This is a genomic window from Pseudomonas sp. 58 R 12 (assembly GCF_900005865.1).
Classification (GTDB): Bacteria; Pseudomonadota; Gammaproteobacteria; order Pseudomonadales; family Pseudomonadaceae; genus Aquipseudomonas; species Aquipseudomonas tritici.
In genome coordinates this window covers 56,417-113,659 of sequence record NZ_CVTP01000003.1, presented here as the reverse complement: position 1 = coordinate 113,659, position 57,243 = coordinate 56,417, and the positions used below count along the sequence as shown (strand labels likewise).

Sequence of the window (57,243 nt, the reverse complement as noted above, 5' to 3'; positions counted from 1 at the left end):
CTCAGTGCAGCGCCACCAGCCGCTGTCTGCCCAGCAACGCATTGTGATGTACCGCTTTATCGAGTTCATTGGCCGTTGGTCCATGCTGGATATCTTCGTGATAGCCATTCTGGTGGCGGTCGTAAACTTTGGGCGACTTGCCAGTGTCGAGGCCAATCTCGGCGCTGCGGCGTTCGCCAGTGTGGTGATCTTGACGATGTTCGCCGCAGTAACCTTTGATCCCCGACTGATTTGGGATAACACGGAGTCGGACGACGACAATGAGTGATTTGCCTAAAGCTAAAACCCGCCCGGCCTCCAATTGGTCGGCTATCTGGGTGTTGCCTCTGATTGCCCTGATCATCGGCGGATGGTTGGGATGGCGTGCCTATTCCCAGCAAGGTCTCGAAATTCAGGTGCGCTTTGAAAGCGGGGAAGGGATCCAGGCCAATAAGACAGAAGTGGTCTACAAAGGCATGCCCGTGGGCAAGGTCAAAACCCTGGCCCTTGACGACGAAGGCAACAATCGCGGGGTGATTGCCACCATCGAGATGAACAAGGACGTCGAGCAATACCTCAGGACCAACACCCGTTTCTGGCTGGTGAAGCCAAGCGTTACTTTGGCGGGTATCACTGGCCTCGAAACCCTGGTCTCGGGTAACTACATTGCTGCCAGCCCTGGCGACGGTGAGCCCACACGAAAATTCAAGGCACTCTCCGAAGAGCCTCCCTTGTCTGACGCCAAGCCCGGCCTGCATCTGACCATCAAAGCCGATCGCCTCGGTTCACTGGACCGTGGCAGCCCCGTCTTCTACAAGCAGATCCAGGTCGGCCAGGTTAAAAGCTACCTGCTCTCCGAGGACCAGAGCACCGTCGAGATCAAGGTCTACATCGAGCCGACCTACGCCAACCTGGTGCGCAAACACACGCGTTTCTGGAACGCCAGCGGCATCAGCATTGACGCCAATCTCTCCGGCGTGAAGGTGCGCAGCGAATCCCTCTCGAGCATTGTCGCTGGCGGTATCGCCTTCGCCACGCCAGAGAACCGCAAGGACAGTCCGCCCACCGACCCGAGCCTGCCGTTCCGCTTGTATGAAGATTTCGACGCCGCCGCAGCCGGTATCAAGGTCAAGGTCAAGCTCTCTGACTTTGAAGGCCTGCAGGCCGGCCGCACGCCTGTGATGTACAAAGGCATCCAGGTTGGCAGTCTGAAGACCTTGAAGATCAACCCTGATCTGTCCAGCGCCAATGCTGAGCTCACACTCGACCCCCTGGCGGAAGACTACCTGGTCCAGGACACCCAGTTCTGGGTGGTCAAACCTTCCATTTCCCTCGCCGGTATCACCGGGCTTGAGGCGTTGGTCAAAGGTAACTACATCGCCATCCGGCCCGGTGACAAAGGCACCCCGCCGCAGCGTGAATATGAGGCCCGTGCCAAGGCACCGCCGCTGGACCTGCGTTCCCCCGGCCTGCACATGGTGCTGCTCACCGATAACCTGGGCTCGCTGGATGTCGGCAGTCCGATCCTTTACAAACAGGTCAAGGTCGGCTCGGTTCAGAGCTATCAATTTTCGCGCAAGAAAAAACAACTCGTGATCGGCGTTCATATCGAGAAGGAATACGAAAGCCTGGTTAACGGTTCGACGCGCTTCTGGAATGCCAGCGGTGTGACCCTCACAGGCGGCCTTACAGGTGGCATCCAGGTAAAAAGTGAATCCTTGGCCAGCTTGATGGCCGGCGGTATCGCTTTCGAAACGCCGGAGCCGAACGTGCCGTTGAAAAAGCGCATCCCGCGTTTCCGCTTGTTCGCCGACCGCGAGGCCGCCAACCAGCACGGCACATTGGTGACCATCAAAGTTGACCGCGCCGACGGCATGCGGCCTGGCACACCGGTGCGTTTCAAGGGCCTGGATGTGGGCAAGATTGAAAGCGTCGACCTCAGCGCCGACATGCAGTCGGTGTTGCTCAGCGCGCGTATCACTCAGGTAGCGGACCGCATCGCACGGGTTGGCAGTCAGTTCTGGGTGGTCAAGCCCGAGTTGGGCCTGATGAAAACCTCTAACCTGGAAACTCTGGTCACCGGCCAATACATCGAAGTGCAACCGGCAGCCAGAAATGGCGGGCCACAAAAAAACTTCGTCGCCCTGGAACAGCCGCCTGAGGCTGCTCATAAGGAAGAGGGCCTGAGCCTGACACTCAGCGCCGCCCGCCGTGGTTCGCTGAAGGAAGGCGTTCCGGTCACCTATCGCGAAGTCACCGTGGGCAAAGTCACCGGCTATGAGCTGGGCCAGACCGCTGACCGTGTCCTCATCCATATCCTGATTGAGCCCAAGTACGCCGCCCTCGTGCGCAGCGGCAGTCGTTTCTGGAACACCAGCGGCTTCGGCTTCGACTTCGGGCTGTTCAAAGGTGCCTCCGTACGTACTGAATCCCTGGAGACCTTGGTCGCTGGCGGTATCGCCTTTGCCACGCCAGACGGCGAACGCATGGGCAACGCGGCGCGGCCACAGCAAACCTTCCCGCTGTTCGACAAGTTTGAGGATGAGTGGCTGACCTGGGCGCCTAAGATTCAACTCGGCAAGTAAACCGAGGTGCGTCCATCGCGGGCAAGCCCGGCTCCCACAGGGGATATGCATCGTCAGTAAGAATGCATACCAAATGTGGGAGCCGGGCTTGTCCGCGATGAGGCCCTTCCATTCGACACAAAAAAACCAGCCATAAAAAAGGCCGCGATCCATAAGATCGCGGCCTTGTGCGTTTCAGCTATTCAAGTCAGACCTCATCCAACTCCGGCTCATCCGCCTGCACGTTCACCGTCGCCTTCACTACATCGTGACGACGGATGTACTTCCAATCCGCCTCATCGATATAGATCCCGTTCGGCCCGCTACCGCCTTCCAGGTCAATCGCCACCTGGGCGGATACCTGCGGCTTCACACTGGCCAAAATAGGCACGAAGCCCAGCTGCAAGCTCGTCTCCAGCAAGGCGGCCTGGTTCTTCTCATCGATGTCCGCTGCCTCGTCGAGGTAGTACGGCAAACGCACACGCCCGGCCTGGTCGCGATCCATCAAGTGCAGCAACAAGTACATGTTGGTCAGCGCCTTGATGGTCATGGTGGTGCCGTTGGACGCCGCACCATCGATATCGGTATGAATCACCGGCTGACCGTTTACCTTGGTGATCTCGAACGCCAGTTCGAACAAATCCTTTAGGCCCAACTGGTTATGGTTGGCAGCTACCAGGCGCGCCAGGTACTCCTTGGCTTCTTCGTTCTTGTTGTCCTGCTCGGCGCTATGGCTTAGGTCGAACACCGACAGCGTCTCGCCTTCTTCATACTGACCGGCACTGTGGATGATCTGGTCGATATGCTTGAGCGCTTCCTTGTTCGGCGCCAGCACGATACGGAAGCTTTGCAGGTTGGACACCTGGCGCTTGTTGATCTCGCGGTTGAACAACGCCAACTGGTGCTCAAGGCTGTCGTAGTCGCTACGGATATTGCGCAGGGTCCGGGCGATATCGGTGACGGCTGCACGGCGCGCCTTGCCCAGGGTCAGGGCTTCATCGGTACGGTGTGCATAAGCGTTGATCAGCAGTTGCAGGCGACGCTCAACGTCGTCCTCGCTGTCGAACTTGGCCACGCCCTTGAGGCGCACCTGCGCATACAGCGCTTCGATCTGGCCATCGGCGCGCAACAAACCTTGCCAGCTGTCCTGATAGTCATTGAGCAGCGGCAGCAGGTTGTCCATGGAATCGTCGACCGGGTCCATGAACGGCGTGCCGAACGGCAAGTCCGCCGGCAGCAACTGACGACGGCGCAAGGCGTCATCCAGCGTGCGCTGCTTGGCTTCCATGTCGCCGATCTGACGGCCGACCAATTGCAGCTTGGCCGACAACTGCTGGACGCGCTCGGTAAACGCATCACTGGAACGCTTCAACTCATCTTGCGCCGCTTCCATCTGCGCCAGGTTTTCCAGTTTCTCGCCTTCTTCTGCGCTCAGGGTCTGCGCGCGACGGAAGTCTTCCAGCGCTTTCTGCGCATCAAGTACCTGCTGGTACAGCGCTTCAGTCTGGGTTTTGCTCGCCGCGCGGTCAGACGCCACAGCCTGCTGGGTTTTCAGCTGCTTGAGTTCTTTTTCCAGACGCTCTTTCTGGTCGCGCAACGCCGCGCGATCCGCCAAGGCCTGCAACGCCGGTGGCTCGATGTGCGAGATATCGATGGCCAGCCCCGGTACTTCAAAACGCTCGCCCTTGAAGCCATCGAGGATCTGCTCCAGGGATTTCACCCACAGGCCTTCCTCGTCCAGCGTGATGCCATGCTCGCCCAGCGGCAGGCTGAACAGCGAACTGTTGAACAGGCGCATCAGTCGCTCGACATCCTGCTGCGAGAATTCTTCCCGTAGCTTGGCGTAGCTGTTGTTGTCCGCGTGATCCAGCTGCTGCTTGACCGACTTCAAGCGTTTTTCCAGGTCGCGCAGACGCTCGTCCAGGTCCTCGGCACTGAACTGTCGGGATTGCGCCAAGGCACCCGCCAACTCATCGTGAGCATCCTTGGCCGCCAGCAGTTGCTGCTCCAGCACCTTGACGTCATCGACCAGCGCAAAGCGATGCTTGAGCACCGACAGCTCGCCCAGCCAACGCTGAATACCGCTGATCTCACGCTCCAGTCGCATCAATTCCTGGGTGCCGCCACGCTGGTCGTTCTGCAGGGCATCCTGCTCGTTGCGGTAATGCTCGGCCTGGATCGTCAGCTCTTCCTTGCGTGCACTGGCGTAGTCGGACCAAGTGCCCAGCAACGAATCCAGCAACGGCGACAGGCGATGCAACTTGCCGCGCAATACGTCACGCAACCGTACGCCATTGGCCAGTGCTTCAACCAATGGCCCGGCAGCAACCAACGCGTTGTAGTCCTGCTCCATGCGTCGTACGTCGCGGAAGGCTTCTTCGCACGCCGCGATGTAATCAACACTGCCGGAACGCAGGCTGTGTTCGAAGGCATCCAGGAACAATTGCTTGAGCTTGGCCGCGGTGATTTCGCGCATGTGCAGCAGGTTGATAAACAGCGCGCGGAACGTCTTGAGGCTCTGTTCGCTGGTAGAGCGCAGCGGAATCAACGTCAGGTCCAGCGGGATCGATGTATGGCCACCCACCAGCAAACGGCGCAGCTCATCCGGCTTCAGCTCGTAGGCTTTGAGGCCCTCGCGCTCAAGGTTGGTGAACAGCTCTTTCTGACGCAGGCAGGTGTCATTCTTCTGATAGTGGGCCAGGTCCAGCTTGCCGGCATAGGCAAAGAACTGGTGCCCGAAACCACCGCCCGGGCCGCGCCCAACCACGCCGATTACATGCGGGCCGTGGGGCAGGGAGACTTCCACGAGGATGTAGCTGGTGTCGGTCGCAAAGTAGAAGCGTCGCGATTGTTCCAGGGTGTACTTGCCGAAACTCATGTCCGACATGCGCGCCAGGATCGGGAACTGCAAGGCGTTGATCGACGCGGATTTACCCAGGTTGTTTGCGCCGTAAACCGACAGCGGTTCTTCCAGCGGGAACAAACCCAGGCTGTAACCGGCGGTGTTCAATAGGGCGAAGCGGCGGATGCCGTAGCGTTCCTTGCTCATGCGTCGGTCTCCTGTTCTTCGGCAATGGCGCGGGCCATGGCGTCTTCTTCGCTTTCTTCCGCAAAGTCGCTGAGGTCGAGCGGGTCATCGGTCTTCAGCAGTTTTTCATCGCTGTCTTCGTCGATGATCACCGGCGCCGGCAATGGCAACACGCTGTGCACGCTGGCTGCGAGGTCGCGGTCCTGCTGCACCGACAGGCACACATCGAGGAAACGGTGCATCGGCGGCAGGAAGCGGTAAATGCCGTTGTCCTCGCTGGCAAAACCCAGCTGGGTCATGCGGCGCATGATTTTTTCTTCGAGCTCTTCCTGGGTCTGCACTTCGGCCTGGATAAACAGGTCGCGGTACTTCTCCAGCAACGACGGCAGTTCATCGCGGCCCAGGCTGCCGCCATCCAGCACTGCAATCGGGTCACGACCCTGGTCGGCCAAGTGCTCGACGATGATGAACGTGAACAACGCCAGGCGCTGCGCGGTCTTGTTTACCTGCGCGGCAGCCACGGCGGTGTCCGGCACGAAGTAGTAGAAGCCCCGCGTATCGCACACCAGCTCAAAGCCCAGGGCCTTGAACAGCGTGCGGTACTGGTCCTGGAAGTTCGACAGTTGCGCGTACAGCTCCGGATCGCGGCGGCTGACGTGGTAACCCTTGAACAGCTCGCGAAAGATCGGCGCCAGTTGGGACAGTTCGGATAGATCAAGATGCATAAGGTGTGCTCGCGGAATTCTCGGCCGCGTCAGGCGTGGCCGGGAGCAGGGCGAATGAGCGCAGGCTGACCTGGTGCTCGTGTGTGTGGTAATCGCGGCGTTCCAGGCGCTCGCGCTTGAAGCGTTTTTCACGCGAGAGGCGCGAGAACCAGTACAGCAACTCGTCGGTCGCGCCGTCCGGTTCCTGCTCCAGCAGCCAAGTCATCAAGTCCGGCATCGGCAGCGCGTCTTCGCAGCGCTCGAGCATTTCTTTGACCGTCCGCGGTGCGCGCTGGGCTTCGCCCTTGTGGGATTTGTGCGCCTTGGGGAACCGCGCCGGTTTCGGCTCGAAATTCGCCAGGGCATACACATAAGCTTCCACCTGGCTGGCACTGCCGAGGAAGGTGCTTTGCGGCCGGGTAAACATCGGCATCGCTGCTTGCGGTACCGCGTCCAGGCCTTTGCGGCGGATCGCCGACAGCGCCAGCGCCGCGCCACGGGTCACGGCGTTGTGCCGGCGCGCTTCTTCGCGCAGCGGCAGCAGCAGCTCGCGGGCATGACGCAGGGTCAGCTGGGCGCTGGTCTGCATTTCGAGGATGCGCGCGTGGGTGCGCAGCAGCATGTCGTCGTCCACCAGGTGGCCGAGGCGCTGTTGCTCAGTGAGCATGCGCAGCAGCACATTCTCCACCTTGCGCACGCCTTGCTCGAAGGCGCCGTCGGCGTTCACCAGTTGGATCATCGGTTCGACGTATTCGTCCCAGGTCGCCAGGACTTCGGCGTAGCGCTGGCGCAACGGGATCTGGCGGTCGCTGGTCTTGGCGCGGTCGGCCACGGCGGCTAGGGCCTGTTCGTCGTTGGCGAGTTTTTTCAACACGTCGCGCACGCGCATGTCGAGCAGGCGCAGCTGGCGGGCCAGGTCGTGGCCATCACGAATGTCGAAGGCGTCCTGGATATACCCGGCCAGGCGTTCGAGGTGGCGCAGGTAGGCTTCGATTTCCAGGCACAGGCCAAGCCGGTGCTCCTTACGAAGATAAGCCAGGAAGTCGTGGATCTGCGCGTTGAGCTCGAAACGGTTCGGGCTCTTGGCGACAGGCACCAGGATATCCAGGCGAATCCACACGTCCAGCAGGCTGGTGATGTCCTGGGGCGTGCTGTCCAGTTGTTGGGCGGCCAGTTGCGCACGCAGTTCGCTAAGGCTCAGGGTGCCTTGGTCGAAGTGTTCGCACAGTGGCTCAAGTAAGGCCCAGTGTTCGGCGAGGGCGCGCAGGACGCGCTTGGGTTCGATCATGGGAATGGCCGGCTGGTTGGCGATTAAAAGTCGCGATTGTACTGCATCGGACGCGGGATTTATCCACAGCCGGTCAGTGTGCAGTGGGCGATTGTTACCGAACAGCGGTAGAATCGCCGCTCTTTAGTTATCCACAAGTGGCCGAGCTGTGCTTATCGAGTCCCGACGTCGCGCTTACTTGACCGCCATGCAGGTGGTCAACTGGCTGCCCCGCACCGAACTGCCGTTTGCCGCACCGTCGCGGCCTGAGCTGTTGCAGGCGCTTGAGCCCTATGAGGCGTTCGAGTCTTCGGGCGAGGAGGCGGCCGCGCCGGTTGCGGTGGTCAAGCCTGTGCCCGAGGCGCGCCCCGTGGTCGAGCGGGCGAAGATCGAAGTGCCGCGCCCATCGCCGGTCGTCAAAGCCGTGGTCGTCGAAGAGGCCGCGCCGGTGGCCAAGGCTCCGGTGGTGCCGCCACCGCGCTTCGCCCTGCAATTGCTGCGGGCCGGGCGTTGCCTGCTGCTGGTCGAGTTACCGACCGGCGAGCGTTTCCAGACCCGCGACCCGGCCTACATGCTGCTCAAGGACATGCTGCGCGCCGCCGGCCTGCCCGATAGCCCACAGATTGTCGGCGACCCGGTGCGCTGGCCGTTGCTGGTGCGCGGCACCATGGACCAGGGCCCGGAAGCGGCGCGGGATTTTGTGCAAGGCTTTGTGTCGGCGCGCCTGGAAGACGAACCCTGTGTATGCCTGTGGCTGATCGGCCTGCCCGCCGTGCGGTTTGCCGGCGAAGCCAACGCCGAGGCCTGGTACCGCGAACTGCAAGTCGAAGGCTTGGGTTCGGTGTGGGCCCTGCCGGGCCTGGAATTATTAATGGAAGAGCCACAGCGTAAGGCTGATGTCTGGCAAGCCATGCGCCGGCTGATGGCGCGCTGGAAAACAACCGATGAGTGAGGCTTTATCCTTCCGCCCGATGACCGAGGCCGACCTCGACGCCGTGCTGAAAATTGAATACGCGGCTTTCAGCCACCCCTGGACCCGCGGAATTTTTCTCGACGGGCTGGGCAAGTATCAGATCTGGTTGATGTTTGAAGGTGAGCAGCAGGTGGGGCACGGTGTGGTGCAGATCATCCTTGATGAAGCGCATTTGCTGAATATCACCGTCAAGCCGGAGAACCAGGGCCGTGGCCTGGGTTTGGCGCTGTTGGAGCACTTGATGTCCCGTGCCTATGCCGCCAATGCGCGTGAGTGCTTCCTGGAAGTGCGGGATAGCAATACCGGCGCATTTCGCTTGTATGAGCGCTACGGCTTCAACGAGATCGGACGGCGTCGGGATTACTACCCTGCTGTGGGGGGGCGCGAGGATGCGGTCGTCATGGCCTGCACCCTGATCGACTGAACACAAAACTCAGTGTCCACACAGGCTCCTGTGGGAGCCGGGCTTGCCCGCGATGCAGGCGCCGCGGTGCGTCATCCACACCGCGGCGTTGCAATCGCAGGCAAGCCAGCTCCCACACAAGCCAGCTCCCACAGGGCCAGTTTTTACAGTGAGCTCCGTGGCGTTTCAGCGATTGCCGTCAACGGGATCAAGGTCGGCCAGTTCGGCCTCATCCAACCCATTCCCGCCGCCAATCTCATCCTCGTCCACGATGCTCAAGTCGAAATCCGCCGGATTATCGTCACCTTCCTCTCGAGCATCCCGCGCACCATCCTCGCGGATCAATGTTTCCGGGCTCATGTCGTCATCCGTTGACTCATGATCGTCGGTGGACGCTCCGGTCATCCCTGCTTCACGTACCCGTTCGTCAGGTATCAGGTGCTCGCGCTCGCGAGGCGGGATTTCATCGCCAATCTCAGCCGTTTGATCGGGCTCGTCAAAATCCAGCTCGCGCATAGAACCCATGCGATCTTCGTTATCATCAATCGGTTCGGGCTGTGTAGCGCCGTAGGGACGTCGTGATTCAGTCATGGCCAATCCTCATACTGTGGGGCTTATAGTGTGTGGACAGGCCGTGCGCCCCAAAGATTCAAGCTAATTTGCGCTAGGCGTGACCCGCAAGCGAGGTTGTCAGTCACAAAACTGCGCAACATTCCTGAGGCTTTCCCTGATGAACGAACTACAAGACCTGCTTGATAACAATGAACGCTGGGCGGACGCGATCAAACAGGAAGATCCCGAATTCTTCGCCAAGCTCGCCCGTCAGCAAACCCCGGAATACCTGTGGATCGGCTGCTCCGATGCACGCGTACCGGCCAACGAGATCGTCGGCATGCTGCCCGGTGATCTGTTTGTGCACCGCAACGTGGCCAATGTGGTGCTGCACACCGACCTCAATTGCCTGTCGGTGATCCAGTACGCCGTGGACGTGCTCAAGGTCAAACACATCCTCGTCACCGGCCACTATGGCTGCGGCGGCGTGCGCGCTTCGATGCAGGACCGGCAGTTCGGCCTGATCGACGGCTGGCTGCGCACCATTCGCGACCTCTACTACGAAAACCGTGAGGTGTTGGCCGAGTTGCCGACCGAAGAAGAACGTGTGGACCGTATGTGCGAGCTGAATGTGATCCAGCAAGTGGCCAACGTTGGTCACACCAGCATTGTGCAAAACGCTTGGCACCGTGGGCAGAGTCTGTCGATCCATGGTTGCATCTACGGCATCAAGGATGGTCGCTGGAAGAGTTTGAACACGACCATCAGTGGCTTTGAGCAACTGCCGCCGCAATATCGTCTGCGTCCGTTGGGTGAAGTCTAGTCTCGGCATGATCGATGGTCAGCAGCTCACCGGCACGGATTTCACGCAAGGACCAGACCTCAAGGTAGTGCTTGTCGACACATACGTTCGGATCGCTGGAGGGTGAAAACAGCCCGCTGAACCAGCAGTCGTACAGGTGGACGCGCGGCGACAATTGCACGGTACAGGGGCGTTGCTCGCCCACCGCGTAGCCGGAGATCTTGGCGATGCACACGCGGCTATTGAAGTCGACAAGCGCCTTGATCCCTGCGCTCAGGCCATTAGCCACCTGCACCACCTCGAACTGCGCGGTAGAAGGGTAGCCCTTCTCAAGGTGTGACTTGAAGGGGTAAAGGCATTCGCTCTCGACGGTTTTAGCCTTATCCATGGTCAGAGTTTTCATCACTCTCCTCGGGTAGGCTGCATCGACCTGCAGGTGGTGTCTGACTACCAGTCTTGCAGCGGATGGACGCGGTTCAAGACTCGCTGAACAGGGCGCCGATTTCTACTGTCATTGTTGACAGTAGAAATCGGTTGGTTTTTGTGCAGCTTATAGCGCCGGGGTTGCAATAGCGGGGGATGGGGCGGCGTTCTTCAGCTGCTTCAACTGTGCCTTGATGGCGGGCGTGGCGCATTTTGCGTTTGCCTGCTCCGAGGGCAGGTTGCGCACCGAGCTGTAGAACAACTCACACGTCTGCTCCTTGCGCGTGACCTGCCAGGTGTTCATGCACGCTTTAAGCATCACATTCGGGTCACTCGCCGGTTTCTGCCCCATTCCGGCCTGCCAGCAGGCGGCGCTCAAGTCCTGGCCCATCACCTTCAAGCCGGCCTCGTCGGCTTTCTGTTCGTTGCCCTCGTAGGTGTCCGGGCTTGCGGCATACCAGATGTAACTCGGATGGTTGGCGCCCAGCACCGGCACGGTCTGGCCGGCCCCCGGGCTGATCTGCGCCAGGCCCAATACACCCACGGTCTGCCCGTATTGCTGCTTGATCCAGCTGCGCACGGGCGCGCCAAACGCCACCATCGGCAATGCCCCTTTGGCGGGCAGGCTCAGTTCCTGGACCATGCGCATCTGGTAATCAGTGAAGTAGCTGTAGACGGCTTCCAGGTCCTTGCCGGCGTTGGAAGGCGCGGCGATGGGCGCGATGTCGATGATGGTCTGGTAAGCCGGTGTTTCAGTGGCCGGGATGCCATTGTCGACGAGCAGGGCTGCCCAACGGTCAGTGGTGGCCGATTCCAGGTAATCCTGGGCCTGAGTCAGCGAGTAATCCGGCGGGAAGTGCAGCAGCTCGATGCTTTTGCGATTTTCCAGGGCCATGCCCAGCGGCAGGAACAGGTACCAGTTGTAGGCCCACTTGCCGTCACTGTTGAGTTTGCTGGCGCCTTGATAGGCCAGGTCGGCGGTATTGAGCAGGGTGGTCAGGGGTTGGCCATAACTGTCAGGGACGCCACTGAACGTCGCTGCTACCTGCCCGTCATGGGTCTTGACGCTGACTTTAGCGCGGCTGTACCCATCCCGTTGCAGGCTCTGGCTCAGATAATGCTCGGCGGTCTGCTCCAGCGTCCATGGCCGAAAACAGATCACATTGCAGTTATTGGGGTAGGCGAACAGTTGGGTCACACGCTGCGTGCTCCCCAGCGGTACCTCGATGTCGGCCTGTACGACCGCACTCGCCATCAGTGCGGCCAGGGTGAAGGACAGCCTGGTCGGTTTAAACATGGTTGTTTCCTTGTCAGCGAAAGCCCGTCTGCGCGGGATGAAAGCCCACCTCCACACAGTAGCGTCTGACCAGGAAAACCGCGTGCTAAATCACCCGATGTGTCGTTATTGGATACGAAAACCTACAGGCTGAATTGCAAAGCGTTACTCAAGTCGCCCATCGGCTTTTGGCCGCGGGCGATCATCGCGTCATCACGTTGCTTCAGGCCGTCCAAGGTCTCCAGCTGGAACACTCGGGTGATCAACCGCAGGATCGATGCCGTGTCGTACACCGTATGGTCCACCGTGCCTTTGCGCGCGAACGGTGACACCACGAGCGCCGGCACCCGCGTGCCAGGGCCCCAGCGGTCGCCCTTGGGCGGAGCCACGTGGTCCCACCAGCCGCCGTTTTCGTCGACGGTCACCACCACCACCATATTTTTCCACTGCGGGCTGTCTTGCAGGACTTTCAAGGCGCGGACGATGTGGCGGTCGCCCGAGGCCACGTCGGCATAACCCGCATGCATGTTCAGGTTGCCCTGAGGCTTGTAGAAGGTCACGGCGGGCAGCTTGCCGGCTTGGGCGTCGGCGAAGAACCTGTTGGTGCTCGACTCATCACCCAAACCACCGTCGCGCAGGCGTTTGTCACGTTCGGCGCGGTTCTCGGGGCCTTGTTTTTTGAAGTAGTTGAACGGCTGGTGGTGATACTGGAAGTTCGGAATCTTCGGAATCCCGCCCGAATCCTTGAACTGGTCCAACGTCGCTTGCCACGCGCCGGCGTACCACGCCCAGTCGACGTTCTTTTTCGACAGCTTGTCGCCGATGTGTTCGTGGGTTTGCGGCACCAGCACGTTGGGCAGGTCGGGCTTGGCGTAATCCGGATTTTCCGGGTCCCGAATCCAGGTCGGCCAGTAGGGCGGGGCCAGGGTGTTCACGCCGTAGCCATCCGGGGTGAGGGCGCTGGGACCGAACTGCGGGGGGCCAGTCATGGCGCTGGCCGGGGACTTGTCCAGCGGCTTGAGGCGCGGGTCGGTGGGATCTTCACTTTGCAGCGTGGCGATCTGCGCCTTGGCTACCGATTGAGCCGCATTCGGGTAAAACGGCGCGGTGGCGCTGACCAGATACTGGTGGTTGAGGAACGAGCCACCGAAAGCCCCCTGGAAAAAGTTATCGCAGAGCACAAACGCCTTGGCCACGTCCCACAGGCGTAGCGAATAACGGGTCTGGGCGTAGTGGCCCATCACCAAGCCGCCGGAGTCCGCCCAGGCGACGAAGTTATCGTTCTTGCCGCCGTTGATCTGCATCTGGTTTTGATAAAACACATGCCACAAGTCGCGGGTCACCAGGCTCAAGGGCAAGTCTTCAGCGTTGGGGCCCTTAAGAGCAAATGGCGCGTTAGGCAGGTTTTCCTGGAATTGCACGTCGCTGGGGTAGGTCACCCCATCTACAGTCTGCGGGCCCACTTGCAATACGCCACCCCAAACCGGGGGCAGCGTGCTCAGTACGCTGCCGTCGCGGTCGCGTTGCTGGGTGTCGGCGGCAGAAAGTGCCGACAGCGGTTTCTCCACCCCGGGGAAATCGGCAAACAAATTGTTGAAGCTGCGATTCTCTGCGTAGATGACCACCACGGTTTTCACCTGATCACGCAGCGCTTTGTCGAGCTCCTGCGGCGTGAGCGGCCGCGTCACAGGTTTGCCTGGCGCTTCGCTGGTGTTGCCGCAGGCACTCAAGGTGGCGCCAACCCCCAACACCGCCGCACCCCCCAGGAAGCGCCGGCGGCTGGTGTCTACCGGCGGCTGGGCTACGGAATCGGCGGAAGGGTGGTCTTCGTGATCGTCACTCATAGCGGGGAATCCCTGGCGAGTTGTTGCAAGATATTTCGCCAGGACGGTAGCAATGCAATATGACGGAACGAAGACAATTATGGAGTCAGAGGCTCACAACAGGCGCAATGCCAACTGGCTGCCGGCTCGCAAGTACTCTACCTGCGCCGTCAGCGCATCCTTGACGATGGCCTCGCCCGTGTCAGTCAGCTTGGCTTTTTTCGAATCGATAACAGTGGTCTGCAACAGCTGCATCGCCACGTCGATCGATTTCTGGAAGGCTGTGACGTTGTTATGCAGGCCAAACTCCTTGATAACGGTCGCCATACGACGGTCGGCATCGTCACGCAAAGCGCGGTACTCCGTGACCGAAACGTTGTCATCCTTATAAATATCAGTGATCAACTCTTCCAGCGATTTGGATAGGGGCGTCATCGGATTTTCCTTGGTGTTTTGTGAGTGGGAATCCGAGTCAGGTTAATCAAAGAGGTTGGCGGGAGGAGTCAGGTATTGCCATCGCGTGGGGTGGGACAACCCCACGCGATTCATCAGAAACAGGCCTCAATCGACAAGCTGACCGCTGTCGTTAAGGCATCACCGGCGGCAAATACTTCAACGTCTTCCCCAACGCCCACAACAGGAACAACACCAGCGGCGTGTGCACCAGCAACTGCACGAACGAAAAGCCGATCAAATCCCGCGCCTTCAACCCCAATACCCCCAGCAGCGGCAGCATGTAGAACGGGTTGATCAGGTTCGGCAACGCTTCAGCGGCGTTATAAATCTGCACCGCCCAGCCCAAGTGGTACTGCAGGTCATTGGCCACTTGCATCACATAGGGCGCTTCGATGATCCACTTGCCACCGCCTGACGGGATAAAGAAGCCCAGCACCGCCGAGTACACGCCCATCAGCAGCGCGTAGGTGTCATGGGAGGCGATGGAGGTGAAGAAGGTCGAGATATGGTGTGCCAGCGTCTGGCCGTCGCCGCCTTTGACCACGGTCATCAGTGCCGCGATCGAGCCGTACAGCGGGAACTGGATCAGTACACCGGTGGTGGTCGGCACCGCACGGGCCACTGCATCGAGGAAGCTGCGCGGGCGCCAGTGCAGCAGGGCGCCAACCATGATGAACAGGAAGTTATAGGTGTTCAGCCCCGAGATGGCGCTGATCGCCGGCTTGGTCGAGAACTCATGGAACAGCCAGCCGGCAGCCAGCAACGCCAACAGGATAGTCAGCAACGGGCTGTGTTCCAGCCATTCGCCCGGTCGGGTCGGTGCTTGTAGCTTCGGCAGATTGAACGCCGGGTCGACGCCGCAGGCCTTGGCATCGCGCGCGCTGTTCGGACCGGGCGCAGTGGCGTAGGCGATGATCAGCGACACCACGATCAGCGCCAGCAACAGCACGCCGGATTGCCACAGGAAGATGGTGTCCGTAAACGGAATCACCCCGGTAATCGACAGAATCGACGGCGGCAGGCTCGCCGGGTTGGCCTGCAACTGCGCGGCCGACGACGACAGCCCCAACGCCCACACGGCACCGAGCCCCAAGTAAGCCGCAGCACCGGCCGCGCGATAATCCATGCGCAAATCGGTACGACGCGCCAACGCCCGCACCAGCAACCCACCAAACACCAGGGACAAGCCCCAGTTCAACAATGAGGCGACCATCGAGATCAACGCCACCCAGGCCACGGCCGAGCGACCGTTCTTGGGGATACGCGCCAGGCGGTCGATCAGTTTTACCGCAGGCGGCGAGCTGGCCACCACATAACCACCGATCACTACAAAGGCCATCTGCATCGTAAAGGGGATCAGGCTCCAGAACCCATCACCAAAGGCTTTGGCAGCATCGGTCGGCGCGGCGCCCATGCCCAGGGCCGCCACGGCGACAATGATCACGGCGAGGGCGGCAAACACCCAGGAGTCTGGAAACCAGCGTTCGGCGAAGTTGGAACAGCGCAGGGCAAATCGGGCATAGCGGCTTTCTTCGATAGCATCGGCCACGGGGCATTCCTCTTGTATTTATTAGGGGGGGCGGCAGTTTTCCGGCATGTTCCGCTACGGTCATTGATATGGGAATGCAGTTATCTTCATCGATCCATGAGGAAAACAAATATATCTGTCGCGATTGCCATCATTGGACTCAGCTCATAACCTGCACGCCATTTTGTTTGTCTGCCGAGCCTTCACATGACTGCCACCTTTTCCTCACAGGCGCAGCGTTTTTCCCGCTCCGACTACAAAACCCTGGGCCTGGCCGCCCTGGGCGGTGCCCTGGAAATCTACGATTTCATCATCTTCGTTTTTTTTGCGCTGACCTTGAGCCAGCTGTTCTTCCCCCCGGAAATGCCCGAGTGGCTGCGCCTGCTGCAAAGCTTCGGCATCTTCGTCACGGGTTACCTTGCGCGCCCGTTGGGCGGCATCCTGATGGCCCATTTCGCCGATCACCTGGGACGCAAGCGCGTGTTCAGCCTGAGCATCCTGATGATGGCCTTGCCCTGCCTGCTGATCGGGATCATGCCGACCTACGCGCAAATCGGCTATTTCGCACCCTTGATCCTGCTGGCGCTGCGCGTGCTGCAAGGCGCAGCGGTGGGCGGTGAAGTCCCTAGCGCCTGGACCTTCGTTGCCGAACACGCGCCGCCCCATCATCGTGGCTACGCCCTGGGTTTCCTGCAAGCCGGCCTGACCTTCGGCTACCTGCTTGGCGCACTCACTGCCACATTGCTGGCACAAGTCTTCACCCCGGCTGAAATCCTCGATTACGCCTGGCGCTTCCCGTTCCTGCTCGGCGGCGTATTCGGTGTGATCGGCGTATGGCTGCGTCGCTGGCTCAGCGAAACCCCAGTGTTCCTCGAAATGCAGGCTCGCCGCCTAGCCGCCGCCGAGATGCCGCTGCGCACTGTATTGCGCGACCACCGCGCCGTGTTGCTGCCGGCGATGATCCTCACCTGCGTCCTGACGTCAGCCGTGGTCGTCCTCGTGGTCATCACCCCAACCATGATGCAAAAAACCTTCGGCATGAGCCCCAGCCACACCTTCGCCTTGAGTGCCTTGGGCATCGTCTTCCTCAACATTGGCTGCGTATTGGCGGGCTTGCTCGTAGACCGCATCGGCGCCTGGCGTGCCGTGCTGGTCTACAGCCTGTTGCTGCCAGCGGGGATTGCGGTTCTGTACGCGAGCCTGATCAACGGCGGCATCTGGTTAGGTGCGGCCTATGCCGTGGCGGGCTTGAGTTGCGGAGTGGTGGGCGCGGTGCCATCGGTGATGGTCGGGTTGTTCCCGGCGCCGGTGCGGGTGTCGGGGATTTCCTTTACCTACAACATTGCGTATGCGCTGTGGGCGAGTACCACGCCGTTATTGCTGATTGCATTGATGCCGGCCAGCCCGTGGATTTGCGTGGGGTATTGCGTGGTGATGGGCGCGGTGGGGGTGTTGAGTGTGGCGCTGTTTGGCAGGCGCCACACCTTGGCCGCCTAGTTATCAGGTCAGGAAGTGCCAGAACAGCAACGTACCCACCAGGCCGACGACGGACACAATCGTCTGCAACACCGACCACACCCAAATCGTCTGCTTCAACTGCAAGCCAAAATACTCACGCACCATCCAGAACCCTGCGTCGTTGACGTGGCAGAAGAACACCGAGCCCGCACCAATCGCCAGCGCCACCAACGAGCTTTGCGTCGCTGCCAACCCCGCCATCATCGGCGCGAGAATGCCCGCAGTCGTGGTGGTGGCGACAGTCGCCGAGCCAGTGGCTTGGCGCAACGCCACGGCGATCAACCAAGCCAGCAACAGGTACGGCATGTGCGCACCTTCGGCGACCTTGCTGATGGTCTGGCTTACGCCAGCGTCCAGCAGGGTTTGCTTGAGGCCACCGCCGGCGCCGATGGTCAGCAGCAACACGGCGATGGGCGCGAGGGCTTTGCGCAGGGTATTGCCGACTTCCGCACGCGGCATGCCGGCGGCCCAGCCCAGGCAGATCACGGCGGCGATCACGGCCAGGCCGAGGGCGATCAGCGGTTCACCGAGGAACTTCAAGGTCAGGCCGACGGTGCTTTCGGCCGGCAGGGCGACCTTGGCCAAGGTGCTGCCCAGCATCAGGATCACCGGCAACAGAATGATCAGCAACGACACACCAAAGCTCGGCTGCCGCGGCGCCTTGGGCGGTGCGCTGAACAGTGCCCCGATGTCGGCCGGCTCATCCACGTGCAGGCGCTTGGACAGCCAGTTGCCATAGATCGGGCCAGCAAGAATCACTGCCGGCACCGCCAGGCAGAAGCCCAGCAACATGGTCAGGCCCAGGTCGGCGTGCAGCGCGCCCACCGCAATCAGTGGTCCCGGATGCGGTGGCATCAGGGCGTGCAGGGTGGTCATGCCGGCCAAGGCGGGAATGGCGATTTTCAGCAGGGGCTGGTTCGAACGCTTAGCCATCACAAAGATGATCGGCACCATCATCACCAGGCCCACTTCGAAGAACAGTGGCAGGCCGATCACCATGGCCACCAGCGCCATCACCCAAGGCAATGACTTGCCCTTGCCCAGCCCGAGCAGGGTAGTGGCGATGCGGTCGGCCGCACCGGATTCCGCCATCAATGCGCCAAGCATCGAGCCCAGGGCAATGATGATCCCGGCTTCACCCAGGATCGCCCCAGCGCCTTTGCTGAATGCCTTGGCCACTTCTTCCGGCGGCAGGCCAGCGCCGACGCCGGCGATAAAGGTGCCGATCAGGATCGACAGAAATGGCGGCAGTTTGGTCGCGCTGATCAGCACGATGATGCTGGCGATGGCCAGCAGTACGCAGAGCATAAGACGGGTGTCGTGAACCATCCACGCGGCGGTCGATAACTCCAAAACGGGACTCCTTATCGAGCAGACTGGCTAAATTGTTTCTTTTTGTTTCTGCTTGAAAAGCATACCTGATAGAACTGCCGCGTAGCATTCATGAGCCGCTTTGGTGCGTTGAATTTAACGGGAAGCTGATGCGCGCCTTGCGTCAGAACCAGGACAAGGCTCGCGATGCGGTCACCCTGATGACCGGTGGCCGCCTGCAAGTCGAGCACGGCCTGGCCCTGGCGGCCGAGGCAGGCACGGTGATCGTGGAAACGCCAGGACGGCGCGCAGGAAGTGGTCAGCGCAGTGGAGCCGTTCGCCAACCCACTGTCGAGTTGAGCGTAGGGCTTCAGGTATCGTAGGTGCTTTCTTGCATGAAGAGTCGACCTTCCATGAGCCCTACCCACTGTCGCCCCGTTCCGCTGTCCAAGGCCTACCGTTTGCTCAACCACGGCCCGACCGTGTTGGTGAGCGCCGCACACAACGGCCAGCGCAATATCATGGCCGCCGCTTGGGCGATGCCGCTGGATTTTGAGCCGCCGAAAGTCGCCGTGGTGTTGGACAAGGCAACATGGACCCGCCAACTGCTGGAAGGCGCCGGCACCTTTGTGCTTCAGGTGCCTTGCGCGGCGCAGGCGGATCTCGTGCAGACGGTCGGCAACACCACCGGCTCCGAGACTGACAAGTTTGCTGCTTACGGTGTGCAAGCGTTCAAGGGTGAACACACCGAAGCGCCGCTGCTGGAAGGCTGCGTGGCGTGGCTGGAATGCCGCCTGCTGCCCGAGCCTCACAATCAGCAGACTTACGATCTTTTCCTGGGTGAAGTCGTCGCGGCCTATGCCGACGACCGCGTGTTCAGCGACGGCCGGTGGCACTTCGAAGGGCATGATGAACTGCGCACGTTGCACCATGTGGCGGGCGGGCATTTCCTCACCATCGGCCAGCCGATTGATGGGCGCCAGCTCTAAGCCTTACCAGCGTGCGTTTGCCAGCGCTTCGGCAAACGCCATCAGCTTCGGTGAATATTGCCGCGACGGCGGATAGACCAGCGAGATCGCCCGACTGCGTCCGGCAACGTCTTCCAAGATACGCACCAGGCGCCCGGCTGCGAGGTCGTCGCGCACGGCAAAATCCATCACCTGGGCGATGCCGAAACCGCCCACGGCACCGTCGACCAAGGCATCGCCGATATCAAAGATCAGCCGTCCTTCGACGCTCACGTCCCGCACCTTGCCCTCGATCATGAATTGCCAATCCACCATGCGCCCGCTGCGCAAATTGCGCACGGTGAGGCAGTGGTGGTCCTTGAGATCATCAACGCTTTGCGGAGTGCCAAAGCGCGCTAGGTAGGCGGGGGCGGCGACCGTGACCCAGCGTAATGGCGGCAGGGCGCGGGCGATCAGGCGTTGGTCCTGGATCTCGCCGGTACGCAGCAACGCATCGAAGCCTTCGTCGATGATGTCCACCAGACGGTCAGTCATCACCGCTTCGATACGCAACTCGGGGTAACGCAAGGTCAATTCGCCGATGACCGGCATCACCACTTTGCGCCCGAACAACGACGGCGTACTGATCTTTAACAGGCCCGAAGGGCTGCTGCGCCGGTCGAGCATCAGCTTCTCGGCTTCAGCCAATTCCGCCAGTAACGGCGCGCTGCGCTCGTACAACATCTGCCCGTCGGGGGTGAGGCTGACGCTGCGCGTGTTGCGTTGCAGCAGGCGCACGCCCAGTTCGTTTTCCAGGCGCGAAATGGCGCGGGACAAGCCGGATTGAGTTAGACCCAGGTCGCTGGCCGCGCGCGTGAAACTGCGGGTTTCGGCCACGCGGACCAGCAAGCGAACGGCGTTCAGATCCATGATTAAAGTCATTACTGAAAGAGTGATAGCGCTATTTATCATCTATCCGGCATGAAAGACACTGACGACCTCTCATTCCGGACAGGACGCTGTGATGCCTTCCTCTCGACCCTCAGGCTGGATGCTGACGTTGCTGGCCACGGCGCAACTGATCATCGCGCTGGATGCCACCATTGTGTTTGTCGCGTTGCCGCAGATCGGCACGCACCTGGATTTCTCCGCCCAGCAATTGCAATGGGTGGTGAGCGCCTACAGCGTGGCGTTTGGCGGTTTCCTGCTGCTGGGCGGCAGGGCCACGGACTTGCTCGGCAAGCGCCGCTTGTACCGGGTGGGGCAGTCACTCTACGCATTGGCTTCCCTGGCGGCCGTGCTCGGCGGCAGCGCGGTATTGCTGGTGCTGGCGCGAGCGGTGCAGGGCGTGGGTGGCGCGATGTTGTTCCCGGCCACCTTGGCGCTGATCAATACCCACTACGCCGAAGGGCCAGCACGCAACCGTGCGTTCGCCGTGTGGAGTGCGGCGTCGGCGGCGGGCCTGGCGCTGGGCGCGTTGCTCGGTGGTGTACTGACCCAGGTGTGGGGCTGGGAAGCAGTGTTCTTGGTGAATGTGCCTTTGGCCGGTGGCTGCGCCTGGGCGGCGCGTTACTGGATACCCGCCGATGGTGAGCGTGCGCGGGGGCGCAACTTTGATATCAGCGGCGCGTTGACCGTGACCGTCGGCGGTACTTTGCTGGTGTTCTCGTTGGTACAAGGTCCGGAGTGGGGTTGGGCAGCAACGTCCACCCTCGGTTGCCTGGCGTTGGCGGTGGCCCTGCTCGGGCTGTTCACCTGGATCGAACATCGCGGCCGCGACCCGCTGATGCCGCTGCGTTTGTTGGCCTACCGTGAGCTGCGCATGGCGATGGCGCTGACGGCGGTGTTCATGAGCAGTTTTGGTGTGCAGTACTACTTTCTGGCGTTGTATTACCAGCAAGTCTACGGCTACAGCGTGTTGCAGGCGGGGTTGGCATTTTTGCCGGCGACGTTGGTGTGCACGTTCGGCATCTGGCTGGCGGAGCGCTCGTTGGCCAGGATTGGGTTGCGTAATACGTTGGTCATTGGGCAGCTGGCCGGCGCGGTCGGAATCGCGCTGGTGTGCTGGGCGTTGCCGACCGGTGTGGGGTTCTGGTCGCTGCTGCCAGGGATTTTCATCTTGAGCATCGGCCAGGGCATGACTTGGACCGCGATGTGGGTAGCGGCGGGTCTGGGTATCCGGCCGGGTGAGCAGGGCGTGGCAGCGGGGATGGCGTCCACCAGCCAGCAGATCGGCGGGGCGCTGGGGTTGGCGGTATTGGTGTCGGTGGCGAGTGCGGGAGGGATTGAGCTGGCGTTGTGGTGGAGTGCGGCGATTGCGCTGGCGGGGGCGGTGTTGGCGCTGCGCTTGAGAGAAAGCAGCCCTGGGGCGACCACGTTTTTGGACGCAACATAAATCAAAATGTGGGAGCGGGTTGCATTTCAAATCGGGGTTTCAGCGCCCGAGCATCTTCACCCAACGCGACGGTGGCATGCCGTAGGTGCTGCGAAATTGCCGGGTCATGTGGCTCTGGTCGGTGAACCCCGCGGTCAACGCCGCGTCTACCAGCGACTGGCCCTGGGTCAACAGGCTGCGCACCAGGTCCAGCCGACGCATGGTCAGGTAGCGGTAGGGGCTGGTGCCGAACAACAGGCGAAAATCCCGCGATAGCGCCCAGCGGTCCCGGCCGGCGTGTTCGGCCATTTCATCCAGGGTGATGCTGCGGCCCAAGGCGCTGTGGATAAACTCCCGGGCGCGCTCGGCGGCGAGGTAATCGAAGGTCTTGCGGCTGACGATAACGCCCGAGAGGTTGTTCAGCGCATGGGCCAAATCGAACAGGGCGTCCTGCTCCTGCAACGGGTCGATGGGGTTATCCAGGTTTTGCAGCAGCACTTCGCTGGCGCGGAACAGCCTTGGGTCTGTGGATAAACCACTGGGGATAAAGGGCAACGGCTTGCCACCGAGAATCTGCTGGATCAGCGATGGCTCGATGTAAATCATCCGGTATTTGAAACCTTCGTCACTGCCGGCGTGACCGTCATGGGTCTCATCGGGGTGAAGCACCATGGTCGTGCCAGGCAGGCTGTGGATCATGGCGCCGCGATAGTGAAAGCTTTGCACGCCAGTCAACGTACGCCCGATGGCGTAGGTGTCGTGGCGATGCGGGTCAAAGGCAAAGCCGGCGAAGTACGCCTCGATACGGTCCAGGCCACTGGCGTGCGGGGCGCGGTGTAGCCAATCGAGGGTGACGGAGGGTTTGCCCATGGTGAGTGGTCACAAAAAAGAGGTGGAAACACGTTAACCCAGTCTGCGGCGGCTTGTCTGTCGGGTCTTGAACGATTGTGCAAGCTGGATGCCATCTGCGCCTATCTGGATTGCCAGCCCGGTGATTTGCTTGTACATATGGCAGAGCCGGCTGCCGACCCGTAGGGGCTTGTCCACACCGCGAAGAAGGATCATTCGATGCTGCTCACCCACCTGCCGTACGCTGCTCCGTTGTTGTCGCTGGCGCTGCTCTGGACTGTCGCGGTGGTGACGCCGGGGCCTAACTTCTTCAACACCGCGCAATTGGCCGCCAGTTGTTCGCGCCGCCATGGTGTGGTGGCGTCCGCCGGTGTGGCGACGGGCACCATCATGTGGGGGTTGGCGGGAGGCCTGGGCATCAAGTCGCTGTTTACCGCCGCGCCGATGCTGTACATGGCGTTCAAGATCATCGGCGGCTGCTATCTGATTTACCTTGGCTTGAAACTCTTCAAGCGCTCGGCACCGAGCATGAGCCAGAACGTGCTGCCGGCTGAGGCGCGTCGTTCGCTGTTCTCTGCATGGCGCCTGGGGTTGCTGGGTAATCTGTCCAACCCGAAGGCCGCACTGTTTGTGGCCACCATCTTCGCCTCGACCATGCCGCCTTCGCCATCGCCGATGCTGTTGACGCTGGCGGTGATCACCATGGCGACCTTGTCGTTCAGTTGGTATTCCTGCGTGGCCTTGGTGTTTTCCAGCGAGCGTATGGCTAACGTGTACAGCCGCTCGCGTAAGTGGCTCGACCGCTTTGCCGGCGGCTGCTACCTGTTGTTTGGCGCGCATCTGGTGGCGAATCGCTGACCGCACGTGGTAAGAAGCCTTACTTTCAACAGTGAGGCAGGGTCATGAGCAAGGTGCGGGTAGGTATTATTTTTGGTGGCCGTTCGGCCGAGCACGAAGTCTCATTGCAATCGGCGCGCAATATCGTCGATGCGCTGGATCGCTCACGTTTCGAGCCGGTGCTGATCGGCATCGACAAGGCCGGCCACTGGCACCTCAACGATACGTCGAACTTCTTGCTCAACCAGGAAAACCCGGCCCTGATTGCCCTGAACCAGTCCAACCGCGAACTGGCTGTAGTGCCCGGCAAGGCCAGCCAGCAACTGGTGGAGACCTCTGGCACCGGCCTGCTGGAACATGTCGATGTGATCTTCCCTATTGTCCACGGCACCCTCGGCGAAGACGGTTGCCTGCAAGGCCTGTTGCGCATGGCTGACCTGCCTTTCGTCGGCTCGGATGTACTCGCTTCGGCGGTGTGCATGGACAAGGACATCAGCAAGCGCCTGCTGCGCGATGCCGGGATTGCCGTTACGCCGTTCATCACCCTGACACGGAGCAATGCGTCGCGTACGTCCTTTGAGACGGCGGTGAGCAAGCTCGGCTTGCCGATGTTCGTCAAGCCCGCCAATCAAGGCTCCTCGGTGGGTGTGAGCAAGGTCGGCGACGAGGCCGAATACCAGGCTGGCGTCGAATTGGCCCTGGGCTTTGATGAAAAAGTGCTGGTTGAATCCGCCGTCCAAGGCCGTGAAATCGAATGCGCCGTGCTGGGCAACGAACATCCTATTGCCAGTGGTTGTGGCGAAATCGTGGTGAGCAACGGTTTCTATTCCTATGACAGCAAATACATCGACGACCAGGCTGCCAAAGTGGTGGTACCGGCCGATATCAGCCACGAAGCCAGCGAGCGCATTCGCGGGCTGGCCATTGAGGCGTTTGAGGTGCTGGGCTGTTCCGGCCTGGCGCGGGTCGACGTGTTCCTCACCGATGCCGGCGAAGTGTTGATCAACGAAATCAACTCACTGCCCGGCTTCACCCGCATCAGCATGTACCCCAAGTTGTGGCAGGCGGCGGGGATGAGTTACAGCGAGCTGGTGAGCCGGTTGATTGAGCTGGCGTTGGAGCGGCATGCGGGGCGTAAGGGGCTGAAGATCAGTCGGTGAGGCCAGCGGTTTGCGGCGAGGGAGCAATCCACGAATAGATCAACGTCTTCGCCTCCTCCGGGTGATGTGTCCTGCGGCGATAGCTCGCAAACGTGGGTGAGGTGCAGTAAGTACATACCTCACTCACCTCGATCTGCTCTGGTCGAACGCCTGCCGCTTGCAGCAACATTCCTCCATACCCACTCAAATCAAACCACGCGCTTCCCGCTTGCCTGGCTTGCGGCGGCGCGATCTGTGGTGGCAACAGCGGTGCAGGCTGCACGGTGCTCCAAGGCGCCTGAGCGCTGTGCCACAAGTGCCCCTGGTCAGCCTGAAGTTGGGCGACAAACGCCTCGCTCACCTCATAACAGCAAGGTTTGATCGCCGGTCCGATCGCGACTCGCAATTGGTCGACGTTAATCCCTTCATCGGCAAAACGTTTCACGGCATTGGCGATAATTCCGCCTTGCAGCCCCTTCCAGCCACCATGCACGGCCGCCACCTTCTCGCCATTTTCCGAGGCAATCAGAAGGGGCAAGCAATCGGCAGTGATCACGGCGATTGGCTGATGCTCACCCGTGTACACGCCATCCGCCTCCACGGTGTTGGTCACCTGCTCGGCTTGCCATTCAATCACCGACGCACTGTGCACCTGCTTGCAGATGAACACCTCTGCCGGGCGCAGCGGATCATTGATCGAACAAAAACCGTGGGCTACACCCGGGATGGTGTCGAGATTATCTGCCTGCTGCACAGGCGCTTTCTCCGTTGATTGAAATGTTCAGTCGCCGACCGCCTGGCCTTCGCGCCGTGGGTCGGCGCCGCCGTTCAGTGACACCTTGCCCTGGGCATCCCGCGTGCGAACGATGGCCTGGATGCCGCTGGTCATATCGATCTCGCTCACTGCATGGCCCTTCTCCTTGAGCGCCTGTTTCAATGCGGGGCTGAACATACCGGCTTCCAGCTCGGTCGCACCGTTGCGGCTGCCAAAGTTGGGCAGGCTGATGGCGGTTTGCGGGTCGAGCTTCCAGTCAAGCATCGCGACCAGGGACTTGCTCACGTATTCGATGATCTGCGATCCGCCGGGCGAGCCGACCGTGGCCAGTAACTCGCCGCTTTTGCGGTCGAACACCAGCGTCGGCGCCATGGCCGAACGCGGGCGTTTGCCGGGCTCGACACGGTTCGCAACAGGCTGGCCATTTTCTTCGGGAATAAACGAAAAGTCGGTCATCTGGTTGTTAAGCAAGAAGCCCTGGACCATGACATGCGAGCCAAACGCCGCTTCCACCGTGGTGGTCATCGACACGGCGCCGCCCTGGTCATCCACTGCCACCACTTGCGAGGTAGAGATGCGCAGCGGCGAGCGATCGGGTGCGTAAGCCACCTGAATGCCCGCAGGCAAGCCTGGCTTGGCGATGCCCATGCTGCGCTCGCCGATCAAGGTGGCGCGCCTGGCCAGGTAGTCCGGTGCGACAAGGCCTGCCACCGGCACCGGGACAAAGTCGGCGTCGGCAACGTATAACGCGCGATCAGCAAAGGCCAGGCGACCGGCTTCAGCCAGCAGGTGCACGGCTTCGGGTGTCGGCTCAAGGCCGTCGTGCGATGGGCTTTTCACCGGTTGCATCGCTGCGATGGCCAGCCCTGGGTCGTGGGCTTCCAGCGCCTGCAAGGTGCCGAGGATTTGCGCGATGGCGATCCCACCCGATGACGGCGGCGGCATCCCACACACCTTCCATTGTTTGTAGTCAGTGCACAGTGGCGTGCGTTCCTTGGCGGTGTAGCCCTTCAGGTCTGCCAGGGACAGGCTGCCCGCATTACGATTGCCCTGCACTGTGCGGGCGATCTCATCGGCAATCGGCCCGTGGTACAGCGCATCCGGCCCTTCCTTGGCGATGCGCTTGAACACGTCTGCCAGTGCCGGGTTTTTCAACACGGTGCCGATGGCTTTCGGCGTGCCATCGGCGTTCAGGAAGTACGCCGCCATGTCTGGCGATTGCGCGATGTAGCGATCGGCCGCGATCAAACTGTGCAGGCGCGGAGAAATCGCGAAGCCCTGTTCCGACAGCCTGATCGCCGGTTCGAACAGCTTGGCCCACGGCAGGTGGCCGGTCTTTTTGTGTGCCATTTCGAGTGCACGCAAGACGCCAGGCGTACCGACCGAGCGCCCACCGATCTGCGCCTCGGGAAAGGTCATCGGCTTGCCGTCTGCCTTCAGGAACAACCGCTCGGTTGCCCCGGCCGGTGCGGTTTCACGGCCGTCATACGCCTGCACGTTTTTGCCGTCCCACAGCATGATAAATGCACCCCCGCCGATGCCCGATGATTGCGGCTCCACCAGGGTCAACACCGCTTGCATCGCAATCGCTGCATCAATCGCCGAACCGCCCAGGCGCAACATGTCGCGTCCGGCCTCGGCCGCCAGGGGGTTGGCGGCAGCGGCCATATGACGCTCGGCGTGTTGGGTCGTGAGGCCGGTGCGATAGCCCGAACCCAGCTCCGGTGCCGGCGGCTGTTCGGTGACAGGCGTGTGGCAGGCTGCCAGGGCGAGGGCTGCGGCAACCACTGACAATTGACGGCGGGAAATCGAAAACACGCGCTGAACTCCGTTCATTTTGAGAATGATCTGTTGTCCTTGGGGTACTGCTTTTTTACAGGTAAATCGTGCCTTGCAGGTAGAGCACCGCATGACCGGAAATGATCACGCGGTCACCCTTGAGTTCGCAGCGCAATTGGCCACGGCGCTTGCCGCCTTGTTCTGCGGTGAGTTGCGCCGTGCCCAAGCGTTCGGCCCAGAACGGCGCCAATGACGTGTGGGCCGATCCGGTAACCGGGTCTTCATTCACGCCCACATTCGGGCCGAACCAACGGGAGATAAAATCAAACTGCGTGCTTTTGGCCGTTACCGCAATCCCGCGCTTGGGCAGGCCCTTGAGGCCTGCGAAATCTGGCGTCAATGCGGCAACTTGGGCTTCGTCTTCGAGCAGCACGATGTAGTCATCGGTGCTGAACACTTCGGCCTGTTCAATGCCCAGCGCGCTCAACATGCCCGCGGGCGGTTCGCAGCCTTGAGGTTGCTTGGCGGGGAAGTCCATCGCCAGTTCATCGCCCTGACGCGTTACCCGTAGCTCGCCGCTACGGGTAGCAAAGCGCAACACGTCTGGCGCATCCGCCATCTGATGGATCAGCACCCACGCCGCCGCGAGCGTGGCATGGCCACACAGGTCCACTTCGACTTGCGGGGTAAACCAGCGCAACTCATAGAACCCCTCACGAGGGACGAAGTAGGCGGTTTCGGAGAGATTGTTTTCCGCTGCAATGTTCTGCAGTTGCTCATCGCTCAGCCACTCGGTCAGCGGGCAGACCGCCGCCGGGTTGCCGCCGAAGACGGTTTGGCTGAAAGCGTCGACTTGATAGATATCCAGTTTCATCGAGCGCACTCCGTTGAGGGGGGAGCCGGACACTAACAGTGGGTCAGGCGAGCGTCAAAATACAGATGGAAGGTTTTTTCGGGCGCATGAAGTCGCCGTTGTGATTAGGCATAAGTGGAACCAAAAACAGCGAGTGCCCACTAGACAGCTGTGATTCATTATGTTTAGGAGCATTACCATGCACACAGGATTAGATCCGCTTCTCAAATTACAGCGTGCCCTTGCCAATTGCGTGACGCAATGGCACGAGGAAACCCCTCCGCGTAAAAGCCCGCCGTTGTTACCGCCAGTGTCGTTGCTCCACTATCAAACACTTCAACCGACCTCAATGCAGTTCGATGCCCGACTTATCAACGGGAAGGTGCAGGCTGATACGACGCTTGCGGGGCGTGAAATCGCCCAACACCTCAACCAGCCGAATAAACACTATGTGGCCGATGGTCCTTCTGCAGCGGGTACCCATACGTTGCGGATGAAGGATGAACGTCGGTACCTGTTTCATATTCAGTCCACACCCGCTGTCGCAGCGGTGTTCAAAAGCAGCTTTCCCGATGCTGCCGACGGCGCAGGTGACGGCCCGGGGCGCGCGCATTTGGGTAGCGTCAGCGCCATTCAAACCACTGCAGAGGGCCAGCAGTTTCGCCTGGATGGCGCACGACTGTTTCGGTTCGAGCCCCTCACGCTTTCCTGGAAGCCAGACGCGGATGCTCGCGCATTCAGCCGCATTGGCCTGAGCAAAGAAGGTGAGTTGCTGAAGACGCCCGAAGCGTTTGCAGACAGCAGCGCCCAAGGGCGCACTACGGTGCTGCTAAGTCAGGACCGGGATATTTCTGTTGTGCATCTCCAAGGGGTTGGCGCACAGACTGTGCGCCCGGTCGATGAGTCAGGTTTGCCGGTGCAACTCATGCGTATCGGGGTGTCGGGAAACGCCTTGTTTGGTGCGACCACCGACGGTGAGTTAGTCCGTGCCGACCTGCGCATGGCACGAGATGACAAGCTGCCCATGGTCAGGCAAACGGTCGACGCGCTGGAGCGGGCGCTGAAGGGCGCCGTCAATGTGGAAGGCTTCTTTCATGATGACGCCGGGCAACTCAATGCCCAGGTGCGCGACGCACGCCTTCAATTGCACAGCGTGCCCTTGAGTGACGGACATGCACTAAGCCCGCAATGGAACCTCAGCGATGTGCTGGTCAAACACATCGAGAAAGGGCTGCCCCTGCCCAGCCTGCAGGCGCTGGCGTCGGCGGTGGATCTCGGACAACGGGGCAAGATTGCACTCGATGCAGGCAACCTGTTGACCTGGGATGCGACGGCACAACGTTGGGAAAACGCTGGGCAGCCTGGTATCGAACATCTGGCGTGTGGGCTGGATGGTCGCGCCTATGTGCTGCAAGAGGGGCAATTGAAGGCGGTAGCCATCAGTCAAGTGCGCGACCCGTTGATTGAGGGCGCCAGTCACGATCTGGTCGCACTTCCCGCGCCGCGCCCGCACGTGTCCCTTGGCGAGGTGCTCGCCGGGGATAGTCAAAAGCCCGTGACCGGATTCGCTGTAGCGGACGGCCGAAATTTTGTGACCGTCAATCAGGATAACCAGCTGCAGGTCCATCAGGACGGCGTCGCCAGGGCGTTGGAACTGAGCCCCACGATTGACATAAAGACACTCGCCCTGGATCACGTGGGAAATCTGTATGCACATACCCAGGAAGGCGATTTGTTCAGGTTGGATCGCCAGGCCTGGCAGGGCAAAACCGAGCAGGCGCAAAGCTGGAGCAAGGTTGAACTACCGGATCGCCAGCCCTTGGAATCCCTGCGGATGGGCGCCGATAAGCACCTGGTTGGCGGGTGGGACAAGCAGTTCCATCGGCTGGAGAATGCCACCGCCAGTACGATGAAGTGGGGCCCGGTGCAATCGACGAGTCAGGCACCGTCACTGGCTGATACGTTGGTGGATACTTCGATGCGTGCACAGTTCAATGGGGGCGCGCTGACCGTCAGCAGCAATGTGATGGGGCAAACCCGTGAGGGGGTGCCGCTCAAGCGCAATTTTATCAAAGGGATCAAGGCGCACTTCCACCCGCTGGAAGGCCTTAGCCAGATGGGTAAGGATATTCAGCACCATTTCAAAGGCCGCAAGGGGCTGGAAGGGATCTATGCTGACGATAAACGCCTGCATGAACAGCTCAAGCCTCTGGCGCAGAGTCGGCCGGTTCCTGCTGACCTGGGCGTGCGGCTCGCCGCCCTGAGCAAGCCGGGGCCGCGTCAGGCGTTGGCCGAGCAGATCCGCCAAGCGCTGACCGACGTCGAACACAGTAGCCAGTCAAGCGCGCGCCGCCTGGCAGACGTGCATGGCATGGCATTTGACGCTCGGCCCACGTTGAGCAGGGCGGCGATCGACCCCGGTTCGACGCTGCATCAACTGTATGACGTGTTTAAAAGAGTCTCCCCCTCGGCGCAAAAATCGACCGCTGCGCTATTGGCCAACCTTGAAGGCCAAGGCTTGGCGCTTCCTGCTTGGACGCCCGAGCGCCAGCGCAACCGTGACCACCCCTCGGCACTCATTGAGGGCGACCTGATTCATCATGCAAGCACGCTCAAGCAACTGGCGGATCTGGCACGTGCGCTCGACGATACGTCAGGCGTTAGCCCAAGCGGCCTGGAGCGCATAGGAACCGCTCTGCGCGAGACGATGCAGGCGTATAAAACCAGCCCTGTCCACACATTGGCCAGCCAAGGTATTGCCAGCTATGAGCAGGCGGAGTCGTTGTATGGCAACTTCAAACTGTTGGCCAAGGACCTTGGAACACCTGGTTCTGCGCTGCACTGGCATCTTTCGAGCCTGCTGGGATTGCCCACCGGTGCTTCCATCAAGGAGGCAATGACGCAGCAGGTACAGCAACTGGGCAGTGGCCAGACCCTCGCGCCGAGCCGGACCCAAGGTAAAAGCGTGGGGTTGATGGTGACGGAGGTAAAACCCATAGCCCCCCTGGAGTTCTTCTTGGGCGCCTCCAAGTCGCATACCCACGGTGTGAGTATCAGCCGCACCGACAAAGGCGCGCGGGTTGAGATCAGTACGGACGATATGCGGCGGCTGGCCGGTTCGGTGGCCTCTGGCTTGACGCTGGGGCGAGGACCGGAGGCGGTGGGGCCGGCCTTGAGGGTCGCTGCGGAACTGACAGCAGCGGTGGCGAAAAACACAGGGTCGAGCATCGGCTTTGACGTGAAAGAAGCAGACTTTGGCAAGATGATGTCGATCCTTACCGGCGAGAACGGTACCGTCTATGACTTGCTGGCGTTGGGTGAGGAGCGCGCGACAGCCAAGAGCTCCAAGATCAGTGGTGACGTCAATCTGGACGTACTCACCCAATTGCGCTTGATGTACAGCCCGCGGGAAAACATCGCCGAGTTGGACTCAGTGATACGCGCTGGCGTCGGTGTGGTGGGCAACCTCAATCTCGCGCATGCAGATAAGAGCCAGTCGACCACGTACACCGCAACAGGTACCAGCCAAGGTACGACAACCAGTGCTCAATTATTCAGGCAGGGCGGGGTTGGCGCCAACATCGCGCCGCTCAACGCGTTGGCGTTAGGCCGGGCCGACAGTGACGGGCCCAGCGCGGCGGCGGCCTTGTTGCCGGAACTGTCGGTCATGGTGAAGTTTGATCGCGGCGAATCGCAGGCTTTCAGTTTTTCGTTCAAGCATCCGCAACCGGTTACGCAGTCTCAGATGGATGAACTCACCCGCAGCGTGTCGCTTTACTCGCCGACTTTCAGGCGGGAGCTGGCAGCGATCGGGCTGTCGGGGAGCACCATCGATCAACAGTTGGCCACGGTGCAACGGTTTCTCACGACTCATCCGCCCATGGCAACGAAGCCGGACGCTTATCACGCCATCAGCCAGTCACTGGATAAGTTGATCACCCAGCAGGACCTGGTGAAGAACGGGCTGCGCCAACTGGCGTCGGTCGAGTCTTCCGTCACGCGTGTGGGGTTACGGGATGACGGGCGCCATGCGTGGCTGGATGATGTGGCGCCGGCCAACAAGGCGGCCATTGAACAGTGGTTGAAGGATGACCCCCAGTTTGCCCAGGTACTTGATCAGTGGCGCCAGGGTGAGGGCACTTCAGTGAAGCTCGGCATGGAGCTCAAGCCGCAGGTATTGCGCGCAATAGAGCGTAGCCACCTCGCCGGTGAAAGTACCGAACCGCTGATCCGGCGTGCCCTGAGTGACCGTACCAACCTGCGTGTCAAAAACATGAGCCTGAGCTACACCACGACGCAATCCCATGGCATGTCGATACCCACTATGAATCTCAGTTTTTCCAGCAGCGCTGGGCTGAGTCTCACGCAGAAACGCGTCAATGCTGATCTTGAATACGGAATGGATCCCGATAAACCGTTGCGCATGAACCTGAACGATACGCTGGGCAGTCTGCCCAGGCATGATCTGACTATTGACCTGGCAGATCAGCGGGTGAGGACGCAAAACCGGCCGATCATCTGAATCACTTCGACGTGTGAGCGCGGCGCCGAGGTGCTGCGGCTGGCGGCCCCAGCAGTTTTCGCGAGGCATAAAAAAACGGCCTACCTTTCGGTAAGCCGTTTTTAGTACTTGGTGGTACACAGTCATTTGAACTGATATTTTAGTGCGCTGTATTTAAAGGGTTTTGTTCGGAGACTATCAGTTAGGCATACATGTAGGCATACACGCTGCCTTCTTCTGCCTACAGATGTAGTGGTATTCCCGCTAGGTAAAGCACCACCAGTTGGTAGGTGATGTCTAGCCATTCGGCCAGGTAGTCACTTCTTTGTCCGACCTTCTGCCGACAGTGAGGCGAGAGCAAGGGTGATGAATCCTGCATTCCCATCCAGGGTTTCTAGTGCCCCTCGGATGTTCTGTGCCACTTCTGTGGATCCTCTTTGCTCAACCCAGTTTGACAGCTCCTCGATAGCTGCCCCCAGCGCCAGTTGGTTTTCATTTATGCGCTTGAGTAATGACGCAAGCAAAGGGGTGTCTTCCATGATGTTCTCCCACCGTGTTGTCAGGTAGTCAATCTACCTCCAGCCAGTGGCTTTGCATATCAGCTGTCCTCACCACCTGGTGATCGGAAATCACGCTGGGCATCTTGATTCACGGGAGGGCAACAATGTGGTGTAGGGCCAACTTGGAAAGGCAGCATGAGAGCACATATCCAGCCCCCCTCCAAAACTGGTGTAACCGGTGTTACGAGTGTAACGCTCGTCACCAAACACCCGGTTTCATTGGCTTTCACGCCCGTTACACAGTTGAGCAACAAAGCGTACATCCGATGTAACGCTGCCCATGCGTGTAACGCTAGAGTCAGCATCCTGGGTTGTGGGCAGGCGCTTGGCGCTCCTGCCTACCAAGCGAATTTCGCCGGCTCCGCCTTTCGATGAGAGGAAATCATGCTGGGGACCCTGAGAGGTTTCGCTTCACACGGGGCATGAAACCCGCGGTATTGAGTTAGTGGGAGGCACCGGAAGTTACTGAAATTTCAATCGTTGAAATTGAAAGGATCTTGAAGAAAAAGGACCATCGTTACAGCTTCGGTAAAGGTGGCTATATCTGTTGCTGATAGTGAACACCCGCAGGGCGTCAACCATGGTGATGGGTGTCAACCACGTCAACCTGTCAACCAACTTAAAAAATCCAGTCGCTAACACGAACGCGCGGGTTCTATGCCCCGTGCCTATCTGAAATGGCCAGGGTCCCCAGCGGCTTTTCGATTCATAGGGCAAATGCACTGGTGAACAGCAGTTCACTTGTTCACTAAGCTGGGCACCTTTCCGCTAACAAGAACACGCGGGTTTCCTACCCGAATCTAGTCAGCTCTCCCAGGGTTCCCTGGAATATTTCAGGTGAAAGGGGCATGACCATGATCCCTATCGCTGAAGGCTTATCTGCTCACGGGGCTAGGGACAAAAATTTGTGTTACAGGTGTTACAGGTCATGTTATCTATCTGAATAGTATAGGTTTTTGTAGCGTTACACTTACGTGAGCTTTTATCTCTCACAGGTGTAACAAGCAGTGAGGGTGTAACATCTCGCGGTGATACTTGGACTATGGGATCCCAGAATTGGCGTACCGCTGTAAAGTATTTTTCGACCATTCGCTGCCATTCGCAAAGAGCCCGTATCGGCCAAAAGTAGCCGATTAAGCCTGTCAGCGGACCCAGCGCCGATTCAAGTCCGGGCAAACTTAAACGAATGTTCTAGGCTGAGCTGTCGACGCACTGGCTGGAATATGCGCAACCTTGAGCTTGGTGGTTCTACCGCCCAGCACCTCGGTGTGCTTTATGCAAAGAATTTTGTGCGGCATTTCGAGTTGACCTAGGAACAAAGCGTTCGCAGGCCAGGATGGCCGTGCGCTATCATCGCGGTCCATCAGGCTTACCAGATTTTATTTTCCTGCTGAGACCCATGAGCGGTCACTGAGGAGTGCCTGGGAGCCGCCAGCCAGCTTGGAGACACGGATGTTCATTCGACTGCGCGCAATTTATCACCAGGCATTAAATGCAAAGAACCGGTGGAGCAACGAGGCTCGACGCAGGCTAAGCGCTCTGAAACGGTACTCATGTGCGGCCGTTCGCGCTTACGAGGCCGCGCATGCCTTTTTGACTGTACCAACTCATGAAAACCTATTCGAACCGCTAACCCCTGTGCTGATAGACCCTGAGAAGGTCCAGCGGTATGAGCGTGAGCTGCTAAATGGTCTGACGAACGAGCAGGTCAGAAACATCGCGATCACTGGTGAGTATGGGGCTGGCAAGAGTAGTGTGCTTCGTACCTTTGTCCATCGTCATCCAGAATTTGTCTATGCGTTTGTTTCGTTGGCCACGTTCGGGAAAGACATTGAAATCTCTGGGGCGTATGAACTTGTCAAGGACACCGCTGCGTCCTCCGGATCGCCGGGTTCCCAAGAATCATCTGGCAAGGCAGGGCAAGAGTCTAAATCCGATGAAAAGAAAGCTGAGTCCGATCTCGTTGACCGGATAGAGGAGACAATCGTTCAGCAGCTGTTATATGCCGTACCTGCGAAGACTTTGCCTAAGACACGCCTTAAAAGAATCGACCAGGCCTCAAGCGTGAAGATCTGGTGTAAGACATTCTGCTATGGCCTCCTCATTTTGGCAGCCCTGAGACTCTACGTTCCTGCAGCAGAAAAACTGCCGAAGATTGAGCCGAACTGGTTCTTGGAATGGCTGCTGTCAATCCCGAGTTCGCTCGCTATCGGAATTGCCGTGTTAGGGGGCATTCACTTCCTGCACGCAGGTCTGAGGCTGGCGTCGTTATTTAGTATCGATGGGCTGACGCTCAAAGGCGGCAAATTAGAAACCACTCACCATGGCTCCGTCTTACACAAAAATATTGATGAGATTATTTACTGCTTTGAGCGCAGTAGCATTGATGTCGTAATCATCGAGGATCTTGACCGTTTCGGAATTCACGACGTTTTCACCCGATTGCGAGAAATCAATTTCATCATCAAGCAATCCCCCCAGGTCAACCGACCCGTCTATTTCGTTTATGCGCTACGCGATGAAATGTTTGTCGTAGGTGAAAAGACTAAGTTTTTTGACCTTATCGTCCCAGTGATCCCGGTCATCAACTCGGAAAATTCCCAAGAAAAAATGATGGAGCTTCTGAACCTTCGAACCTTCAAATCCAAACCCTTGGGCGAGCATCTCGACCGTCGACTGGTGGAGACGATCTGCTATTACATCGATGACCTCCGGTTGGTGAAAAACATCGTCAACGAGTTCGATATGTTCTCGAATATCCTTGCCAGCGGATTGCGTTTAGAACCGGACAAACTATTCGCGATTGTCGCTATTCGCAATCTTCACCCTGGCGAGTATGCCGACCTAGTCAAACGCCGAGGGGCTATCTTTGGTGTTATCAAGGGCCTCGATGCCTGGAGGACTGAACAGAACAGCGCGTATGCCAACAAACTTGGTGATCTGCGCCGCGAGCGAGATGAGCGAGCGACTGAGTTAGCCAAGAATGTCACTGAGCTGAGGGCCTACGTCTGGTTCACGCTTCTTCGCCTGACCCGCACTGAGGTGGCGACCCACACCAGAGTGGGATCCTCGTACTACACACCGCAAGAGTTCGTAACCGACGAGGTATTCGACTTGCTGATGAATCAAAGTCAGCCGCTGGGTACGGTAGCTTTACAGCAGTATGGGCAGGTCTTTAGGCAGTCCCCTTCGAATGTCTCCATGGCAGAGCTGCTCAATGCAACCGACTATGAGCGGCGCCATACGCTGCTAGGACGGCCGCTGAGCACAATTGCGGATGACATTGCAGCGGTGCAGGAACAATCTGATCAGGTCATCAGAATGTCATTTAAGTCCGCAGCTAAGAGGGGTTATGGAGAGGTTGTGAGGAATAATCTCCCGGGCTTGGACGTTGTAAGTTATCTGATGCAGCATGGTTTTTTTGATGCCGACTACACGGACTACCTAGGCTACTTCTACCAGGGCTCGCTAACACCTGGAGATAAGGATCTGATCCTTTCGCTGAGACGTGGCGTACTCGCCGACGTGTCCACGCATGTCGACAGCCCGGACAATGTATTGGAAAAGCTCAAGAGCGACGAGCTGGACGAGGGCAGGGGGATCATAGTTGATTTGGTTGCCTGTTTGAGCAGGCAAACAAGCTCGCTCGCATCTGCTTCGGTAGACGCTCAGATGCGGCACGTACTACGGAGCGGCCTTAACGAACACACGGATAGAATGGCCATCGCAGTGCGCGAACTTCTTTCGCGTTCAGAGGCGGCTTGTTTTATTCAGGCTGTTTATCGTCTTGAACCAAAACTGTTCCTGCGGCTTTTTGACGCTGTGGAAGCAGGGGGGGCATTTGAAGGCCGCGAGGCTCGTCAGGCGCTTGTTAAAGCAATCGTCGACCACCTATCGGAGGGCGACTTGAAGTCCTTGGCTAACGATGCTGTGACGGATCTGGTGCCTAAAATCGAATGCCTAGAGGACGCATCACGATTGATGCCTGGCCTGGAAAGCAATGTAGGAGCATGGGCTTGGCTCAGAGCCTACCCCATCCGGTTTACCTCACTTGGCAGTGTGATGAGCCTCGCCGAGCTCGAAAGGCTAATCGAATGGGGCTGCATAAAGATCAGCCTGCCAATGCTCTCGCTAGTATGCACAAAGTCCGAAGGTCGGCAGTCTCTCAAGGACGTAACGTTTGAACCTGCGGATGCAGGCATCATTACCTTGCGCAGACTACAGGCGCTTAGCATCGACGGGCTAGATGAGTTGCTGCTATCGCATGCCGATGAGTTTGTCAGCACGCTTCTGGATCAATCCGCTGCCTTGGATGAGTCAAGCGAGTCATTGGCGAGTTTGTTGGCTGAATTGGACGGGCATCACGATTTGGCAAACAGGCTCTTCGAGCACACAGAGTGTGACCTTCAAACTATCATCGAGGTCCCTCGGTATCTGTGGACGAAGGCACTGGAAAATAATCGCCTGGAAGCCAAAGCTGAGGCTGTGTGGGTCTTTTTTGAGGAAATTATTAAGGCAGACAGCGAAACTGCGGGCGATGAAAGCGGATTGGAGCCCTCAAAGGTATTCACTGGTTTTATTGCTAGGAACGCATCTGATCTCAAGCACAAGCTATGGCATTCAACCAGCGAAGACTGGAAACTGCAGCAGTATCTTCTAGCCTCTTCCGATATTAGTAACGATGTGCTCAAAGAAGTGCTGGATGGCGTCGTACTCCAAGACCTGTCGATGGTGAAAGCAGCGCTTCCCGCAGGACGCTGGCCAATGCTGGTGACATCGGCGTACCTGCCGTACAGTTCGGAGATTCGAGATATCGTACTGGCTGCGTGCCCACATCTTGAGGGCCAATACTTGGCTGAACGATGGGATTTTGCAAAGTCAGAGATTGATATTGGCAGGCTCCAGCTTGAGTCGATGATTACGCTAAGCAAAAGCAAAGCGCTGACATTGACTCAGAAAATTCAAATGTGGTCAGGGCTCACTCTGGAAATTGTTGAAAGCAAACCTGAAGCGGTGCCTGAGCTCGCCCGCGTTTCTGGACTTGCTAACCAGTCAGGAGAAAGGTTCAGTGAACCCCTGCTGCCAGCCTTGCGAAATCTGGTGCGCAGCTCAAGTCTAACGTCTGACCAACGGTCTGAAATGCTGACACAATGTCTTCCCGGAATGAAATGGCCAGATGTTTCGGCTGCGCTCGCATTGCTGGACGACGCAGACTTCAAAACCGTTAGCCATAAGGTTAAGAGAATTCAGGTAAGAAGTACTGAAGGAAACTGGAGGTTGGTCAACGCGATGAAGTCCCAGGGCTATCTGGCCACGCTGACCAGGACAGCTGAAAATATCAAAGCCACCACTAGACCCTCGTCGATGACGCAGGAGGGGGCATGGTTGTAGTGTGAACTGGACTACAGTGAAGAAGTTGCCACTCTTTTATTCGAGGAAGGAACTGGATAGGAGAAACATTTGGGTTAAATGTGCTGAAAAGCGCTGAGGAAATATCCACCCCCCCCAAAAATGACCAGATCTAGTCTCAGAAAGGGGGGCAAAGGCTCCTTTGCTTGCACGATGGCCTGTCTAGCCGGCCGCCTCTTACGCGCACCGAGAAAGAGCGGGGCCGATTTAACGTCCAGCTCTGAGCGCCAGCTTCTGGACGAAAGCGGGTATTCGCCGGCCGCTCCGCCCGATCATAAAGCTAGGTAAATAAACAGAAAAACTACTAGCCTTTTCTAATTCTGGAGTGGATATTTGAATTTGCACTAATTCTTTCTCTAGTTTGCGTTAATTGTTGTCTTGTTCTAGAGTTGCTGGCTCAAGGCTGTTGATTTTTTCGGAGCTGGCGATCTTTAGAGTTTGCAGTCTTTCCATTAGAAACTTTCTGTCTTCAAGAGATACTAATGAAAAAATAATTTCTGGAGGGGCGATGTTGCCACCTAAAAGTCTAGAGAGATAATATCTTTCGTTAGACTCGTCAGCATTGACACGAAAAATAAGTGAGCACTGCTTAAATAATGAGACAAGCATAGTGATTTCGCGAAGGCGCTCATATTCGAACCATAGAGCATAATGGCCTTCATAAAATAGGGTTGTTAGTCGCTGGCTGTATACGACATGGTAAGCGAAGAATAGATCTTTCATTTCCTTGTCAGATAGATGGATTTTGTTTGTTACGGATTTTTTTGAATAAAAAATTGTCGCTCTTATAAAATTATATATATCGCCGCATTTTTTTGCAGTATCAGCGATTTTTTTGTAAGCATTATGCGCTTCTTCCTCAAGGCCAAATAGACGCTCTATGCGCATTGAAATATTATTGGCTGCAATGAAATATCGTCTATTTTTACACTTGTTTCTCAGCTCTATCAGTTTTCTTCGTTTGTTACCTTTCCCATTTAAGCAAGTTAAAATAGTGTGAGCTTGGAAGAATAAAGCTCCTTCTTCTCTATAGAGAAGAGCTTGGTTTGCCGCATTTATTGCATCAGCAGAATCTCCTTTTTCATCGTAGCTAAGAGCTAGATCTATATAGATCTTAGATTCAAATTCAATGGTTAGAGCTCTGGCTGCTAATAGGTCGGTCATCACATCAATCGATCTGACAAATTCCCGAACCATGCGCAAGCTTTTTCCATATGAAAAAAGTATTTCCTTGACGAAGTGGTCGTCGCGAAGCTTTTGTAGGCTCGGGTAAATCACATGGCATAGCGATACTACATATCGATATTGATGAGCTGAAATTAGCTTTCTGGTATAGTGACTTAAAAGATTTAAGCTGTCTTGTATTTCGCGAGAGTTATTGGTTTCGATTGCGTCATTAAATACCCTTCTCAGTAGGGTGTTTGCATTGCGAATAGCAAAGGTAGAGTGATTTAAACTCTCCAAACTAAATTTTCCGCTCAGTTTTGGCTTGCCAAGCTTCCAGTCTGCCGAAAAATAGAGAGTTAACGCTTTTGAAGTTAAATCCTTATACTCGTCCTTGTTTAGTTTTGACCTAACATAGTCTTGAACTAAAGTCTTCGCGACAATTACCTTTGGCAACTCTGTCGCTTCATTTCGGAATATGAAGAAACGAAGACCTTCTGCAAGTCCAAGCTTCACAAGAGGGCCGCCCATGCGGGGGTAGAGCATTCTGTCTTTGTCAAAGTTTTTTAGGTTTGATATGTCTTCACCATAAGGAAATATCGAAAGACATTTCAGTAAGTCATAACTAAAGTCTTCTGTCGAAGACTGGAGTCGATCTATTTGGAGTTTCAAAGCCTCTGGAATATCTTCTACGTCGATATTATGGAGGGCTGCGTCTGAGTTTTCAGCTGCTATCTCAGAAAGCTCCATGTACTCAAGCCGCTCTAACAGTTTGTCAATGGCCCGGGAGGAGCCTCTCGTTATCAGATAAATTTCCCCGCCAGCAAGGTCAGCTTCAGTTACTCTGTAGCCCCAAGGGTGCCCTAACACATATCGACTACAGTTTACTTCGTCCATGACTTTCAGAGCTACGGGGTCCAATCCCGCATTTGCGATGTCATGGGTGGTCTTAAGAACAATAGTCAAATTCGGGCATGTTTTTACTAGCAGTTCGGATATATTCCTCACCTCACTGAACATGCTCAATCCGCTTGAATACTTATGGACTTGAATGTTGTCAAATATTACGGTTACGTCTTCTTCAGCTAAAAGTAATCGACTTAAATCTGTTGAATATATGTTTAGATCGCTTTGCATGGCCTCTTCAAATGAAGAGGATTCGGTATAGCCATGGCAGTTGATATGATATGTAAGCCTTGGTAGGATTTTTAAATGTTGGGAATAAGAAAGGAATGCCTCCCCGTCAGTGTCCCAAGGTGCCACTAACCAAACGAGTTTGTCTGCAAATACAATTCTTTTGAACTGCTCAAGATCTACCCTCGAAAAGGATAGAGCCATATGCGGCTGGTACAGGGGAAATTTGTGCCTTTTCTTGTGGAAATGCTCAACTTGAAACTCTCCCAAAGAAAAAGCGGAAGCTGGTAATGCCTTAAGTGCGGTATTGGCTACATTCCTTTTTTTTTTGAGCTATAACGAAGTTCCCGAATTTTAATTTCACTTTCGGCACAGTCGCCGCCATCTGGAAGCTCGGCTGGATCAACATTAACGCGCCATCCACCACCTGAGATACGGGATGCTTTGCGCGGCCAGAGAGTTATAACTTCCTTTTCTGCGTCAATCTTTGCTAACAAAAAACCATGTCTACGGGGCTCTGCGTCACCCTTAACTTCCTCTGAGCTAAAAAGAGAGGCTGCCTGAAACTCCCGCTTAACTTGACTTCCACCATAACCATAAAGCCGCCCATTTAATTCGTGCATGTGCCCGAACAGGTGAGCGTCAAACCGGCCTAAAGGATTGATTTCATGGTTAAAATCTTTTAGTGCCTCTGAATTGAACCATTCTTTTGGGTGGTGCGTTATGAGAAGATTAATATGATTTGCGAACGTCCATTTTTCAATATCTCCAGCGACGGCTTCACTGACCTGTTCGGAACAAAACTCCAAGCGGCCAAAAAAGTCACCCCCCTCCAACTGTGACCAAGCGCTGTTGAGGCCGACGAGGCCGATACGAAGACCATTGATCTCGAAGGCGCCGGAACTGTCTCCTGGAAATATACCTTTATTATTCTGAATTAGTGGTATTTCACTATCTATGAGGTGGAGAATAAAATTCTCATAATTTTCAAATGCTTTCTTCATTTCTATGCGGGAGTGACTTTCATCTTTGTATAACAATGACTCCCTTACTTTCGGGCGTTTCCGCCAACTATCCACGGCTGTAACAACCGATGAATCTTCGGCAGGTCGCTGCAGGTCATGATTTCCAGGTACAATAAATAGTTTTGGGTTGGCTCCAAGATTATTAAATAACTCCCAAAGCTCTGCTATGTTTTTGAAGACGTTTTCAAACTCGACTTCTTTTGCCATCTGAGTCAGGTCGCCTGAGAAAATCACCAGGTCAATGGGCCCGTGGATGCGGAAGTGGCGCTCTAGGTCTTTAAAAATCTCAGCTTTTATTTGAGGCCAAAGATGAGCCGAACCGCTCATGCCAACATGAAGATCACTAACATGAAGCCAGCTGAATGTGGAGCCACTATCCATGAAATCTGTCCCTAATAGATTGAAAGAGCTCCCAACCGCTCACTTATTTTCCCAGTCTACAAGATTTCTTAACGTCACAACACAATGCAGCATTGATCAATCGTCCCAAGCGGTGTAGGTATCATGCTAGCAAAACGGGACATTGAACAATCTCGATTTTGCGGCACTGACTGATTGGTCCTTGCCGATTTTGGCCTTTTTTGGGAGTGCGCACTCTCTATGTGTAAGTCGCTCGTGGGTGCGTAGGATCGTCAGATTTGGCTTGGCCTCGTGTGAGTGCGAATTTGCACGGGGATTTTTTGAGCTGTTGCGAGATCTTAGTGAGGAAAACAGCCCGCGAGGGCGGGCTGATTCGCGATTACGCAGCGAGTAGGTCTTCTAGGGAGATGTTTCGAGCAACCGATGCCAAATCGGAGCGTTCAAGTTTCGAATGTAAGGGGCCGAAGCGGGGCACCTCCAGCCCAGACATCCCATCTCCCATTCCGCCTTTTTGGTAGCTGACGGCAAGTATCCTTGCACCTACAGCGAGCAGTTGCTCGGTCACCGAGTTCCACTCCTCATCCAATGCAAATCCAACCGCGCTCAATGCGGCTGTTTTGGACTCATCTCCATGTTGGCGAGCAGTCGTGATTTGAGCCTCAAGAGCATCAAGCTCGACTTGTAGAGCACTGAGGATCAGATCTTGTCTCCTTACCTGCTCGTCCGTTGTTGCCAACTGCTTAGCGGCCTTTTGCATTTCGCCGCTTGCTGTTTTTTCCCCTTCTGCATCACCGCTTGCGAGGCATTTGGCGTAGGACGTTGCAGCATCGCGCTCGGCTTGTTGCGCCTTTTCCAGGGCTTGATCGGCTTCTGATTGAATTGCCTGAAACCGCTCGTTCAGGTGGGATTTTTTCCGTTCCAGCGCTTCGATTTCAGCAGTCGCATCGGACATTGCTCGGATGGAGTCGACTTTGATTTGATCATTTTTTTCCAGACGTTCTAGGTGTTGAATCTTCCGATCAATTGCAGCCAACTCGCGTGGTATTGCACGTATACGAGCTTCGGCGCTGGATATTTTATCGGCAGCTTCGCTTGCTTCCGGGCTTCCAATTGGGTTGCCAATAGCACTGAAACCGCGCGGCGCGTTACGCCATTCGGCTTCCAGTTGTGGAAGGCTTTGTTCCAATATTTCCAGTTCTTGATTCAAGGCGGCTTGTTGCTGTTTTAGCTGGTTCATGTTGCGTTCCCAAAGGCGAAAGGTTGATTGGTTTTTTTCTCGTTGGCGGGCCAGGCCAAGGTGAGCCTGAATTCCTCATGGAGCGGCCGTTATTACGTCGCCTGGTCGCCGTGATCACCTTGTTCTGGCACTGCCACAACTACATAGCAGCGCTGCAAGCCCAGCCCCGGTAGTCGCACTGCGGTTGAAGCTTTGCCATCCTTTCCAGGCTCTAAAACGCCTCGTCGCAGGAGCTCTTTGTTAACCGCACTCAGGTTCATGCCTCGGAAGATTTCGGAGCGCCATGCTTCCGGCAGCACGTAGTAGGTGTTGGTGGTGTGCAGGGCATCGCCCATGCCGTGTTCCATCGTCTTGCGAAAGCCCAACCGATCAATCGTGCGTGGGCCGTGTTCATCGATCTTGGCTGCGGCAGATTCCCAGCGGGTAAAGCGGCTTTCTCCGAAGCGCTCGATCACCTGGCGCAGTCGCGCCAAGATCGCATCGCCCTCGAAGTTACCGGCGCCTCCGCGTTCGGCCAGCCACGCATGCAGGCACACACGTGCGGCGGTCGTGGCCGTACCGTCCGGCCAGCCGGTGACGCCGAAGGCGGTGGCCAACTCTCCGGCTGCTGCCGCGAGGCCGAAGCGAAGCGCGGCGCGCTGGGCTTGTCCGCTGGCCGAGGCGGGCAGGTTTTGGGTGATGAACTGCTCCACCGTATGGCGAACGATCACCGACCACCTGAGCATTTCGCCAGGCGCACACAGTACGTGCAGGAAGGCAGCAAGGGGCGTGCCGTAGTATTTGGCTACACGCGCCTTGAGCGCATCGGAGAGGGCGGCAGCGTCCTCAAAACCGTTCAGCACATCGAACATGCCGAGCCCTTTGCTTGCATCCGCCGGCACGGCGAGCATGCGCACCTCCATGCCGGCTTTCAGCTCCTTGTTGGCATCCGCCATGTGCTGCGCCAACGTCTTCTCTCCCGTAGAGAGAAACAGCAAGCGCCACTCCTGCACCTGTCGGCCCGCTTGTCCTCGATCATTGGCCCGGGCCTTACCGGTGCCATTGCCCAGCATGTAAACCGTTTCGCCAATGATGCGCGGGTCACACATACCGATTTCATCCAGCACCAAGAGGCCGTCTGAGTGTGCGGCAGCGATGGACTCCAGAGCGTTATCTGTTGAGCGCCATGAGCGCACCAGGCGCGGCCCGCCATAGACCGAGGCAGCGACCTGCAAGTGGGTGGTCTTGCCGCCGGAGCTGTCGCCATAGAGATGGAATCCGCCTGACTCATGCCCGAGCAGGTTCAGCAGAGGCCCTGCAAAGGCCACAGAGACGACAAACGCCAAGCGGTGATTACCAACGCACAGTGCGCCGATTTGCTGCTGCCATTGCTCCAGAGAACCCGCCTCGCTGATCGGTGGCAGTTGGGCACCGGCTTCATAAAAATGCAGGTGCTCGGCGTGCGATCCGATCTGTTGTTCGGGCAATAGAAACGCATTGTCGTGCCAGCCCAGGCGCGTCACCAAACGTGCGCGCTGGGCGCTATCGAAGCCGCCAAGATAGCTTTGTAGGTCGTTGCGGGCATTGCGTCCTGATCGGCTCCCGGCAAGGCGCAGGCCCATGTCTACCAGCGGGCCGAGTACGTCTTTGCCGAAGTCGCCGGTCATGGTCCTGGCTGGAATATTCCAGCGTTTTTTTGCGCCGTCCGGGTCGTCGAATTCGACCAATAAGCCCCAGTTGTGTCCCTTGTCGTCACGAGTGCGGGCGATGATTTCGAGAGGCGAACACACGGGGCGCGCCTCACCATCATCGCCGGAATAAAACACCCCTTCAGGCGTCAGCCGAAAGCCGCCCGGCAACAGATCATTTTTCGATTTCGCAGGGCGTTTGGCGGGGACCTTGGTCTTTGGTTCTTGAGGCTCAGCAGCATTGCCGAAAAACTCAGCGCTGCGGACCAGCTCGGCGACGTGGACAGCGGTCCAGCCTTTGGCTAGCGCATCCGCTGCATCGTCACCGTCCGCCCATTTTCCACCCTTGATGAGCGTCGGCTTGCCGCCTTTGCTGCTGGGCTTGAGCTTGAACACGTCGAGCGAAATTCGTTGTACTGAGGCGACGCCTAGCTCAATCAACTTCAGCTCGATGGCGTCCATGCAGGTCTTGCCGCTGGCATCGTTATCCGGCCACAACACCACCGTGCGCCCTCTGAGTGGCGTCAGGTCGGCCTTGTGCCAAGAGTTGGAGCCGTTCGGCCAGCACATGGCTACATGGTCGGGCATCAGTTCAGCGGCGGCATCAGCAGCCTTCTCGCCTTCACACAGCACCACAGGCGCATCGGCCCGCTGTGCCAGCTCATCCAGGCGCAGCAGTGGCCGAGGCTCCAGCAATCCTTGCCAGCGCCATTGCGTGGTTTGCCCATCGGAGCGCTTGCACCAGGTCAACGGTGCGAAAATCTTTCGCGGCTTGCCGTCTTCGTCGGGACTCAGGTCGAAGCGATACAGCGCCATGATCGGCTGGCCCTGTGCATTGCGATAGATCCACACCTTGGACGGAGCACCGTGTTGCCGGTGCTTGGCAGGGCACTTGTTCATGGCCTCGGCCGGGATCGGCTGGATCGCAATCCACTCCGGCGCTGCGGGCTTGGCCGGTGCGCTTTTAGCGTTCGCCGAACCGTCGGAAACGTTGAGCAGGTCCGCCAGCTTTTTGCAGGCATCAACGTCGGTGCCGCCGTCGATGTAGCGCACCAGGTCGATCAGGTCGCCGCCCTTATCGCCGGTGGCAAAATCCGCCCAGGTGCCTTTGCTAAAATTGACCTTGAGTGAGCCTGCGCGTTTGTCCGTACGCGTCGGATTCGGCGCGGTATATTCCTTGCCGCCGTCGACGCGTTTGCCGTTCGGCAGCCACTGAGTAAGGACGCGGTCGATGTTCTTCAGAGCGGCGCTTTTTACGTCAGCGAAGCTCGGGCGTTTTGATGTGCTGCCGGTGCGCTGAGTCATAGTGTGGTCCTCGCCTCAAGCAACGCCTCGTTCACGTCGTCGATCAGCGCCTTAGCCATCTCTCCGAGGTAGAACGCAGGCCAACTAAAACGCTCGCCCGCATCGCTGATGGCGGCATCGAGGATCAGTTGATTGGCGTGGTGAAGAATCTGGGAGACGGCTTCAAGTGCGTCCTCCAGCGGGATACCGGCATTCACCCGAAACAGGTTTTGGCCGTTACCGTTGGCAGGGGAAAACTCAGAGCGTCCACGCGTGCTGGAGTTGGTCACAGTGCACCGCCTTTCTGGCCCATCGGCACAGAGGAGGCATCACCGTACATGGTGAGTGTTTTGATCAAGCCCAAGGTGCCGCGCACATCCCAAATAACCGACGACAGCACGCGGTTGGAGAGCAGTGGTTTGTCCCCGTCTAAGTGGTCTTCTAGCAGCATGAGAACTGAATCGGCACGGTCGAGCGCACAGGTGATGGCGTCGATAGGCAGACCGGCTTCAGCGTCTTGGCTGACGCAGAGGAGATCCTCGGGTAGTGCAAAGCCTGGGAGCATGCTCATTGGGCACCCCCTGCGGCTTCCAGGGCGCGAGCCTTGGACATATGGGCGTTGTAACGGGACAGACGTGTGGCGAGGCTGGAGTTGGCGTGTAAAGCGGCGAGAGCCATTGCTCGATGAGCGGCGGCGCGAATTTTGGACGGATTGAGGGCGTGCATCTGGTGAAGCTCCTGTATGTGAGGAGCTGCCACGGTTCGCCGCTAAACGAATTAGGGTGGCAGCTGTGCGCGGGTTAGCGGACCGGGCATACAGGACCCCGGCAGACCCGAAGGTCTCCCACGCACAGCCACCATAAACGAGAGTCGCAGGCACAAAAAAAGCGCATGCAATCGAGTCGGAAGCGCTTGTGCGCCTGTATGTGCTCGGGCCGCTAAACCCGGTCGTTGAATTTGCAACGACGGCCAGAGAGTAACGTCGGTTTTTTGAAAGTGCAACCGTGCGGATCGCTTGCGGATTTTTTCGATGGGGCATAAGTTGGTCAGGCATGTAGATTTACCTCAACGCCTCCGGTTGCCGCCGGGGGCGTTTTCGTTTCAGGCATGGACTTCCCAGCGCAGGGAGAGCAGTGGGAGAAAGTCGCCGTCGAGGCAAGATCGTGCATCTTCGTAAGCATCGATTTGTTGCCCTTCATCCACGATCACTGCACGCGGGGCTTCGCTGGGTATTGAAAGTGCACACCAGGTGCCGTCTGCCCATCGCATAACTACAACTACTCGATTCAGGCGTTTTTGTTGCGTTCTGTGGCGCTCAAAACGTTGCATCCATCGTGACGAGAAACCGACTTTTCTGAGTACAGAGAAGGGCTGCAAAATGACCTTAGTGGCGATACGGTTCGTCATGCCGCCACCCTATCTCGAGCTGCGATTCGTGCACGCGTCCAATCTAAAACTTCAGCCAGTACCCATGCGACGGGAGCGCTACGAGCGTTACTAGCGCTGAGTTTTACTGGAAGTGGGAAGCCGCTATCCGCTTGCTGCATTAGTTTGTAAATCGTTGGGCGCGCTAACCCAACTATGGCCATTACTTCCGGCATGCGGATCAGAATTGCTGAAGGGTCTGCGGCAAAATGACTGGTTCGCTTGGCGTTCAGATCGCTTGTTTCGTAAGAGCGGATTTCGGTGGGATTTGCGGACTTGCAGTTATGATCATTCATGGATGACCCCTGGTTATGGATACAGGGGTATCTATCTATACATTTATCTAGATGAAGAAAACTACTTTTCCCCTAGATCGGTCAATGTGTAGTCAATATGGGGGTAACGCAGGGTGAACGCGGCGGTTTAGTAATTGCGCAGCTAGCACTGGTCGATCAGGTGGCAGGCGTCAGCGACCTGTCCACGGCAGAGATCATAGAGCGGTTGCGCTGAGAGAGATTTGAGCAGGCCGCGGCTTAGCGCCGAATGCAGTACGGTTTGGCGATCAGTCATTGCCAAGTGTCTCAGGCGCTGTGTAACCGAAAGTCCCACGCCCTGCGCTTGAAGGGCGGAGCCAGCGAAGGTCGCTTGGTAGGCTGGGGCGAAAAACGCCTGCCCGCAGCACCTGAGCGCTGACTTTTGCGTTACACGTTGGGGCTGCGTTACATCGGATGTACGCTATGTCGCTCAACTGTGTAACGGGCGTGAAAGCCAATAAATCCGGGTACTTGGCGAGTGGCGTTACACGAGTAACACGCGTTACACCGGATTTACATGGGCCAGGGTAAGTGCTCTCACACTGCCTTCCCAAATTGACCTTGCACTACATTCCCGGCCTCTAGGGAATCGAGATGATCGGCGTACCACTGCATCATCTGTGTACGTTGCTCAAGGTACTGAGCCTTGTTGTAAATCCCTCGAACACCTTGTGCCTTGTGGCTGAGTTGGGCCTCGATATGGTCAGCTGGATATCCGTGCTCGTTGAGGATCGTGCTGGCGATGTGGCGGAAGCCATGGCCGGTCTGGCGGCCCTCGTAACCAAGGCGTCTGAGTGCCATTAGGAACACGGTATCGCTGCGGGGTTTAGTGCGGTCGCTTCTACCTGGAAACAGGAGTGGGTAAGCGCCGGTGAGTTGCCGAAGCTCCAATAGGGCTCCGACTGCTTGAGTGCATAGTGGTACCAGGTGCTCACGACCTTTCTTACGACCCTTACGCTCGACTGGAACGGTCCACAGCCTCTTGTCGAAATCGAACTCTACCCAGTGTGCTTCTCGGAGTTCGCTGGGGCGTACAGCCATCAGGGTCAACAGCCTTAGGCCAAGCTGCACATCTTTGGCGTGGGGATAGGAGCGTATCGCTCGGAGTAACCCTGGAAGCTCATCAGGGGAGACGTGGGCGTAGTTCTCTGCCTTTCCCGAGGACAGAAATTTATGCACACCCTCCAACGGATTGTTGACTGCTCTGCCTGTCACTCGAGCTAGATCATAGATATCTTTGCAGTAAGCCCTCACACGGCTCATCTGTTCCAGAATCCCCTGACGCTCAAGCCCTCTCAATAGCTCCATCCACTCCATCGACATGATTGAGGTGTAGGGGCGTTTACCGAGCGAGGGGAATACATGGCGTTCAAGTGCGCCAAGTATCCTTTTAGCCGTACCAGTATCCCAGCCGCTAAGGCGAGACGTGTGCCACTCCCTTGCCAATGCTTCAAAGGTGTCGTTGGCCGCATCGATCTCGGCGGCTTGGCGAGCTTTCTTGGAGGTGATCGGGTTCTTACCTTCCGATGCGTCGGAGCGTAGATCAGCCGCTTTCTGTCGAGCGAAAGCGCCACCCACTTCCGGGTAGCCGCCAAGACCAAGCCATGACCATTTGCCGTCCGGCTTCTTGTAGCGTAATTCCCAGGACTTTTGGCCGTTTGGCTTGACCCTGAAATACAGCCCTGGGCTGTCTAGTTCGCGGTATGCCCCCGCCTCAGGCTCCAGGCTGGAAAGTGTCGTGTCAGCGAGAGGGCGTCGCTTGATATCTGTGCGTTTCATCCTTGTATGCCTTCAGTTCAATTATTTATGAAGCATACACGTGGGCATACACGGAGGGGAAGGATAGGGATAGATAAAGGTGGGCAGCCAGAAACAAGAAAGCCCGCACTAGGCGGGCTTCTTGAGGTGATTCATAGACTGCTGTAGACATCTATGGATCGGTACTTGGTGGCTACACAGGGACTTGAACCCCGGACCCCAGCATTATGAATGCTATGCTCTAACCAACTGAGCTATGTAGCCAAGTGGCGCGCATTATTCGCGTAGAACAGAAATGCGTCAAGCATTTATTTTGAATTTTTATCTACGCTTTCAACTGTTTAAGCGAAATCACCGGATCTAGCGACGAGTGGTTCGTGATTCACCCTGTCGAGTACCCGAAAAGCCTGATCGCGTTGGGCAGATATCCCTGCCGCCCAACGCGTGGTCTGGCTTTAAGGAAACTGCGAGTTGTGTGTGGCGCGTTTAAGCTGCTCGCGCGCCCTTGAAAGGCGCGAGCGAACAGTGCCGATAGGAATGTCCAGTGCGTCAGCTGTGTCCTGGTAGCTACCGTCGGTTTCCAGTGAGGCGTATAGCGTCTTGCGCATTTCCATCGGCAGGTGGTCGATGGCGCTCAGGGTTTTTTCCAGGCGCCGGTTCACCTCAAATTCCCAGTCCAGGTTGTGGTTGTCTTCCTGGCCATGCCACAGCGACTCATCAAATTCGCAATGCACAGGCTTGCTGTTTGCTCCGGAGACCCTGAAGCTGGATTTCAACCGCCTCAACCCGATCAGCCAAATCAAGCAAATGTTCTCAGCCCAGCAATTGATGAACCTATTGATGAGCGTTGCGAAAGCAATTCTTATCGCTTTGATTTTGTACGTGGTGATCCGACCCTCATTGGGCACGCTGATCAACCTGGCCACCAGCGATCTGCAAAGTTACATCCTGGCGTTGATTGCGCTGTTTCGTCACCTGCTGCATGCCTGCCTGGGCATGCTGCTGGTGCTGGCGCTTATCGACCTGGTGATGGTCAAGCACTTCTTTGCCAAGCGCATGCGCATGACCCAAGTGGAGGTCGTCAAAGAGTACAAGGACATGGAAGGTGACCCTCACGTAAAGGGGCAGCGACGGGCACTGGCGCATCAGATGGCTCAGGAAGAACCAAAGGTCAAGCTGCCCAAGCTGGAAGAGGCCGATATGCTGGTGGTCAACCCGACTCACTTTGCCGTGGCCCTTTACTACCGGCCCGGTAAAACGGCGCTGCCCCTGCTGGTCAGCAAGGGCACAGATGACGACGCGCGCAAATTGATCCGGCGCGCCAAGGCGGCCGATGTGCCGGTGATCCAGTGCGTCTGGCTGGCCCGCACGCTCTACACGAAAAAACTGGGAGCCAGCATACCCCGCGAAACCTTGCAGGCTGTGGCGCTGATTTACCGTACCTTGCGCGAACTCGATGATGAAGCCAAGCGCGAAACCCTGGAACTGCCGGAGCTCGAGCAGCGCTGATCACCTGTCCAAGGCTTGCAGATTGGCCAGCGACAGCATTCGGCTGAGGATCCTGTCGAGGGTGGCGTTCGTTGCCGGCAATGCATGCCAGATCACCAAATGGCCTTTGGCGTCGAGGTAGATAAAACAGCCATCGAACGCCACCGCCTGTTCAAAACGTCGCTCCAACGCTCGCTGCAATTGCCCGGCCTGCAACGCTTCGCGAGCGACTTGCAGGGCCAGCCCTGGGCGATTTCCGGCGGGCAGTGTGCACACCTTGATACCGGGCGCGAGGGACAAGTGAGCGGCAGCGCCGCTCACCAGGTTTTCCAGAAATACCTGGCGCTTATAGTCGGGCATTTCCTGGGACCTCATCGTTCCAGTGACACAGTCTGGTAATCCGCCCGCTCACCGGCGGGGCCAGGTTCGACGCGCATCTGCGGCGGCCACCAGATCACCATCTTGTCCTTGGTCGATTGCGGGCGTGAGCACGAATCACCTTTGCAGGTGGGCGTACAGCCGGTGATGAGCACCGCTGCGCCGATCAGGGTTATGCACAAAAGTCTAAGTTTCATGGCGTAGCCTTTTTATCGGAAGTGATCAAGGACGGACGGGGCACACTGATATGTTCATCCTTCAACACGGGGCGCATGGCGATAAATACCTCGGCTTCTTCACCTGGCTTGAGCCAGGCACGTGGCCATACGGTGACCGCGAGGGTCTGCGAGTTGCTGCATTCCTTTTCATCGATACGCACATTGCGCTTGAACTGGTTGCGCAACACCACGACCGCCACGTTGTATTCCGGGCCGGCGTACCACTGGCTGCGTTCGGTATTCAATGCCAGCAAGTCTCGGGTGCTGCACAAGGTGTTCAGCCCCAGAGGCATCGGCGCGGGTTTGAACGCCTTGGGCACTTCCCCGCTGACGAGGCGTGCCAGGGTGCCGATGATGTCACTGCGCTTGATCACCGGCTCATGGGGGGAGTCACGCTCTTGCGGGGGCGGGAAAGGCGTGCGGCAACAGCTCGCCAGGTGTCGCGTTGGTTGAGCAGGGCTTCGAGAGAATCGATCAGGGTTTGTTCGCCTTGATCTGCGTGCAGACACTGGATTAGCCAGAGCGCACCATTGGTGGGTGCTTGAGCGAGCGCGCCGTGGAAGCGATTCAGGCTCGCGCCTCCCAGCCGTATCCATGTTTGCAGTTGCGAGTTATCGGGTGCTTGGCGGGTCAGTTGGACACTTAAGTGCAAAGTGCAAGCATGACGTTGCAAGACTATTTCAAAATCGTCTTCGGACAAGCTAATTTGTTTTTCGCCGCTGTTAAACCATTTAATAAGTAAACTGTTCAATTTACTGAAAGCTATCAAATGTCGTTTTGTACATCATGTGGGTGGCACGGCCATGTTCATGCTGTGCCAACTGAGTGTAAAAAGTATCCCTCGATAATTTTCCGAATATCGCTGAGAGTTCGCTTAGGTCACCAGGATCTTGCATGGCGTCGTCCATGGCATTGTCAAACTGTTTCTTGACAGCGTTTCGACTGCTTAAAAGTTGCGGTGCTAATTTATAGAAGTCCATATTTTCTTTCCTGATGTGTTTGCTGATGCTGTGGTTGTGGCTTTCCTCCAGTGATCAGTTCCTTTTTTATACGACTTTGAAAAAAATCTTACGTGAGTTTGTTTTTTTGACTACGCGCTCTAATGTTGTCCAAGCGCTTCAAGCATTGAACTCCAGCTGATACGGAAGTCTCCCTCATCTGTTTTAAGCACTAGCGTTTGAGGCTCGACAGTTTCGTCAGGTTGAAGCTTCCAGAGCGTGGACCTCTGGTGGGCGAAGCATCGTTTTACGATCTCTGTTTCAAGGGGATGGCAGAGTAGTGTCGCGCTGACTTCTGGGAGCTGAACCGCTATAAGATGCCTGAGCAGAGCTGCCAGACGTTTCGGTTCTGCGGTATCGTCAAGCAGTCTGTTGATGGCTTGATTGACGACTGAGGTGGCGTACCTTTCCAAGTCGTCGCACATTCTCTGACGTTCACTTTCCCAGCGCTTGAACTGGGCGTCCGCGCGTTGCCATATTTCAAACGCAGCCCTCTCCAGCATTGCTTCACGTTCTTCATTAGCTTCAGTCAGCAGCTTATTGGCTTGTGCCGTGGCGTGGCTCAGTAGTTGGCTGCCCTGCGAGAAGTCAGCAAGCGTCTGGCGCGAGATGAGGGTTTGCGCCAACTCAAGGTTGTCCTTTTGAACTTCAATTGTGCGTCGGCAGAACATCGCTATGCTCCTTGCTCGTTCGAGTCAGAATGAGTGTTAACGCGTGCCATGGTCGTAGCACGCCAAACGAACGCTTGCCAGAGTGTGTCCAGGCGGCCGTGTCCACTTTCAAGTGGAGAATATTTTTTCTCCATCTCAAGCACGCGTTCATAGGGGAAACGCAGTCTTAGACGCTGCCAAATGGCGGGCTCAACCCAGTTATGGAGCAGTTGCAGCGGATCATCGTTGGGTAACAGTATGTCCGGAGGAAGGGCCCTGGAAAGACGCATGCACCACAGCTGATGATCTTTGCTCAACGGGGTTACTGGCACAGGATTGAACGTACAGTGAATCAGCAAGAGTATTAAGTTGAGCTGCTCGGACGAGGCAAGAACCAGTCGAAGTAGAGTGGGAGTAGGGGGCGGGGGCAAGCAGGGAGCGATACCAACAGCGTTGAGGTTCATTGAAATGCCATTGCGATAAAGCGTTTCTATGGCCGCGTACTTATCGACAGATCTCCAGTCTTCGTGGGCGTATCGCCATGGGAGCGCCCACCACTGAGCCCACGTCAAACCCTCTTTAATCAGGTCGTCGTCACCAGGCATCATGAGGCTGAATGGTCAACTGGCAGTGGCGCCAAGAATGCTTGCTGTCGCTTATGGCGTAAGAACAATAGGGTAGAAGCCGCTAGCACTAAGCCGATCAGCAAGGACGTCACGCTGACTTGCCAGAATCCGATGTCACTCTCGGGGACGAGAAACGGACCGAAGTAAGCCATATGTTGCTGTTCCTGATACGCCGTCGCTGGCACGAATATCACGGTGAGCTTTTGCGGATTGTCCACGGCTGAAGTCATACCGGGGAGGCTGCTCGCCACGAGTCTGCGAACACGTGCCCGGATGTGGTCGGGGTCGAGACGTGCGTCGTGCTTTATAAAGACTGAAGCCGAGGCGGGCTGGACCGGTTCGCCTGGGGCTATGCGTTCGGGGAGTACCACATGCACTCGAGCGACAATGACACCGTCAACGTTGGATAAGGTGGATTCAAGCTCTTGTGATAGGGCATAGATGTAGCGAGCACGCTCTTCAAGGGGCGTTGAAATAACGCCTTCCTTGCGAAACGTATCGCCTAGCGTGGTTCGCGCCAATCTGGGTAGGCCTGCCGCTTCGAGCGTGCGTACTGCGCGCCCAATGTCTCGCGCATCGACAGCAACGACAACGCCATCTTTGGCTGCGACTTTTTGGGCGCGAATATTTTTGTCTGCAAGTTCTGCAATGACTTCATTTGCTTCTTGTTCGGTCAGTTTGCTGTGGAGTTCGACACGGTCGCCGCAACCGTTCAGCACAAATGTCAGGAACACGAGCAACACTACGGGCAGAAAATGATTCATACCTACCTACTGCAAATTACAAATCTTGTCGATACATTGGGTTGTTTTGCCAAGGCTCTTCACCAGGATTTGCGACTGAAACAACGCATTGGACAGTTGGTTCGGGAATTTGCCGAGCAGTTCTTCATTGCCCTTCTTGCTTATACCCTTCAGGGTCTTTTTGAGTTGGTCTGTTGTACTAGAAAGCTCTGAGGACGCGACAGTTAATATATTTGAGTTTTGCAAGAGGGCAGTAATCGGCTGGCTTGAGTGTGCAAGTGCCGATTTGAAGAAGTCCACATCCGAATGGGATGCCAGAGAGGCGAGGTCTGCCTCATTAGCGGCGAAACCACTACGCGTTGATCTTACAGCTTCTGTAGTTTTCATAGAGAGCCTGGCGTATGAAGAATGATGGATTGGCGCCCGTCCGGCGATCAGGAGTAAACGTTGTCTGTTTATCGTTTATTGCCATCTCCCCGACCATGAGTCGGGGAGATGAGCTTTATTAGTTTCGCGCTTGAATGGTGGCTTTGTCGTATGAATCTTTTTTTGCGTCATTCATGTCTTTAGCGGCTATAAGTTGGTCCTCTTTGGCTCGCTGCTTTTCTCCTTCCATTTGAGTGTCAGCGTTTTGGTATGCGTTATATCCGCTGTACGGCGAATTGCTGGAACTTGGAATCATAGGTATATCTCCAATTTTCAATTTGAGTGTTCGCATCACGTGGGCCGATATTCGGATGTCAGGAGTACATGGTCATCCGTCTAGGACCACAAAATGAGTGGTGCTCGAAATTAATTAGTTCCAGATATTTACACCATGGCATTTCAAAATATTGCACGGTCTTCCAGCTTTGCTCTCGATGTAATACATTGCACAATGTTGCGGCATCTTTTTGAACAATCATGGCTTTCATGTATAGTTCTTGGCGAGCGTAAACGCGCCGTTTAGAGTGTGTCATTGTTGGTGGAAAGTCATGGTTTTCAGTGGATGAGCCTGCGGCCTTAACTCAATAATATGTCCAGTTGTTTCATTCGGTAATATAGCGTCCGCTTGGCCACTCCCAATTCCTTCGCTGCGCCATCCACACAGTGAGCGTTGCGGTGTAGAGATTCCTCGATCAGTACTTTTTCGATTTGTTGCATTCGCTCTTTAAGACTCGACTTGATTCGCGGAATGCCCACCTCAGCCGCAGCCAGGGGCGTCAAGCCCAATACAAAGCGTTTAGCCGTAGAGCGTAGTTCGCGCACATTGCCCTGCCATGAATGGCATAGCAGTTGCTGGAGTAGTTCGCTGGAGGGGCAGGGAGTAGTGCAGTGATAGTAGGCGGCTTCCTGCCGAGTCATGTTCAGAAATAAAGGGATGATGCGTTCGCGCCGATGACGCAGTGGGGGAAGACTAATGTTGACAACATTAAGGCGGAAATACAGGTCCCGTCTGAACCTACCTTGCTCGACCATCTCATGCAGTGATTGTTGGGCGGACGCGATGACACGCATGTCCACCGGTATGAACCGGGTTGAGCCCAAGCGTTCAACACCCCGCGACTCCAGCGCCCGTAACAGCTTGGCTTGCAATGCGAGTGGCATGCTATCGATCTCGTCCAAGTACAAGGTGCCCAGGTGTGCGGCCTCGATGACGCCTGCTCGTGACTGTACTGCACCGGTGTACGCGCCGCTATTGACGCCGAACAGTTGGCTTTCGGCCAAGCTTTCCGGGATGGCGGCACAGTTAACCGCAATGAAGTTTCCCTTGCGGTGGGAGAGGTAGTGGATGTGTTGTGCCAGTGTATCTTTACCGGTACCTGTTTCTCCCAGCAAGAGAATATCTATATCAAGAGTGGCGGTATTGTTTATAGTTGTTTGGATGCTCGGGCAATCAGGAAAGGTTATATCTGTTATGAGCCTGTTCTGGCTAATCGTCGACATAGCAATTTGCTCCAATGCAGAGGCCGCTTTCAGAGGGCTATCTCCCTATGTTCTTAGTTAATCAGGATTTTTTTATGTTGTCATGATGGGGGCAAAACTTTGGAGGAGGTGAAGTGTGTAATTTGAAAAAATTAAAAAATTACAAGTGTTGATTTGTGTTTTTTTTAAAGTTTTGCGTAAGAGAAATCTTAAAATTATAGTAAGTAATTTTTAGCGGC

Annotated in this window: 47 protein-coding genes, 1 tRNA gene and 4 pseudogenes (1 of these 52 running past the window's edge); 15 read left to right on the top strand and 37 right to left on the bottom strand. The window is 57.2% G+C overall.

Annotation, left to right across the window (positions count from 1 at the left end; genetic code table 11):
- Both BFP95_RS01905 and BFP95_RS01900 read left to right on the top strand, forming a co-directional pair.
- Positions 1 to 268, top strand: the 3' portion of a protein-coding gene (locus BFP95_RS01905; RefSeq protein ID WP_049710163.1) for a paraquat-inducible protein A. The gene continues 356 nt to the left of window position 1, outside the view; the window shows 268 of its 624 coding nt (coding positions 357-624); the start codon falls outside the window, past its left edge; its stop codon occupies positions 266 to 268.
- A complete protein-coding gene (locus BFP95_RS01900; RefSeq protein ID WP_065909103.1) occupies positions 261 to 2,564 on the top strand; it encodes a PqiB family protein in 2,304 nt (767 codons plus the stop codon). Before BFP95_RS01905 ends, BFP95_RS01900 begins: the two co-directional genes overlap by 8 nt.
- Before the next feature lie 187 nt (positions 2,565 to 2,751).
- Here BFP95_RS01900 and mksF read toward each other — a convergent pair whose 3' ends face one another.
- From mksF to mksB, 3 genes are read right to left on the bottom strand one after another with little or no spacing between them, the layout of a single operon-like run.
- Complete coding sequence (gene mksF / locus BFP95_RS01895; RefSeq protein ID WP_065909100.1) at positions 2,752 to 5,592, bottom strand: Mks condensin complex protein MksF; 2,841 nt, start codon at positions 5,590 to 5,592, stop codon at positions 2,752 to 2,754.
- Positions 5,589 to 6,296: an Mks condensin complex protein MksE gene (gene mksE / locus BFP95_RS01890; protein ID WP_049710160.1), complete on the bottom strand. Its 708-nt coding sequence runs from the start codon at positions 6,294 to 6,296 to the stop codon at positions 5,589 to 5,591. The genes mksF and mksE overlap by 4 nt, the downstream gene beginning before the upstream one ends.
- Positions 6,286 to 7,563, bottom strand: a complete 1,278-nt coding sequence (mksB, locus tag BFP95_RS01885; protein ID WP_049710159.1) for an Mks condensin complex protein MksB — start codon at positions 7,561 to 7,563, stop codon at positions 6,286 to 6,288. The genes mksE and mksB overlap by 11 nt, the downstream gene beginning before the upstream one ends.
- A 187-nt stretch (positions 7,564 to 7,750) precedes the next feature.
- Between mksB and BFP95_RS01880 the strand changes: the two genes are divergently transcribed.
- Positions 7,751 to 8,494 (top strand): energy transducer TonB, encoded by a 744-nt coding sequence (locus BFP95_RS01880; protein ID WP_065875234.1) that lies wholly within the window; start codon positions 7,751 to 7,753, stop codon positions 8,492 to 8,494.
- Positions 8,487 to 8,939, top strand: coding sequence for a ribosomal protein S18-alanine N-acetyltransferase (rimI, locus tag BFP95_RS01875; protein WP_049710157.1), 453 nt, complete (start codon positions 8,487 to 8,489; stop codon positions 8,937 to 8,939). Before BFP95_RS01880 ends, rimI begins: the two co-directional genes overlap by 8 nt.
- 165 nt (positions 8,940 to 9,104) lie before the next feature.
- Here rimI and BFP95_RS01870 read toward each other — a convergent pair whose 3' ends face one another.
- A complete protein-coding gene (locus BFP95_RS01870) occupies positions 9,105 to 9,509 on the bottom strand; it encodes a serine kinase/phosphatase (protein WP_065890581.1) in 405 nt (134 codons plus the stop codon).
- 139 nt (positions 9,510 to 9,648) lie between these two features.
- Between BFP95_RS01870 and can the strand changes: the two genes are divergently transcribed.
- Complete coding sequence (gene can, locus BFP95_RS01865; protein ID WP_065879680.1) at positions 9,649 to 10,293, top strand: carbonate dehydratase; 645 nt, start codon at positions 9,649 to 9,651, stop codon at positions 10,291 to 10,293.
- Here can and BFP95_RS01860 read toward each other — a convergent pair.
- From BFP95_RS01860 to BFP95_RS01840, 5 genes are all read right to left on the bottom strand, one after another.
- The gene (locus BFP95_RS01860) at positions 10,235 to 10,675 is read right to left on the bottom strand and encodes a hypothetical protein (protein WP_065875231.1); all 441 of its coding nucleotides are present in this window, start codon (positions 10,673 to 10,675) and stop codon (positions 10,235 to 10,237) included. The two genes, can and BFP95_RS01860, sit on opposite strands and share 59 nt — an antisense overlap.
- Positions 10,676 to 10,822: 147 nt before the next feature.
- Complete coding sequence (locus BFP95_RS01855; RefSeq protein ID WP_065875230.1) at positions 10,823 to 11,992, bottom strand: hypothetical protein; 1,170 nt, start codon at positions 11,990 to 11,992, stop codon at positions 10,823 to 10,825.
- Between the two features lie 122 nt (positions 11,993 to 12,114).
- Positions 12,115 to 13,815, bottom strand: coding sequence for an acid phosphatase (acpA, locus tag BFP95_RS01850; protein WP_065875229.1), 1,701 nt, complete (start codon positions 13,813 to 13,815; stop codon positions 12,115 to 12,117).
- A gap of 93 nt (positions 13,816 to 13,908) precedes the next feature.
- Complete coding sequence (locus BFP95_RS01845) at positions 13,909 to 14,229, bottom strand: hypothetical protein (RefSeq protein ID WP_065875228.1); 321 nt, start codon at positions 14,227 to 14,229, stop codon at positions 13,909 to 13,911.
- A 151-nt stretch (positions 14,230 to 14,380) separates the two neighbouring features.
- Positions 14,381 to 15,799, bottom strand: coding sequence for a short-chain fatty acid transporter (locus BFP95_RS01840; RefSeq protein ID WP_065875227.1), 1,419 nt, complete (start codon positions 15,797 to 15,799; stop codon positions 14,381 to 14,383).
- Positions 15,800 to 15,985: 186 nt separating this feature from the next.
- Here BFP95_RS01840 and BFP95_RS01835 point away from each other — a divergent pair, with 186 nt between their 5' ends.
- Positions 15,986 to 17,275 (top strand): MFS transporter, encoded by a 1,290-nt coding sequence (locus BFP95_RS01835; RefSeq protein ID WP_065875226.1) that lies wholly within the window; start codon positions 15,986 to 15,988, stop codon positions 17,273 to 17,275.
- 3 nt (positions 17,276 to 17,278) lie between these two features.
- Here BFP95_RS01835 and BFP95_RS01830 read toward each other — a convergent pair whose 3' ends face one another.
- A complete protein-coding gene (locus tag BFP95_RS01830; protein ID WP_065875225.1) occupies positions 17,279 to 18,649 on the bottom strand; it encodes a GntT/GntP/DsdX family permease in 1,371 nt (456 codons plus the stop codon).
- 137 nt (positions 18,650 to 18,786) lie between these two features.
- Here BFP95_RS01830 and BFP95_RS01825 point away from each other — a divergent pair.
- Both BFP95_RS01825 and BFP95_RS01820 read left to right on the top strand, forming a co-directional pair.
- A pseudogene (locus BFP95_RS01825) lies at positions 18,787 to 18,967 on the top strand (chemotaxis protein); the annotation flags it as partial.
- A gap of 53 nt (positions 18,968 to 19,020) precedes the next feature.
- Complete coding sequence (locus tag BFP95_RS01820; RefSeq protein WP_065875223.1) at positions 19,021 to 19,596, top strand: flavin reductase family protein; 576 nt, start codon at positions 19,021 to 19,023, stop codon at positions 19,594 to 19,596.
- Positions 19,597 to 19,599: 3 nt separating this feature from the next.
- On the opposite strand, the gene BFP95_RS01815 is transcribed toward BFP95_RS01820, so the two are convergent.
- A complete protein-coding gene (locus BFP95_RS01815; protein ID WP_065875222.1) occupies positions 19,600 to 20,484 on the bottom strand; it encodes a LysR family transcriptional regulator in 885 nt (294 codons plus the stop codon).
- Between the two features lie 121 nt (positions 20,485 to 20,605).
- Between BFP95_RS01815 and BFP95_RS01810 the strand changes: the two genes are divergently transcribed.
- On the top strand, positions 20,606 to 21,949 hold the full coding sequence (locus tag BFP95_RS01810) for an MFS transporter (RefSeq protein ID WP_083224188.1): 1,344 nt from the start codon (positions 20,606 to 20,608) through the stop codon (positions 21,947 to 21,949).
- Positions 21,950 to 21,988: 39 nt separating this feature from the next.
- Here the strand turns inward: BFP95_RS01810 and BFP95_RS01805 are convergent, their stop codons facing one another.
- Positions 21,989 to 22,798: an AraC family transcriptional regulator gene (locus BFP95_RS01805; RefSeq protein WP_065875220.1), complete on the bottom strand. Its 810-nt coding sequence runs from the start codon at positions 22,796 to 22,798 to the stop codon at positions 21,989 to 21,991.
- A gap of 75 nt (positions 22,799 to 22,873) precedes the next feature.
- On the opposite strand from BFP95_RS01805, the gene BFP95_RS30235 reads away from it, so the two are divergent.
- The 3 genes from BFP95_RS30235 to ddlA are packed head-to-tail and all read left to right on the top strand — an operon-like array spanning position 22,874 to position 24,774.
- Entirely contained in the window at positions 22,874 to 22,963 is a 90-nt protein-coding gene (locus tag BFP95_RS30235; protein WP_225930676.1) for a helix-turn-helix domain-containing protein, read from the top strand.
- Between the two features lie 33 nt (positions 22,964 to 22,996).
- Entirely contained in the window at positions 22,997 to 23,635 is a 639-nt protein-coding gene (locus tag BFP95_RS01800) for a LysE family transporter (RefSeq protein ID WP_065875219.1), read from the top strand.
- 44 nt (positions 23,636 to 23,679) lie between these two features.
- The gene (gene ddlA, locus BFP95_RS01795; RefSeq protein WP_065875218.1) at positions 23,680 to 24,774 is read left to right on the top strand and encodes a D-alanine--D-alanine ligase; all 1,095 of its coding nucleotides are present in this window, start codon (positions 23,680 to 23,682) and stop codon (positions 24,772 to 24,774) included.
- Here ddlA and pgeF read toward each other — a convergent pair.
- From pgeF to BFP95_RS01780, 3 genes are read right to left on the bottom strand one after another with little or no spacing between them, the layout of a single operon-like run.
- The gene (gene pgeF / locus BFP95_RS01790) at positions 24,764 to 25,507 is read right to left on the bottom strand and encodes a peptidoglycan editing factor PgeF (RefSeq protein WP_065879674.1); all 744 of its coding nucleotides are present in this window, start codon (positions 25,505 to 25,507) and stop codon (positions 24,764 to 24,766) included. The two genes, ddlA and pgeF, sit on opposite strands and share 11 nt — an antisense overlap.
- A gap of 27 nt (positions 25,508 to 25,534) precedes the next feature.
- Positions 25,535 to 27,364 (bottom strand): gamma-glutamyltransferase, encoded by a 1,830-nt coding sequence (gene ggt, locus BFP95_RS01785; RefSeq protein ID WP_065909094.1) that lies wholly within the window; start codon positions 27,362 to 27,364, stop codon positions 25,535 to 25,537.
- Positions 27,365 to 27,401: 37 nt separating this feature from the next.
- A complete protein-coding gene (locus BFP95_RS01780; protein ID WP_065909091.1) occupies positions 27,402 to 28,181 on the bottom strand; it encodes a PhzF family phenazine biosynthesis protein in 780 nt (259 codons plus the stop codon).
- A 328-nt stretch (positions 28,182 to 28,509) separates the two neighbouring features.
- On the opposite strand from BFP95_RS01780, the gene BFP95_RS01775 reads away from it, so the two are divergent.
- The gene (locus BFP95_RS01775; protein ID WP_256534082.1) at positions 28,510 to 32,682 is read left to right on the top strand and encodes an AvrE-family type 3 secretion system effector; all 4,173 of its coding nucleotides are present in this window, start codon (positions 28,510 to 28,512) and stop codon (positions 32,680 to 32,682) included.
- A 296-nt stretch (positions 32,683 to 32,978) separates the two neighbouring features.
- On the opposite strand, the gene BFP95_RS01770 is transcribed toward BFP95_RS01775, so the two are convergent.
- Complete coding sequence (locus BFP95_RS01770; protein WP_065909085.1) at positions 32,979 to 33,200, bottom strand: hypothetical protein; 222 nt, start codon at positions 33,198 to 33,200, stop codon at positions 32,979 to 32,981.
- A 1,473-nt stretch (positions 33,201 to 34,673) separates the two neighbouring features.
- Between BFP95_RS01770 and BFP95_RS01765 the strand changes: the two genes are divergently transcribed.
- The gene (locus tag BFP95_RS01765; RefSeq protein ID WP_065909083.1) at positions 34,674 to 38,612 is read left to right on the top strand and encodes a YobI family P-loop NTPase; all 3,939 of its coding nucleotides are present in this window, start codon (positions 34,674 to 34,676) and stop codon (positions 38,610 to 38,612) included.
- Between the two features lie 384 nt (positions 38,613 to 38,996).
- On the opposite strand, the gene BFP95_RS01760 is transcribed toward BFP95_RS01765, so the two are convergent.
- The 12 genes and pseudogenes from BFP95_RS01760 to BFP95_RS29905 all read right to left on the bottom strand — a co-directional run.
- A complete protein-coding gene (locus BFP95_RS01760; RefSeq protein WP_065909080.1) occupies positions 38,997 to 41,132 on the bottom strand; it encodes a hypothetical protein in 2,136 nt (711 codons plus the stop codon).
- 107 nt (positions 41,133 to 41,239) lie between these two features.
- Positions 41,240 to 42,334 carry a metallophosphoesterase family protein gene (locus BFP95_RS01755; protein ID WP_065909077.1) on the bottom strand — a complete coding sequence of 365 codons (1,095 nt, stop codon included), beginning with the start codon at positions 42,332 to 42,334 and terminating at the stop codon, positions 41,240 to 41,242.
- Positions 42,335 to 42,692: 358 nt separating this feature from the next.
- Positions 42,693 to 43,550, bottom strand: a complete 858-nt coding sequence (locus tag BFP95_RS01750) for a hypothetical protein (protein ID WP_065909075.1) — start codon at positions 43,548 to 43,550, stop codon at positions 42,693 to 42,695.
- Positions 43,551 to 43,642: 92 nt separating this feature from the next.
- Complete coding sequence (locus BFP95_RS01745) at positions 43,643 to 46,522, bottom strand: DUF927 domain-containing protein (protein ID WP_065909073.1); 2,880 nt, start codon at positions 46,520 to 46,522, stop codon at positions 43,643 to 43,645.
- Entirely contained in the window at positions 46,519 to 46,791 is a 273-nt protein-coding gene (locus BFP95_RS01740) for a DUF3077 domain-containing protein (protein ID WP_065909070.1), read from the bottom strand. The genes BFP95_RS01745 and BFP95_RS01740 overlap by 4 nt, the downstream gene beginning before the upstream one ends.
- Positions 46,788 to 47,072, bottom strand: coding sequence for a hypothetical protein (locus tag BFP95_RS01735; protein WP_017846196.1), 285 nt, complete (start codon positions 47,070 to 47,072; stop codon positions 46,788 to 46,790). The genes BFP95_RS01740 and BFP95_RS01735 overlap by 4 nt, the downstream gene beginning before the upstream one ends.
- On the bottom strand, positions 47,069 to 47,227 hold the full coding sequence (locus BFP95_RS29735) for a hypothetical protein (RefSeq protein WP_003175981.1): 159 nt from the start codon (positions 47,225 to 47,227) through the stop codon (positions 47,069 to 47,071). Before BFP95_RS29735 ends, BFP95_RS01735 begins: the two co-directional genes overlap by 4 nt.
- A gap of 375 nt (positions 47,228 to 47,602) precedes the next feature.
- Positions 47,603 to 47,908, bottom strand: coding sequence for a hypothetical protein (locus tag BFP95_RS28705; protein ID WP_083224187.1), 306 nt, complete (start codon positions 47,906 to 47,908; stop codon positions 47,603 to 47,605).
- The gene (locus BFP95_RS28700) at positions 47,905 to 48,222 is read right to left on the bottom strand and encodes a helix-turn-helix transcriptional regulator (RefSeq protein ID WP_083224186.1); all 318 of its coding nucleotides are present in this window, start codon (positions 48,220 to 48,222) and stop codon (positions 47,905 to 47,907) included. The genes BFP95_RS28705 and BFP95_RS28700 overlap by 4 nt, the downstream gene beginning before the upstream one ends.
- 555 nt (positions 48,223 to 48,777) lie before the next feature.
- A complete protein-coding gene (locus BFP95_RS01730) occupies positions 48,778 to 50,019 on the bottom strand; it encodes a tyrosine-type recombinase/integrase (protein ID WP_065909067.1) in 1,242 nt (413 codons plus the stop codon).
- A 166-nt stretch (positions 50,020 to 50,185) separates the two neighbouring features.
- Positions 50,186 to 50,262: transfer RNA gene (locus BFP95_RS01725), tRNA-Met, on the bottom strand.
- Positions 50,263 to 50,453: 191 nt separating this feature from the next.
- Positions 50,454 to 50,738: pseudogene (locus tag BFP95_RS29905) on the bottom strand (sigma factor-like helix-turn-helix DNA-binding protein); the annotation flags it as partial.
- Here BFP95_RS29905 and BFP95_RS01715 point away from each other — a divergent pair.
- Positions 50,734 to 51,507 (top strand): annotated as a pseudogene (locus BFP95_RS01715) (flagellar biosynthesis protein FlhB); the annotation flags it as partial. The pseudogenes BFP95_RS29905 and BFP95_RS01715 overlap by 5 nt on opposite strands.
- Here the strand turns inward: BFP95_RS01715 and BFP95_RS01710 are convergent.
- From BFP95_RS01710 to BFP95_RS01670, 9 genes and pseudogenes are all read right to left on the bottom strand, one after another.
- Positions 51,508 to 51,846, bottom strand: coding sequence for a transcriptional regulator (locus BFP95_RS01710; protein ID WP_065879662.1), 339 nt, complete (start codon positions 51,844 to 51,846; stop codon positions 51,508 to 51,510). It abuts the pseudogene before it with no gap.
- A gap of 11 nt (positions 51,847 to 51,857) precedes the next feature.
- Positions 51,858 to 52,061, bottom strand: coding sequence for an HrpT family type III secretion system protein (hrpT, locus tag BFP95_RS01705; protein WP_065879661.1), 204 nt, complete (start codon positions 52,059 to 52,061; stop codon positions 51,858 to 51,860).
- Positions 52,058 to 52,477: pseudogene (locus BFP95_RS01700) on the bottom strand (type-F conjugative transfer system secretin TraK); the annotation flags it as partial. The gene hrpT and the pseudogene BFP95_RS01700, both read right to left, overlap by 4 nt.
- Positions 52,453 to 52,833 (bottom strand): type III secretion protein, encoded by a 381-nt coding sequence (locus BFP95_RS28695; RefSeq protein WP_083224183.1) that lies wholly within the window; start codon positions 52,831 to 52,833, stop codon positions 52,453 to 52,455. The gene BFP95_RS28695 and the pseudogene BFP95_RS01700, both read right to left, overlap by 25 nt.
- Position 52,834: 1 nt before the next feature.
- Positions 52,835 to 53,062, bottom strand: coding sequence for a hypothetical protein (locus BFP95_RS01695; RefSeq protein ID WP_065875209.1), 228 nt, complete (start codon positions 53,060 to 53,062; stop codon positions 52,835 to 52,837).
- 119 nt (positions 53,063 to 53,181) lie between these two features.
- Positions 53,182 to 53,751 (bottom strand): type III secretion system stator protein SctL, encoded by a 570-nt coding sequence (sctL, locus tag BFP95_RS01690; protein WP_065875208.1) that lies wholly within the window; start codon positions 53,749 to 53,751, stop codon positions 53,182 to 53,184.
- 583 nt (positions 53,752 to 54,334) lie between these two features.
- Positions 54,335 to 55,120, bottom strand: a complete 786-nt coding sequence (gene sctJ / locus BFP95_RS01680) for a type III secretion system inner membrane ring lipoprotein SctJ (RefSeq protein WP_065875206.1) — start codon at positions 55,118 to 55,120, stop codon at positions 54,335 to 54,337.
- A 6-nt stretch (positions 55,121 to 55,126) separates the two neighbouring features.
- Positions 55,127 to 55,486 carry an EscI/YscI/HrpB family type III secretion system inner rod protein gene (locus BFP95_RS29900; protein ID WP_225930677.1) on the bottom strand — a complete coding sequence of 120 codons (360 nt, stop codon included), beginning with the start codon at positions 55,484 to 55,486 and terminating at the stop codon, positions 55,127 to 55,129.
- Between the two features lie 615 nt (positions 55,487 to 56,101).
- Positions 56,102 to 57,025, bottom strand: a complete 924-nt coding sequence (locus BFP95_RS01670; protein ID WP_065875205.1) for a sigma 54-interacting transcriptional regulator — start codon at positions 57,023 to 57,025, stop codon at positions 56,102 to 56,104.
- Positions 57,026 to 57,243 lie beyond the last annotated feature (218 nt).

What these genes read in the sequence shown, in the direction of transcription:
- hrpT (WP_065879661.1), bottom strand. Translation starts at nt 52,061, where the DNA reads ATGAAACTTAGACTTTTGTGCATAACCCTGATCGGCGCAGCGGTGCTC.
- acpA (WP_065875229.1), bottom strand. Translation starts at nt 13,815, where the DNA reads ATGAGTGACGATCACGAAGACCACCCTTCCGCCGATTCCGTAGCCCAG.
- BFP95_RS01735 (WP_017846196.1), bottom strand. Translation starts at nt 47,072, where the DNA reads ATGAGCATGCTCCCAGGCTTTGCACTACCCGAGGATCTCCTCTGCGTC.
- rimI (WP_049710157.1), top strand. Translation starts at nt 8,487, where the DNA reads ATGAGTGAGGCTTTATCCTTCCGCCCGATGACCGAGGCCGACCTCGAC.
- BFP95_RS01730 (WP_065909067.1), bottom strand. Translation starts at nt 50,019, where the DNA reads ATGAAACGCACAGATATCAAGCGACGCCCTCTCGCTGACACGACACTT.
- BFP95_RS01870 (WP_065890581.1), bottom strand. Translation starts at nt 9,509, where the DNA reads ATGACTGAATCACGACGTCCCTACGGCGCTACACAGCCCGAACCGATT.
- BFP95_RS01810 (WP_083224188.1), top strand. Translation starts at nt 20,606, where the DNA reads ATGCTGACGTTGCTGGCCACGGCGCAACTGATCATCGCGCTGGATGCC.
- sctL (WP_065875208.1), bottom strand. Translation starts at nt 53,751, where the DNA reads ATGTTCTGCCGACGCACAATTGAAGTTCAAAAGGACAACCTTGAGTTG.
- BFP95_RS01800 (WP_065875219.1), top strand. Translation starts at nt 22,997, where the DNA reads ATGCTGCTCACCCACCTGCCGTACGCTGCTCCGTTGTTGTCGCTGGCG.
- BFP95_RS28705 (WP_083224187.1), bottom strand. Translation starts at nt 47,908, where the DNA reads ATGACGAACCGTATCGCCACTAAGGTCATTTTGCAGCCCTTCTCTGTA.
- BFP95_RS01880 (WP_065875234.1), top strand. Translation starts at nt 7,751, where the DNA reads ATGCAGGTGGTCAACTGGCTGCCCCGCACCGAACTGCCGTTTGCCGCA.
- BFP95_RS01900 (WP_065909103.1), top strand. Translation starts at nt 261, where the DNA reads ATGAGTGATTTGCCTAAAGCTAAAACCCGCCCGGCCTCCAATTGGTCG.
- mksB (WP_049710159.1), bottom strand. Translation starts at nt 7,563, where the DNA reads ATGATCGAACCCAAGCGCGTCCTGCGCGCCCTCGCCGAACACTGGGCC.
- BFP95_RS01745 (WP_065909073.1), bottom strand. Translation starts at nt 46,522, where the DNA reads ATGACTCAGCGCACCGGCAGCACATCAAAACGCCCGAGCTTCGCTGAC.
- BFP95_RS01855 (WP_065875230.1), bottom strand. Translation starts at nt 11,992, where the DNA reads ATGTTTAAACCGACCAGGCTGTCCTTCACCCTGGCCGCACTGATGGCG.
- BFP95_RS29900 (WP_225930677.1), bottom strand. Translation starts at nt 55,486, where the DNA reads ATGAAAACTACAGAAGCTGTAAGATCAACGCGTAGTGGTTTCGCCGCT.
- BFP95_RS01755 (WP_065909077.1), bottom strand. Translation starts at nt 42,334, where the DNA reads ATGGATAGTGGCTCCACATTCAGCTGGCTTCATGTTAGTGATCTTCAT.
- BFP95_RS01780 (WP_065909091.1), bottom strand. Translation starts at nt 28,181, where the DNA reads ATGAAACTGGATATCTATCAAGTCGACGCTTTCAGCCAAACCGTCTTC.
- BFP95_RS01835 (WP_065875226.1), top strand. Translation starts at nt 15,986, where the DNA reads ATGACTGCCACCTTTTCCTCACAGGCGCAGCGTTTTTCCCGCTCCGAC.
- BFP95_RS01770 (WP_065909085.1), bottom strand. Translation starts at nt 33,200, where the DNA reads ATGGAAGACACCCCTTTGCTTGCGTCATTACTCAAGCGCATAAATGAA.
- BFP95_RS01765 (WP_065909083.1), top strand. Translation starts at nt 34,674, where the DNA reads ATGTTCATTCGACTGCGCGCAATTTATCACCAGGCATTAAATGCAAAG.
- BFP95_RS01805 (WP_065875220.1), bottom strand. Translation starts at nt 22,798, where the DNA reads ATGGGCAAACCCTCCGTCACCCTCGATTGGCTACACCGCGCCCCGCAC.
- BFP95_RS01670 (WP_065875205.1), bottom strand. Translation starts at nt 57,025, where the DNA reads ATGTCGACGATTAGCCAGAACAGGCTCATAACAGATATAACCTTTCCT.
- BFP95_RS01860 (WP_065875231.1), bottom strand. Translation starts at nt 10,675, where the DNA reads ATGAAAACTCTGACCATGGATAAGGCTAAAACCGTCGAGAGCGAATGC.
- ggt (WP_065909094.1), bottom strand. Translation starts at nt 27,364, where the DNA reads ATGAACGGAGTTCAGCGCGTGTTTTCGATTTCCCGCCGTCAATTGTCA.
- BFP95_RS01750 (WP_065909075.1), bottom strand. Translation starts at nt 43,550, where the DNA reads ATGAACCAGCTAAAACAGCAACAAGCCGCCTTGAATCAAGAACTGGAA.
- BFP95_RS01695 (WP_065875209.1), bottom strand. Translation starts at nt 53,062, where the DNA reads ATGGACTTCTATAAATTAGCACCGCAACTTTTAAGCAGTCGAAACGCT.
- ddlA (WP_065875218.1), top strand. Translation starts at nt 23,680, where the DNA reads ATGAGCAAGGTGCGGGTAGGTATTATTTTTGGTGGCCGTTCGGCCGAG.
- BFP95_RS29735 (WP_003175981.1), bottom strand. Translation starts at nt 47,227, where the DNA reads ATGCACGCCCTCAATCCGTCCAAAATTCGCGCCGCCGCTCATCGAGCA.
- BFP95_RS01820 (WP_065875223.1), top strand. Translation starts at nt 19,021, where the DNA reads ATGAGCCCTACCCACTGTCGCCCCGTTCCGCTGTCCAAGGCCTACCGT.
- sctJ (WP_065875206.1), bottom strand. Translation starts at nt 55,120, where the DNA reads ATGAATCATTTTCTGCCCGTAGTGTTGCTCGTGTTCCTGACATTTGTG.
- BFP95_RS01775 (WP_256534082.1), top strand. Translation starts at nt 28,510, where the DNA reads ATGCAGTTCGATGCCCGACTTATCAACGGGAAGGTGCAGGCTGATACG.
- mksF (WP_065909100.1), bottom strand. Translation starts at nt 5,592, where the DNA reads ATGAGCAAGGAACGCTACGGCATCCGCCGCTTCGCCCTATTGAACACC.
- BFP95_RS28700 (WP_083224186.1), bottom strand. Translation starts at nt 48,222, where the DNA reads ATGAATGATCATAACTGCAAGTCCGCAAATCCCACCGAAATCCGCTCT.
- mksE (WP_049710160.1), bottom strand. Translation starts at nt 6,296, where the DNA reads ATGCATCTTGATCTATCCGAACTGTCCCAACTGGCGCCGATCTTTCGC.
- BFP95_RS01710 (WP_065879662.1), bottom strand. Translation starts at nt 51,846, where the DNA reads ATGCCCGACTATAAGCGCCAGGTATTTCTGGAAAACCTGGTGAGCGGC.
- BFP95_RS01760 (WP_065909080.1), bottom strand. Translation starts at nt 41,132, where the DNA reads ATGGCTCTATCCTTTTCGAGGGTAGATCTTGAGCAGTTCAAAAGAATT.
- BFP95_RS01815 (WP_065875222.1), bottom strand. Translation starts at nt 20,484, where the DNA reads ATGGATCTGAACGCCGTTCGCTTGCTGGTCCGCGTGGCCGAAACCCGC.
- can (WP_065879680.1), top strand. Translation starts at nt 9,649, where the DNA reads ATGAACGAACTACAAGACCTGCTTGATAACAATGAACGCTGGGCGGAC.
- BFP95_RS01845 (WP_065875228.1), bottom strand. Translation starts at nt 14,229, where the DNA reads ATGACGCCCCTATCCAAATCGCTGGAAGAGTTGATCACTGATATTTAT.